At 41.2% G+C, this 56,244-nt stretch carries 66 protein-coding genes and 1 pseudogene (1 of these 67 only partly in view); 57 read left to right on the forward strand and 10 right to left on the reverse strand.

Annotated features, from left to right (window positions below):
• The first annotated feature begins 71 nt into the window (after window positions 1-71).
• From QUF07_RS02190 to QUF07_RS02200, 3 genes are all read left to right on the forward strand, one after another.
• The gene (locus tag QUF07_RS02190) at window positions 72-287 is read left to right on the forward strand and encodes a hypothetical protein (protein WP_289426692.1); all 216 of its coding nucleotides are present in this window, start codon (window positions 72-74) and stop codon (window positions 285-287) included.
• Window positions 284-448 (forward strand): hypothetical protein, encoded by a 165-nt coding sequence (locus tag QUF07_RS02195; protein WP_260151839.1) that lies wholly within the window; start codon window positions 284-286, stop codon window positions 446-448. Before QUF07_RS02190 ends, QUF07_RS02195 begins: the two co-directional genes overlap by 4 nt.
• 97 nt (window positions 449-545) lie before the next feature.
• Window positions 546-713, forward strand: a complete 168-nt coding sequence (locus QUF07_RS02200; RefSeq protein WP_172884984.1) for a hypothetical protein — start codon at window positions 546-548, stop codon at window positions 711-713.
• Here the strand turns inward: QUF07_RS02200 and QUF07_RS02205 are convergent.
• Window positions 687-866, reverse strand: a complete 180-nt coding sequence (locus QUF07_RS02205) for a YegP family protein (RefSeq protein WP_065203722.1) — start codon at window positions 864-866, stop codon at window positions 687-689. The genes QUF07_RS02200 and QUF07_RS02205 overlap by 27 nt on opposite strands.
• Window positions 867-994: 128 nt before the next feature.
• Between QUF07_RS02205 and QUF07_RS02210 the strand changes: the two genes are divergently transcribed.
• The 20 genes from QUF07_RS02210 (at window position 995) to QUF07_RS02305 (ending at window position 14,695) form a co-directional block, all read left to right on the forward strand.
• On the forward strand, window positions 995-1,204 hold the full coding sequence (locus QUF07_RS02210; RefSeq protein WP_065203721.1) for a hypothetical protein: 210 nt from the start codon (window positions 995-997) through the stop codon (window positions 1,202-1,204).
• A gap of 4 nt (window positions 1,205-1,208) precedes the next feature.
• Complete coding sequence (locus QUF07_RS02215) at window positions 1,209-1,715, forward strand: hypothetical protein (RefSeq protein ID WP_265170823.1); 507 nt, start codon at window positions 1,209-1,211, stop codon at window positions 1,713-1,715.
• A 96-nt stretch (window positions 1,716-1,811) separates the two neighbouring features.
• The gene (locus QUF07_RS02220; RefSeq protein ID WP_289426693.1) at window positions 1,812-2,276 is read left to right on the forward strand and encodes a hypothetical protein; all 465 of its coding nucleotides are present in this window, start codon (window positions 1,812-1,814) and stop codon (window positions 2,274-2,276) included.
• 612 nt (window positions 2,277-2,888) lie between these two features.
• Window positions 2,889-3,167 carry a hypothetical protein gene (locus QUF07_RS02225; RefSeq protein WP_289426694.1) on the forward strand — a complete coding sequence of 93 codons (279 nt, stop codon included), beginning with the start codon at window positions 2,889-2,891 and terminating at the stop codon, window positions 3,165-3,167.
• Window positions 3,168-3,275: 108 nt separating this feature from the next.
• Complete coding sequence (locus QUF07_RS02230; protein ID WP_289426695.1) at window positions 3,276-3,824, forward strand: terminase small subunit; 549 nt, start codon at window positions 3,276-3,278, stop codon at window positions 3,822-3,824.
• Window positions 3,814-5,133, forward strand: coding sequence for a PBSX family phage terminase large subunit (locus QUF07_RS02235; protein WP_289426696.1), 1,320 nt, complete (start codon window positions 3,814-3,816; stop codon window positions 5,131-5,133). Before QUF07_RS02230 ends, QUF07_RS02235 begins: the two co-directional genes overlap by 11 nt.
• 11 nt (window positions 5,134-5,144) lie before the next feature.
• On the forward strand, window positions 5,145-5,471 hold the full coding sequence (locus QUF07_RS02240) for a hypothetical protein (RefSeq protein ID WP_289426697.1): 327 nt from the start codon (window positions 5,145-5,147) through the stop codon (window positions 5,469-5,471).
• Window positions 5,449-7,242: a phage portal protein gene (locus QUF07_RS02245; protein WP_289426698.1), complete on the forward strand. Its 1,794-nt coding sequence runs from the start codon at window positions 5,449-5,451 to the stop codon at window positions 7,240-7,242. Before QUF07_RS02240 ends, QUF07_RS02245 begins: the two co-directional genes overlap by 23 nt.
• Entirely contained in the window at window positions 7,166-8,104 is a 939-nt protein-coding gene (locus QUF07_RS02250; protein WP_289426699.1) for a phage minor head protein, read from the forward strand. Before QUF07_RS02245 ends, QUF07_RS02250 begins: the two co-directional genes overlap by 77 nt.
• A 113-nt stretch (window positions 8,105-8,217) precedes the next feature.
• Complete coding sequence (locus QUF07_RS02255; RefSeq protein ID WP_289426700.1) at window positions 8,218-8,877, forward strand: DUF4355 domain-containing protein; 660 nt, start codon at window positions 8,218-8,220, stop codon at window positions 8,875-8,877.
• 12 nt (window positions 8,878-8,889) lie between these two features.
• The gene (locus QUF07_RS02260) at window positions 8,890-9,942 is read left to right on the forward strand and encodes a phage major capsid protein (RefSeq protein ID WP_289426701.1); all 1,053 of its coding nucleotides are present in this window, start codon (window positions 8,890-8,892) and stop codon (window positions 9,940-9,942) included.
• A gap of 13 nt (window positions 9,943-9,955) precedes the next feature.
• Window positions 9,956-10,297 carry a hypothetical protein gene (locus tag QUF07_RS02265; RefSeq protein ID WP_065493117.1) on the forward strand — a complete coding sequence of 114 codons (342 nt, stop codon included), beginning with the start codon at window positions 9,956-9,958 and terminating at the stop codon, window positions 10,295-10,297.
• Window positions 10,294-10,896 (forward strand): hypothetical protein, encoded by a 603-nt coding sequence (locus QUF07_RS02270; RefSeq protein ID WP_289426702.1) that lies wholly within the window; start codon window positions 10,294-10,296, stop codon window positions 10,894-10,896. Before QUF07_RS02265 ends, QUF07_RS02270 begins: the two co-directional genes overlap by 4 nt.
• A gap of 4 nt (window positions 10,897-10,900) precedes the next feature.
• The gene (locus QUF07_RS02275) at window positions 10,901-11,287 is read left to right on the forward strand and encodes a hypothetical protein (RefSeq protein WP_289426703.1); all 387 of its coding nucleotides are present in this window, start codon (window positions 10,901-10,903) and stop codon (window positions 11,285-11,287) included.
• Between the two features lie 2 nt (window positions 11,288-11,289).
• Window positions 11,290-11,661 carry a hypothetical protein gene (locus QUF07_RS02280; protein ID WP_289426704.1) on the forward strand — a complete coding sequence of 124 codons (372 nt, stop codon included), beginning with the start codon at window positions 11,290-11,292 and terminating at the stop codon, window positions 11,659-11,661.
• Complete coding sequence (locus QUF07_RS02285) at window positions 11,654-12,142, forward strand: phage neck terminator protein (RefSeq protein ID WP_289426705.1); 489 nt, start codon at window positions 11,654-11,656, stop codon at window positions 12,140-12,142. The genes QUF07_RS02280 and QUF07_RS02285 overlap by 8 nt, the downstream gene beginning before the upstream one ends.
• The gene (locus tag QUF07_RS02290) at window positions 12,142-13,236 is read left to right on the forward strand and encodes a hypothetical protein (RefSeq protein ID WP_289426706.1); all 1,095 of its coding nucleotides are present in this window, start codon (window positions 12,142-12,144) and stop codon (window positions 13,234-13,236) included. Before QUF07_RS02285 ends, QUF07_RS02290 begins: the two co-directional genes overlap by 1 nt.
• A 16-nt stretch (window positions 13,237-13,252) precedes the next feature.
• Window positions 13,253-13,750, forward strand: coding sequence for a hypothetical protein (locus tag QUF07_RS02295; protein WP_289426707.1), 498 nt, complete (start codon window positions 13,253-13,255; stop codon window positions 13,748-13,750).
• Window positions 13,751-13,809: 59 nt separating this feature from the next.
• On the forward strand, window positions 13,810-14,436 hold the full coding sequence (locus QUF07_RS02300; protein WP_289426708.1) for a hypothetical protein: 627 nt from the start codon (window positions 13,810-13,812) through the stop codon (window positions 14,434-14,436).
• On the forward strand, window positions 14,411-14,695 hold the full coding sequence (locus QUF07_RS02305) for a hypothetical protein (protein ID WP_289426709.1): 285 nt from the start codon (window positions 14,411-14,413) through the stop codon (window positions 14,693-14,695). The genes QUF07_RS02300 and QUF07_RS02305 overlap by 26 nt, the downstream gene beginning before the upstream one ends.
• A 165-nt stretch (window positions 14,696-14,860) precedes the next feature.
• On the opposite strand, the gene QUF07_RS02310 is transcribed toward QUF07_RS02305, so the two are convergent.
• On the reverse strand, window positions 14,861-15,136 hold the full coding sequence (locus tag QUF07_RS02310; protein ID WP_289426710.1) for a hypothetical protein: 276 nt from the start codon (window positions 15,134-15,136) through the stop codon (window positions 14,861-14,863).
• 85 nt (window positions 15,137-15,221) lie between these two features.
• On the opposite strand from QUF07_RS02310, the gene QUF07_RS02315 reads away from it, so the two are divergent.
• The 16 genes and pseudogenes from QUF07_RS02315 (at window position 15,222) to QUF07_RS02390 (ending at window position 31,272) form a co-directional block, all read left to right on the forward strand.
• Window positions 15,222-19,844, forward strand: coding sequence for a tape measure protein (locus QUF07_RS02315; protein ID WP_289426711.1), 4,623 nt, complete (start codon window positions 15,222-15,224; stop codon window positions 19,842-19,844).
• The gene (locus QUF07_RS02320) at window positions 19,841-21,046 is read left to right on the forward strand and encodes a LysM peptidoglycan-binding domain-containing protein (RefSeq protein ID WP_289426712.1); all 1,206 of its coding nucleotides are present in this window, start codon (window positions 19,841-19,843) and stop codon (window positions 21,044-21,046) included. The genes QUF07_RS02315 and QUF07_RS02320 overlap by 4 nt, the downstream gene beginning before the upstream one ends.
• On the forward strand, window positions 21,046-21,381 hold the full coding sequence (locus QUF07_RS02325) for a phage baseplate plug family protein (protein WP_084999140.1): 336 nt from the start codon (window positions 21,046-21,048) through the stop codon (window positions 21,379-21,381). The genes QUF07_RS02320 and QUF07_RS02325 overlap by 1 nt, the downstream gene beginning before the upstream one ends.
• Complete coding sequence (locus tag QUF07_RS02330) at window positions 21,381-22,313, forward strand: hypothetical protein (protein WP_289426713.1); 933 nt, start codon at window positions 21,381-21,383, stop codon at window positions 22,311-22,313. Before QUF07_RS02325 ends, QUF07_RS02330 begins: the two co-directional genes overlap by 1 nt.
• Window positions 22,306-22,740, forward strand: a complete 435-nt coding sequence (locus tag QUF07_RS02335) for a hypothetical protein (protein ID WP_289426714.1) — start codon at window positions 22,306-22,308, stop codon at window positions 22,738-22,740. Before QUF07_RS02330 ends, QUF07_RS02335 begins: the two co-directional genes overlap by 8 nt.
• Entirely contained in the window at window positions 22,737-23,138 is a 402-nt protein-coding gene (locus tag QUF07_RS02340) for a contractile injection system sheath initiator (RefSeq protein WP_289426715.1), read from the forward strand. The genes QUF07_RS02335 and QUF07_RS02340 overlap by 4 nt, the downstream gene beginning before the upstream one ends.
• Entirely contained in the window at window positions 23,119-24,357 is a 1,239-nt protein-coding gene (locus QUF07_RS02345) for a baseplate J/gp47 family protein (RefSeq protein WP_289426716.1), read from the forward strand. Before QUF07_RS02340 ends, QUF07_RS02345 begins: the two co-directional genes overlap by 20 nt.
• Window positions 24,358-24,370: 13 nt before the next feature.
• Window positions 24,371-24,973 (forward strand): hypothetical protein, encoded by a 603-nt coding sequence (locus QUF07_RS02350; RefSeq protein WP_289426717.1) that lies wholly within the window; start codon window positions 24,371-24,373, stop codon window positions 24,971-24,973.
• Complete coding sequence (locus QUF07_RS02355; protein WP_289426718.1) at window positions 24,974-26,890, forward strand: hypothetical protein; 1,917 nt, start codon at window positions 24,974-24,976, stop codon at window positions 26,888-26,890.
• A 333-nt stretch (window positions 26,891-27,223) separates the two neighbouring features.
• The gene (locus QUF07_RS02360; RefSeq protein ID WP_289426719.1) at window positions 27,224-27,550 is read left to right on the forward strand and encodes a hypothetical protein; all 327 of its coding nucleotides are present in this window, start codon (window positions 27,224-27,226) and stop codon (window positions 27,548-27,550) included.
• A 12-nt stretch (window positions 27,551-27,562) separates the two neighbouring features.
• Window positions 27,563-27,811, forward strand: a complete 249-nt coding sequence (locus QUF07_RS02365) for a hypothetical protein (RefSeq protein ID WP_289426720.1) — start codon at window positions 27,563-27,565, stop codon at window positions 27,809-27,811.
• Window positions 27,812-27,835: 24 nt separating this feature from the next.
• Window positions 27,836-28,831: a hypothetical protein gene (locus tag QUF07_RS02370; protein WP_289426721.1), complete on the forward strand. Its 996-nt coding sequence runs from the start codon at window positions 27,836-27,838 to the stop codon at window positions 28,829-28,831.
• A gap of 4 nt (window positions 28,832-28,835) precedes the next feature.
• On the forward strand, window positions 28,836-29,726 hold the full coding sequence (locus tag QUF07_RS02375; protein WP_289426722.1) for a hypothetical protein: 891 nt from the start codon (window positions 28,836-28,838) through the stop codon (window positions 29,724-29,726).
• 44 nt (window positions 29,727-29,770) lie between these two features.
• Window positions 29,771-29,899: pseudogene (locus QUF07_RS14100) on the forward strand (endolysin); the annotation flags it as partial.
• A gap of 127 nt (window positions 29,900-30,026) precedes the next feature.
• Window positions 30,027-30,455: a hypothetical protein gene (locus QUF07_RS02385; RefSeq protein WP_289426724.1), complete on the forward strand. Its 429-nt coding sequence runs from the start codon at window positions 30,027-30,029 to the stop codon at window positions 30,453-30,455.
• The gene (locus QUF07_RS02390) at window positions 30,448-31,272 is read left to right on the forward strand and encodes a GH25 family lysozyme (protein ID WP_289426725.1); all 825 of its coding nucleotides are present in this window, start codon (window positions 30,448-30,450) and stop codon (window positions 31,270-31,272) included. The genes QUF07_RS02385 and QUF07_RS02390 overlap by 8 nt, the downstream gene beginning before the upstream one ends.
• 601 nt (window positions 31,273-31,873) lie before the next feature.
• On the opposite strand, the gene QUF07_RS02395 is transcribed toward QUF07_RS02390, so the two are convergent.
• Window positions 31,874-33,112: an ISL3-like element IS1165 family transposase gene (locus QUF07_RS02395; protein ID WP_289426726.1), complete on the reverse strand. Its 1,239-nt coding sequence runs from the start codon at window positions 33,110-33,112 to the stop codon at window positions 31,874-31,876.
• Window positions 33,113-33,372: 260 nt separating this feature from the next.
• Window positions 33,373-33,549: a hypothetical protein gene (locus QUF07_RS02400; RefSeq protein ID WP_176701787.1), complete on the reverse strand. Its 177-nt coding sequence runs from the start codon at window positions 33,547-33,549 to the stop codon at window positions 33,373-33,375.
• 526 nt (window positions 33,550-34,075) lie between these two features.
• On the opposite strand from QUF07_RS02400, the gene QUF07_RS02405 reads away from it, so the two are divergent.
• Entirely contained in the window at window positions 34,076-34,939 is an 864-nt protein-coding gene (locus QUF07_RS02405; RefSeq protein ID WP_217163218.1) for a YitT family protein, read from the forward strand.
• A gap of 561 nt (window positions 34,940-35,500) precedes the next feature.
• Here the strand turns inward: QUF07_RS02405 and QUF07_RS02410 are convergent.
• Both QUF07_RS02410 and QUF07_RS02415 read right to left on the reverse strand, forming a co-directional pair.
• Window positions 35,501-35,701 (reverse strand): hypothetical protein, encoded by a 201-nt coding sequence (locus tag QUF07_RS02410; protein ID WP_054747765.1) that lies wholly within the window; start codon window positions 35,699-35,701, stop codon window positions 35,501-35,503.
• Window positions 35,702-35,733: 32 nt separating this feature from the next.
• The gene (locus tag QUF07_RS02415; RefSeq protein ID WP_217163216.1) at window positions 35,734-36,210 is read right to left on the reverse strand and encodes a TspO/MBR family protein; all 477 of its coding nucleotides are present in this window, start codon (window positions 36,208-36,210) and stop codon (window positions 35,734-35,736) included.
• 250 nt (window positions 36,211-36,460) lie between these two features.
• Here QUF07_RS02415 and QUF07_RS02420 point away from each other — a divergent pair, with 250 nt between their 5' ends.
• The 12 genes from QUF07_RS02420 to QUF07_RS02475 all read left to right on the forward strand — a co-directional run bounded on the left by QUF07_RS02420 (window position 36,461) and on the right by QUF07_RS02475 (window position 48,143).
• Window positions 36,461-36,985 carry a hypothetical protein gene (locus QUF07_RS02420; RefSeq protein WP_289426727.1) on the forward strand — a complete coding sequence of 175 codons (525 nt, stop codon included), beginning with the start codon at window positions 36,461-36,463 and terminating at the stop codon, window positions 36,983-36,985.
• Window positions 36,986-37,002: 17 nt separating this feature from the next.
• The gene (locus tag QUF07_RS02425; protein WP_217163212.1) at window positions 37,003-37,218 is read left to right on the forward strand and encodes a helix-turn-helix domain-containing protein; all 216 of its coding nucleotides are present in this window, start codon (window positions 37,003-37,005) and stop codon (window positions 37,216-37,218) included.
• 17 nt (window positions 37,219-37,235) lie between these two features.
• The gene (locus QUF07_RS02430; RefSeq protein ID WP_289426728.1) at window positions 37,236-38,489 is read left to right on the forward strand and encodes a CPBP family intramembrane glutamic endopeptidase; all 1,254 of its coding nucleotides are present in this window, start codon (window positions 37,236-37,238) and stop codon (window positions 38,487-38,489) included.
• A gap of 11 nt (window positions 38,490-38,500) precedes the next feature.
• Window positions 38,501-38,911: a hypothetical protein gene (locus QUF07_RS02435; protein WP_289426729.1), complete on the forward strand. Its 411-nt coding sequence runs from the start codon at window positions 38,501-38,503 to the stop codon at window positions 38,909-38,911.
• Window positions 38,912-39,049: 138 nt separating this feature from the next.
• Entirely contained in the window at window positions 39,050-39,469 is a 420-nt protein-coding gene (locus tag QUF07_RS02440; RefSeq protein WP_217342287.1) for a universal stress protein, read from the forward strand.
• An 81-nt stretch (window positions 39,470-39,550) separates the two neighbouring features.
• A complete protein-coding gene (locus QUF07_RS02445) occupies window positions 39,551-39,910 on the forward strand; it encodes a hypothetical protein (protein WP_289426730.1) in 360 nt (119 codons plus the stop codon).
• A 42-nt stretch (window positions 39,911-39,952) separates the two neighbouring features.
• Window positions 39,953-42,487, forward strand: a complete 2,535-nt coding sequence (locus QUF07_RS02450; protein WP_289426731.1) for a M1 family metallopeptidase — start codon at window positions 39,953-39,955, stop codon at window positions 42,485-42,487.
• Window positions 42,488-42,840: 353 nt separating this feature from the next.
• A complete protein-coding gene (locus QUF07_RS02455) occupies window positions 42,841-43,764 on the forward strand; it encodes a GH25 family lysozyme (RefSeq protein WP_217163080.1) in 924 nt (307 codons plus the stop codon).
• A gap of 29 nt (window positions 43,765-43,793) precedes the next feature.
• Window positions 43,794-44,624, forward strand: coding sequence for a hypothetical protein (locus QUF07_RS02460; protein WP_289426732.1), 831 nt, complete (start codon window positions 43,794-43,796; stop codon window positions 44,622-44,624).
• A 151-nt stretch (window positions 44,625-44,775) separates the two neighbouring features.
• Window positions 44,776-45,270 carry a GNAT family N-acetyltransferase gene (locus QUF07_RS02465; protein WP_217163084.1) on the forward strand — a complete coding sequence of 165 codons (495 nt, stop codon included), beginning with the start codon at window positions 44,776-44,778 and terminating at the stop codon, window positions 45,268-45,270.
• Between the two features lie 187 nt (window positions 45,271-45,457).
• On the forward strand, window positions 45,458-45,913 hold the full coding sequence (locus QUF07_RS02470; protein WP_289426733.1) for a CopY/TcrY family copper transport repressor: 456 nt from the start codon (window positions 45,458-45,460) through the stop codon (window positions 45,911-45,913).
• Complete coding sequence (locus QUF07_RS02475; protein WP_289426734.1) at window positions 45,903-48,143, forward strand: heavy metal translocating P-type ATPase; 2,241 nt, start codon at window positions 45,903-45,905, stop codon at window positions 48,141-48,143. The genes QUF07_RS02470 and QUF07_RS02475 overlap by 11 nt, the downstream gene beginning before the upstream one ends.
• Before the next feature lie 284 nt (window positions 48,144-48,427).
• Here QUF07_RS02475 and QUF07_RS02480 read toward each other — a convergent pair whose 3' ends face one another.
• Window positions 48,428-49,678: an MFS transporter gene (locus QUF07_RS02480; RefSeq protein WP_217163090.1), complete on the reverse strand. Its 1,251-nt coding sequence runs from the start codon at window positions 49,676-49,678 to the stop codon at window positions 48,428-48,430.
• Window positions 49,679-49,834: 156 nt separating this feature from the next.
• Here QUF07_RS02480 and QUF07_RS02485 point away from each other — a divergent pair, with 156 nt between their 5' ends.
• Entirely contained in the window at window positions 49,835-50,419 is a 585-nt protein-coding gene (locus QUF07_RS02485) for a peptidylprolyl isomerase (RefSeq protein WP_289426735.1), read from the forward strand.
• A 110-nt stretch (window positions 50,420-50,529) separates the two neighbouring features.
• Here QUF07_RS02485 and QUF07_RS02490 read toward each other — a convergent pair whose 3' ends face one another.
• Window positions 50,530-50,946 (reverse strand): MerR family transcriptional regulator, encoded by a 417-nt coding sequence (locus QUF07_RS02490; RefSeq protein ID WP_217163095.1) that lies wholly within the window; start codon window positions 50,944-50,946, stop codon window positions 50,530-50,532.
• Window positions 50,947-51,058: 112 nt separating this feature from the next.
• Between QUF07_RS02490 and QUF07_RS02495 the strand changes: the two genes are divergently transcribed.
• The gene (locus QUF07_RS02495; protein ID WP_217163097.1) at window positions 51,059-52,027 is read left to right on the forward strand and encodes an aldo/keto reductase family protein; all 969 of its coding nucleotides are present in this window, start codon (window positions 51,059-51,061) and stop codon (window positions 52,025-52,027) included.
• 102 nt (window positions 52,028-52,129) lie between these two features.
• Here the strand turns inward: QUF07_RS02495 and QUF07_RS02500 are convergent, their stop codons facing one another.
• Together QUF07_RS02500 and QUF07_RS02505 are read right to left on the reverse strand one after the other, a co-directional pair.
• Window positions 52,130-52,849: a DUF4811 domain-containing protein gene (locus QUF07_RS02500; RefSeq protein WP_217163099.1), complete on the reverse strand. Its 720-nt coding sequence runs from the start codon at window positions 52,847-52,849 to the stop codon at window positions 52,130-52,132.
• On the reverse strand, window positions 52,849-54,321 hold the full coding sequence (locus QUF07_RS02505; protein ID WP_217163101.1) for an MDR family MFS transporter: 1,473 nt from the start codon (window positions 54,319-54,321) through the stop codon (window positions 52,849-52,851). The genes QUF07_RS02500 and QUF07_RS02505 overlap by 1 nt, the downstream gene beginning before the upstream one ends.
• A 227-nt stretch (window positions 54,322-54,548) precedes the next feature.
• Between QUF07_RS02505 and QUF07_RS02510 the strand changes: the two genes are divergently transcribed.
• From QUF07_RS02510 to QUF07_RS02520, 3 genes are all read left to right on the forward strand, one after another.
• Entirely contained in the window at window positions 54,549-54,998 is a 450-nt protein-coding gene (locus QUF07_RS02510; protein ID WP_289426736.1) for a MerR family transcriptional regulator, read from the forward strand.
• 72 nt (window positions 54,999-55,070) lie between these two features.
• The gene (locus tag QUF07_RS02515) at window positions 55,071-55,307 is read left to right on the forward strand and encodes a cytochrome b5 domain-containing protein (RefSeq protein ID WP_217163105.1); all 237 of its coding nucleotides are present in this window, start codon (window positions 55,071-55,073) and stop codon (window positions 55,305-55,307) included.
• Between the two features lie 221 nt (window positions 55,308-55,528).
• Window positions 55,529-56,244: the 5' portion of an SAM-dependent methyltransferase gene (locus QUF07_RS02520; protein WP_217163107.1), read on the forward strand. The gene runs 469 nt beyond the window's last position; the window shows 716 of its 1,185 coding nt (coding positions 1-716); the start codon lies at window positions 55,529-55,531; its stop codon lies off the right edge, out of view.

Below are 56,244 nucleotides of genomic sequence, written 5' to 3' on the forward strand. Positions count from 1 at the left end.
AAATGGATGCTAAGGGATGCATTGAAGCAACGACAAGCAATATATTTGTGGAAAATTCAGGAGATAGATAAATGAGCCAGTTCGAATATGTAGCGTTAGCAGAAAAAGGAATTATTGAAAGTACTTTCGGAATTCAGCCTAATGCAGATGGGACTTTTACTTTTACCGCAATTCAAAAGTATCCTCACAAGAAAGATAAGGCTATTCAAATGCGGTTTACCAAGAATGGTTTGAGTGCCATTACTGGAATGTTACGCCTTCTTGAATCTCGGGAGGCAGACAAATGAATGATGATATGAAATTACTTAAAAGTCGGCTTGAGAAACGGTTAAAAGAAGCAGCAGCCGAGAATGGCGGTTTCATTGACCATGAAGCCATGAATGGTATTGCTGGCGGGATTATGATCGCACTATACGAAATAGACCATCTGCATGAACCAGAACTGTGATAGGAAAATTGAAAGTTTGAAAAGAAGTTGACGTTTTTAAGAAAAAAAGGCAAACAGTTAACATTGGACGTGCATGTTAACTGATGGAGGAAGACAAATGAGCGATGATATGGAAAATTTTAGTAACGAACTGGATTCAATTATCGATAATCTTTCAAAACTTGAATTTTCAAAAAAAGAGGAAGCCTCGCATCAACTGTTGGAGAGTTCCGCAAGACTTACCTCTTTGAGTAATCAGCTACTTGGTCAGATCAAGAACAATTGAATCCACATTGACTCCTCGTTTGATGGATTCAATTGTGCGCTGCGCAGTTTCCTTATAGTAATAAGTTTCACTTGTTGCCACAACTTCACGATTGTCAGCCTTGATCACAAAATAATACTGGCCATTCGTAGCCTTATAGATAACAAAATACATTGCTTCACCACCTTCATATTGGAATGACTTAATTATCCCACTTTGGCGGCGGTTACAAAAGATTAAAAAAAAGGCAAACAGTTAACATCGAACGCGCATGTTAACAGTTAGATAGTGGAGGCGGAAGAATGAATTTACTAGAGCATTATATTCAACCAGGATGGACAGTAACACCCTTATCAGATAAAGAAAAGCAAGCAATGGGTAAGTATTCTAAATTGGATTGGATCCATGTAAATGGCAAAGTGGATTGCTACGGAAGTATTAATAAATGCCAAGATACTTGGATTAGAAGCGAATGGGAAGATGCCGTTAAGCAAGGCTACTATATGGGGTGATTGAATGGCAACGGTAGACTATCAGGTTTCAAAACACTTCTACGATAGATTGAATCAACGTTTTAATGTGCCGGTAAGTGAGGCTCAAAAGTGGATTAAGCGGTTCTTTGCAAACGCCGTTAAGGACCATTGTGAAGAAAATGGGCGTAAAGCCCTATTTAAAAAAGATAACATTTGGGTAGTGACTGTCCCTCAGCAAAAGATATTAGTAACGGTTTACAGTGAAGATCGAGTAGCTGATAAACTCACTATTCAAAATGTGGAAATTAAGCAGGCGATTAGCCAAGCATTGAAGCAATTGAAATATCAGGTCATTAAACGTCAGTCTCAGCAGAATGAAGTGGCAATTCGTGAAGCTCAACTGTATAACCAAGCGATCGCACATGCTCGAAATAATCGTTTTCTAGATCAAAAATATGCTTCTCTAAAAGCGGAGATGGTTCCCATTATGTATAACCAGGCTAAGTGTGAAGATATCCTAGCTGAAATTGAAAAGATTGAAAATTATTGAATAAAAAAGCTCCCGTTTCCGGAAGCCGAGGTGATGCTAATTAATAGGCAATTTCAGTATAACATCAACTAAGGTGACAATAAAGGAGTTGCGGAGATGGACAGTGTCTTTGGCTTATTGGATAGAAAGCAAACAATTAAAAATGCTAAACAATTTTTGTGTGAGTATCAGGATTGGCAACTTGAAGCGGCGAGATTCAGTTTCTCCTTGCAGTCGCCGATAATGGATGGCATGCCAAAGGCGCAGTCAGACCCAAGACATACCCGACGAGAAGATAAGATGATTAAACAAGCCACCGCTAAGATGGAATGTGAGCTACGTTTGAAGACTATTCAACTCATGAGCTCGATTGATGACCAGAATGCCTTCTTAGCCGACCTATTGGAGTACCGATTCATTAATCACTACACGGTCAAAAAGTGCTGTGAACGCTTAGCAGAGAAGTATGATTTAAACTATCTGCCTGAGCGTACATATAACGATTATCAGAAACAAGCTTTATGGGTGTTTGCGATAGTTTGTCCCCGGGATAAATTGCGAGCAAAAAAAGTTCGCCGATAATCTGCCGACTTTCTGCCGACAATCTGCCGATGTTCTGCCGAAAACACCAGTAAAACGGGGTTATTCTGGTATCGTAGAAAAACTTAAAGATCGCTGTTGGACGTAAGTGGGTTCGATTCCCACTGGCGATCATAGACTAGCTGGGGCACTAATTTTTATCTTCTGAAAATATGATGAAACTTCTGTAATGGAATCACCCCCTCAATTTATTTGTTTGATGATCAAATCGACTTGATAAGTCTTAGCTAGTCAGTTGCCACCAAAGCCAATCGTGAGTGTAACTCCCACGGACAACTTTTGCTCGCATTTTTAACGTTTCGTTTGATTAACACAGCGAGTATCGTCCAGATGTGGAAAATCTGGGCGTTTATTTTGGAAAGAAGGTGCAGCATGAAAAAAGAAGATTTTGTTGTATTCGCAATCATGCTGGCACTCTTAATAATTTTATATTACTTACAGTTGAGGTGGGAACCATGAGAATGATACACACCAAATTTGGCTATGAGTCGCCCACAGAGGCCAAGTGTGATGGTGAGCTGAACAAATACTTTAACCAGCACAACAAACGCGAGAAACAGCGTTATTTAAACGACAAGCGAAGGAGCAAATGCCATGAAGCAAAAAGAATTATTAAAACAGATTAATCCAAAATATCTCAACAAAAAAGGCCGTAAAAAGCAAGCAAAAATTGTGGGGAAGAAGATTGTCAAAAAAATGACCAAATATTTCAATTCGGCCGATTGGGTTTCATCACAGCCAGATGTTCATGTGGGCTGCACTTTTGATGTTGATGATTATGTTAAAGCACTCCAAAGAGATCATGATGATTATTTAGATAAGATGATTAATGATGCTATGTTGCCTTACGAAAGCGGTTGGTTACAATACTAAAAGTCATTTACCCAGAGTTGAATTCATGTAATTTATAATTTTGCGTTGCAGAGATGCAGCGTTTTTTTATACATAAAAATAACTAACACGGAGGTGTGGTGATATGTAATGACACCAAGACAGAAGAAGTTTGCAAGAGAATATATTAAAACTCACAATGCCTATCAAGCGGCGTTAAATGCCGGTTATGCTAAGGCTACTGCGCATAATGCAAAACGTGAATTGCTTGATAATGCAGGAATTCAGAATTATCTCGCAAAAAAGACACAAAAAGCTGAAACAACCGCAGAAGTGACAACGGATCAAGTAATTGTGAATATCTTAAATATTGCCACTGGCAAGCTAATTACTCGGCGAACACAGGAATACGATTATCTGGAACACAAAACGCTTAAAGATAGATCATATACGGGTGCGCCAAGCTATAAAGATCAGGTTGGGGCTGCTCAGCTAGTCTTACAGATGGCCGGCAAGCTCAAAGCAGATGATGGCAACTTGATCGATGCCAAAGTTCGTAAAGCCAAAGCTGAGGCTGAGATTGCTGAAGCCAAGTTGGCAGATCTTGAAGATGATAAAGATGATCAAATGGATGCATTAACTGATATGTTGGGCAAGCTTGCTAAGAACGTTCCGAAGGATGATCAGAATGACGATTGATAATCTATTTACTAAGAAGCAACAGCAGGTTTTAAACCAAGAACTGAATAACCGTCATTGGAAATTGATGATTAATTACGGTGCCGTTCGTGCTGGTAAAACATTTGTTGATAATTTTGTTTTTCTATATGAAGTTAAACATGCTGCCGAAATTGCACGATCTAAGAAAGTTAAATATCCAATGTACATTCTGGCCGGAGTTTCAAGCAAATCAATTGCCAATAACATCTTGAATGAAATTGCTAATACGTTTGGATTGACCTTTAAATTTGACAAACACAATTCGTTCAAGATTAAATTCCCTGGTTTGCCTGCAGTTAAAATAGTTCAGACGTTTACAGGATCTATATCTGGATTGGGCGCTATTCGTGGAATGACTTCGTTTGGAGCCTACATTAATGAAGCCTCACTTGCCAATAAAGAAGTATTCGAAGAGATCCGTTCACGATGCTCTACACCAGGTGCACGAGTTGTTTGTGATACTAACCCTGATGTGCCCACACATTGGCTCAAAACGGATTATATAGATAATCCTAAGCATTCTAGCGAAATCATCAGCAATCACTTTACAATGGACGATAACACCGTATTAGATCCAGAATATGTGGCTGGTCAGAAATCAACAACTCCATCTGGTATGTTCTATGATCGTAAGATACTCGGATTATGGGTTGCTGGTGAAGGACTAGTTTATCAAGACTTTGACAAATCAAAGAATCTAATTACGCGCGCCGAGTTTGACAAACGAACTGCTGATCAACAGTTAACGTACTATTGTGGTGTTGACTGGGGATACGAGCACGATACGTCAATTGTTGTATTGGCTGATGATAATGATGGTAATACTTACTTAGTTGAAGAGCATACTGGGCATTTGGAACAGATTATGTATTGGGTCAAGATTGCCAAACAGGTTCAACAAGATTATGGGTACAATATTCCGTTTTATTGTGACACAGCCCGAGTTGAACATATTGACAAGTTCAAGGAAAATAACATCAACGCTCAGTATGCGTATAAATCCGTTTTAAAGGGCATTGAACAAGTTGCAGGGCTTATTAAGCAGCATAAGTTTATGGCTGTTCAAGAAGGCATACAGCAGTTTTTAGACGAGGTGTATCAGTACGTCTGGAATGACAAAACGGGTGAACCAGTCAAAGAACATGACCACGTGATGGATGCTATTCGCTACGCGATTGCAACACGTCAATGGAATCATGAATATAATCAGCCACACGACAATTATGATCAGCAAGATCAACTGCTCGCTGACAAAGGATTGATCGATTATCCCGATGATTTGTTTTAGGAGTGATGAAAATGTCAAAGCTAATGACAATGGAAGAATGGAAAAAACAAGCAACAACTAAGCAAACGGCATCAATGGATATGAATGTGTTTGAACCGATGCTCAATGGAAAACCGCTTGAATTTAAAGATCGTGGCATAACTTATTCCATTCCAATTGGTTTGGATGTCAAAATGATATTTGAAAGTTTAGCAAAATTAGTGAATGACAACATTAACGAAACAGATAAATCGGTCAATGACTCTAAAAAGTTGTTGGCCGTTAAATTTGCTCATAAATATTGTGAATTACACAAAAACGATGAAAGTAAGGTAAATGACAGTGGCGGAAACAAATGATTTATCAGCACATTATCGTTCAATCAATCCACAGCCAAATTCCATTAACTTATTAAATGGTCAACGTTATGGTAATCGATATGCATTTCAAACTAATCAATCATACAACATTCCAGTATCCTCATGGCAACCAATTAAAGATGATCCAAATAAATTTCAAAAGTTAGTGCAATGGTACGTCAGCGATCATTTTAATAATCAATTACCGCGCATTTTGGAGTTAGAACGTTATTACTTAGCCGATAATAATATTCATTACTGGTTGTCTAATAAGCGTTCTAATCGGGCTGACAATCGGATATCAAGCGCTTTAGCACGATACATTACCAATATCCAAGTTGGTTATGAGTTTGGAACACCGCTGACTTTTGGTTATCAAAATAAAGATGATGAAAACGACACTGGTGAAAATGTTATTCAGGCTGTTGATGATTTTAATCAAACTAATGATGAACCATATCATGAAAAGATTATGGGTAAAAATTTGGCAAATGTTGGGCGGGCATATGAATTACTGTATGTACCTGAAGGAACTAAGCAACCTAAGATTACGGCGATTGACCCCAACAGTGCATTTGTCGTTTGGTCTACCGATGTAGAACCTGTAGAACTATTTGCTGTTCGTTATTATGCCGTGAACGTTGCTGATGAAACGTATTATCAAATTGAGGTATACACCGACAACCACATTTATCACTTTACTGCTGACGCCAATCCTGATTCTGATTGGACATTAACGAGTGACGAGGAACACTATTTTCAACAAGTACCGTTAACTGAATATCGGTTGAATGAGGAACGCGTGGGCGCTTGGGAAACTAAGCTGGATGAAATTGATGCTTATGACCAAGCTATATCTGAAATGGCGAACTCACAAGAAGATCTTAGCAACGCAATGCTGATGGTTAATGGGAAAGTTGCTAATCAATCTGGCAAGACTGAACAAATGTTGGATCCGAAAGGCCAGCCAGTATATCTCGATAATGTGAGTGGCGGCTATACAAACCAGTCAACGACAAAAGGCAAACCTAACTCACCGGTTATGGTTCAGAAAGTTTTAGATACCAAGGCCAACGTGCTTTATCTAAAGCCATACGTGCATGATAATCCTAATGGTTCGCAAACCATCAGTAATACTTCAGCAGCCTATTTAACCAAGTCATTGAATGCTAGTGAGTGGCAGATATACATTCAGCAGTTGCTATCTGATATTCATAAAGACACTAACACACCAGATACAACAGATCAGAACTTTGCAGCCAACGCCTCTGGTGTTGCTATGGCTTATAAACTATGGGGATCCGATCAAGAAATGGCTATGTCAGAAACGCTTTATCAGCGGGGATTGCGAAGACGGCTAAGGCTATTGGCAATTTATTGGAACTATGTTTCAAGCACAGGTATCAAAGTGACGGATGACATTAATCCAGCTGACAATGTAACCATTACGTTTACGCCAAACCTGCCTAAGAACAACCAGGAAACCATGACATTGATCCAAGGCTTGAATCAAACTGGCAAGTTCTCTGCACAAACATTACGTGAATTAGCCGAACCGATTACCGGGATTCCTGCTGATCAGGAACAAGAGCGATCTGCTGATGATGACTCTCAGCAAGATGATCGGACCGCCACACTGATTGCCAATGCACAAGCTAAGGCACAAAAGATGAACAACGGATCGGGTGATGATGATGACAACGATCAAGCAGGAGCGCAAGAAGATCAGCAAGATGATCCAACGGGACAACCGCAACAATCAGACGATTGACGGTTTTTATCAGCAAGCCTTAAGTATCATTGGTAATCATCTCCAAGAGTTTTATAACGAATATGCTGATGATAATGGCTTAACTCTTAATCAAGTGTCTCAACAGGTTAATTCCTGGGATATTCAGAGCTTTTACCAAGCAATTAATGAAATGTTAGCTGATGCTAGTCCTGACGATGAGTTATCTAAACGCTTGCAAGCAATCTTTGCCCAAGCATCTATTTCTCGGCGTGATATGTTGGGTGCAATGATTGGCGCCGGTATGAGCATTGCTACAGCAAAAAGTGAATCATTTGCAGTTAATGAACTCAAACAGCAGTACATCAACGGATATGAGGACTCTAGCCCTAATAAGTTAACAACGGTCCCAGCTAAAGTAGCCAACCAAGCTGAGTATTCTCAACGAATTTGGGTGCATGGCGACGTCATGACGACACGAATGAAAGAAACCCTGAACAAGGGATTGAGTCGCGGCATGCAGAAATCAGACATCAATAAGATGACCCGCAGTATTCCTCAAAGCGGTGATCGAATTGATGACAATTTAGCAACGCCTATGAATCAGATGCTGTCCAGAATTCATACGTTAACAACTAATGAAGCTATACGCAATAGCAACAGTGGTAAGAACAGGGCGTATGATGAACAGAATGTTCAGTATGTGATGTGGCTAACCGAGGAAGATGGCCGTGTTTGTTATATTTGTAAACCACTTGATAGACAAAAATTTGCCTATGGACGAGCACCGATTCCAATCGCGGATACTCACCCAAGGTGTCGTTGCCAGCTGGTAGCCTGTGATGAAGATGGAAATCTGCTGTCTGGTGAACTTGATAGGGTGCTTGATGAACATGAAACTTAAAAACTAGTTCTTTGATTTGCCTTTTTCTCAATTACAGGCGTTAAAGAATAATTGATTTAGTTATTGCACTTACAAACAATTCAGTCTACGGACTTAAAAAAGGAGTTTTGATGATGAAAACAAATTTGCAATTCTTTGCTGATCCAAGTAATGACCCTGAACCAACTGATCCAAAGCCAAAATCTAACGATCCTGCTCAAGATCCTAAAGATTCCAAGCCAGCTGGCAAGACCTACACACAGGATGATATTGGCAAGATGATGGCCTCTAAGGCTAAAGAAGTAGAAAGCAATCTGCGGGATGATTTTGAAAATAAGCTGAAACAAAAGGAACAAGAATGGCTTGAAAAGGGTGAAAAGCGAGCCGGCATGAATGCTAGTGAGAAGGCCCAAGCCGATTTAGAAGAGCAACGACAAGCTCTAAAGGAGCAACAAGATCGCCTTCAAGAGAAGTTAGATGAAGCGAACCGTAAGGATGCTTTAGCTGCAACTAAAACTGTTCTAACTGACAAGCACATTCCAGCTGAATTTGCGGAGTTTATTAGTGATGTTAAAGAAGATGTTCGTAACAATAACTTAGATAAGTTTACAAACTTGTTTAATAAAGCAGTTCAAGAAGCTGTTGAAAAGAAAGTTACGGGTAATCAATCACCACAGAATGGTGGTCAACAATTTAACGCTTCTATGACACGCAAAGATTTTGCGCAGATGAGCCTTGAAGAGCAGACTAACCTTTATCGTCAGAACCCAGATTTGTACAACAAACTTAAATAGGAGGTGTAGGTAATGGCCGTAATTAACGGAAAACCTACCAATTTTAGTAATTTAATTGAACCAAAAGTTTTTTTGGACTGGATCTATCGTCAAAATACTCAAACTAATCGATTTGTTCAATCCGGTGTCTTGAAAAATGACCCAGTATTAGGTGGCCGATTGCTTCAACCAGGACGAACGGTTGAGATTCCTGCAATGAATGATTTAAATGGTGACGCTGATGAATGGAATGACACTAAAGATATTCAAACTAATGGTGTTGATTCTGCTATGGAAAACGGCATTAAGATGTATCAAAACAAGTCATTCGGTAATACTGACTGGGGAGATTTAGTTTCTGGTGCAAGTACCCAACAGCAGATTGCTAATCGTTTTGGCAACTGGTGGACTCGCCAAGATACAAAGCTTTTGCTGGATACTGTTAAAGCCACTTTCAACAACGCAGATATTGCAACTGCCAAGACTTATGGCGTTGGCGCTGAAAAGGAATTATCTGCCGCAGACTTTGTTAAAGCACTTGCCCGCATGGGTGATGTAATGGATAACACGCTGTCAACTTTAGTTGTTAACTCAGCAGCTTATTCAGAAATGCGTGAACAACAATTGATTGAATACCTGCAACCTGCTGGCGCAGCTACTCCAATTGCCACTTATCAAGGTATGAGCATCATTCAAGATGATAGCATTCCGGTTGCTTCTGATGGAACTACTTATGCACTCATCTTCGGCCCTGGAGCCATTGATTATGCAGCGGCTACTCCGGCTAATGGCCTAGTTGTTCAACGTGACGAATTCCAAAAGGGCGGCATGGTAGCCATTATTCAAAAACGGGTAGTTACTTGCCATGTGGCCGGTACTAACGTTGATTTAAAACAGACCAATCCTGATACCTACCAAGCTGATTTGAAGGCCGGCACTAAACCACTGTTTGCTGTTTCTTATGATCCACGTAACATTCAATTGGTTAAATATGGCTTTAAAGTTGGAAAAGATTATGTTGTTCCAACTATTAATTCACCTAAAGCTTCGGGTACGTCAGTTAGGGGATCCGGCCTTGGTAAATAGGAGGTAATCAGCGATGGCTGAAACACCCACAATCGTTGATGTGAAAAGCGATTATAAAATTTTTCAAAGCTTCAGTGATGACCATATTACTGAAAGAATTAATGATGCAATCGCAAAAGCTCAGCATGATCAAATTAGTGATGACGCGTTAGCAAGGGGAATTATCTCTTGGACGCGTCATTTATTATATACAGACTGGTTTATGAACTATGGTGGTGTTCAGTCTGCTGGCACCTTTGGCAATACCCAAACTATGGTTAACTTCAATGGCGTTGATCCCTATTTACAAGAATATAACCAAATAGTTGATGATTATGGTGTTTCAGATGATATGGGAGCCGTGTGGACAGAATGACAGAGGACTTTAATCATTTAACCAGTGGCATTGAGCAGCTGGAAAAGTTGCAGAGCGTCAGATTATCCATTGGGGTGCCCTGGACTAACAGTCGTTTGAATATGATCGCTCTAGTTAATGAATATGGGGCGGATATAAAGCCTAAAAATAAAGCATGTCTAATCATTCCAACTAAAGAAGCCAAAGGGCGTAAGCCCGGACAGATTGCTAATCTTTTTCGGCCCAAGCCACCACATAATCATGTTCTGGCGGTCCCAGATAAATCGCAACCTTATGGAATGCGAGTGATGTTCATATTAAAGGATGAGGTGCATATTCCACCACGTCCTTTTTTGCGCTACACATTTGACCACTATCTTGATAATTGGACTGAACTAGCTGCTGATTTGGCATTTAAAGTATTTGTTGGAGAGATAAATTATAAGGACACTTTTCCTGTTTTAGGCGATGCTATTGTCAAAGATATTAAGCGAACCATAAAAGAATTTAGCAAACCCAAAAATGCACCATTAACAATTGCGAACAAAGGATTTGATGATCCATTGATTGAAAAGGGCGAGTTACGTGACTCCATTCATTGGATTACAGAAAGGATTTGATTTTATGAGTAAAGAATTAGTTGTTGTAGAAGCTGCTAAAGGTACTGACGGAGCTTATGTAAAACCGGACCGTAGCACTGAAAAACCAGACAATATTGCATTTTTGCCTGATGATTCTGCTCCCTATGTAGTTCATATTACTGGCTATGATGCTGGCGATAGTATTCCCGATGGAAAATATTATGTTGCTTTTTATGATCCAGATATTCAGAAATTCTTAGGACAATTTATTGCCGTGCCAGGCTTCACCGTTGCTGGTGAATCAACCCCTGGAAATGTCCAAGTGACACCAACAAAAGTTGGTGGTGACGTAAGCTTGGGTGATCAGAGCACCACACAAGCCTCAGATGCTCCTTCCACTACTAATGGTCAAGCAACTACTGGTAAGTAATCATGGCATTTCAGAACTTTAGCAACTTTGCTTTTATGAACGATCAGTTAGCTGAAGAATTAACTATTACCGTTATTGGGAAAGATACTGGTGAAACAGATGATCTCGGGAAACCGATTTTGGGACCGAATGTGGTCTATCACGTTTCCGAAGTAATAACAAATACAACCAACCCTAACATGACGTACAGCCAGGAAGACGGTGGCCAATTACCGGTTGGCACCTTATATTGGTTATCTCATATGGTAGCTTGTCCTAAAGGAACGATAGTCCAACGATCTAATGGGTCAAAGTATGAAGTAGTCAATCATGCAGATGATTTACACGCTGGAATGACTTACTACCAGATAAAAGAGGTTGGTACTAATGAGTAACGATTTTTATCATGCTTTCTCGGCCGCCTTGGTTGCCGAGATTAAGCAATACTTCCCTGATATCCCAGTACGTCCACAAAGTGTCAATAACGTTCAGCCAGCATATCCCTATATCACTTATAAGATATACGATGACTATGATCGGGTATTGTTTAGCGATGTGGAAAACGAAACGTTTGATTTGCATGTTCAATTTAAAGCTATTTCAAGTGATGAAATGGAAGCTAAATCATTAGGACATCAGTTACGAAAATTGTTTTTTCTACAGCAACCTGAATATGATTTGCTTCAAAAAGGCATTGTGGCTAAAGACTGTGATGCTATTCCACCAGTTGATCAATATTTAGATGTTGACTGGCAATTCACGGCGGGAGCCGATTATACGTTTGAAGTTCAAGACAACTTCACTGATCAGACGCAAACAGGAAACATTGCTAGTGTTAATCCAGAATTTAATATAAAAAAAGGAGCTGAATCATAGTGTCAGATATTGTTAAACAAACCACTGATGTACATTTCATTGTTGCTATTCATGCCTTAACTAATCCGAATAGCGCCCCATCGGTAGCAATTGCTACCAAAAATACCGATGCTACTACTAAGAGTCATATTTATGATGACTTGGAGAGCTTATCAGCAGATTATGCTGAAAGCACAGGTGTCTACGCTCAAGCAGCGGCGATGTTTGAGGTTAATGGCTTTCGCGGGCCTATTGAAGTTATTGCATATCCTAATGTGGATTCCAGTACACCTTCAGGGGTTAAATCTCAAGGAACGGGTCACGGTGGTAAAGTTACGGCTACTCCAACACCTGGAATTGTTGTTGGAATTACCCAGCATTTATTTGATGGTTTCAAATATTTAGTGCTTGATGGAGCATCCGAGACCGAGATCGAAGCGCTTTCTGATTTCCTATATGATAACCAAAGAATTATGTTGGTAACTCAGCCAAACTCGGTTACCACACTGAAAACGTTAGCAACTCATGTTGCTGGCTATCAAAAAGTAAAGGACCGGTTAGGTAACACTGCTGCAATCGTTGAAACGGCTAAGGATCGTTATCCTGCTGCTCAGGCGGTAGCGTACGCTGCTGCTAACCTACCAGTTGATTTTCAGCATATTGGTAATCTTTCACAGTTTGAACCAGATGCTGATTTAACAACCGATGATTATGATACAATTGCCGGTTTAAATGCCACTTTGGTCGTTAATAAGGCTGGCGATTATATGCTGTTAAATGGTAAAGCACTCGCTGGCAATTATATTGATCAATTTGTTCATACTCAATTAGTGATTGATACATTGCAAACTAACTTGCAGAAATATCTTAACCGTAAGAATTTCCCAATTTACAATGATTTAACAATCAAAGAGATGACACAGACTATCAACGCTGTTAGCACAAGCCTATTACAAATGGGTGTGCTGTACACGGCAATTGATGTTAACAGTGTTCCTCGAGCCAAAGTGTTAAACAGTGACGTCATTGCCCGTAAATATAACGGGTTTAGTTTAAGCGCTCAAATTGCTGACGACATTGATACAATTAATGCCAAACTTGATTTGACTTTGTAAAGGGAGGGAAATACTAATGGCAATCACATTAACTAATGGTAAAGAAGTCAATCTTTACTCTGCTCGCTTCCTCCATATTTATTTACTGTGGAAGAACCAATCTAAAGAACTTGGCGGTTTTCAAAATGGTGAAGCATTCAGTTCACAGAGAACGAGTGCTGATACTACTATGCAAGGCGATTTTCATTCGAATGTTATGTTTTTTGATACAGAAGATGAAACTGGGAAAATTACCTTAAACACCTACCCAGGAACATCTACGACAGATATTCTGTTCTATATGTATCATGCTCAGCATGACTTAATGGAAGAAGGTCCATTAACTGCTGATGATTTGTTCGGGTTGAACATTGTTAATTCATCAACTGGTGAAAAAATTACCGCAGAAGGCTGCCGACTCGCCGGCTTGCCAGCTAACCAGGGTAATGAAGCAGCATATTCATTGGCATGGTCAGTTTTGGTTGGTTACTATCAAAATACTGGTAATAATCCAGACGATTCAATGTTTTCTTAAATTAAAATGGAACAGGGGACTACCACAGTGATAGCCCTCTACATAAGGAGTAAATTAAAATGGAAAATAGTGAAAAAAAGCTTGAAGCCGTAATGGGCAATGAGATTCATAAAACAGTTGAATGGAAAGACGACAAGGATAAAAAACACACAACAAAGATCACTTTACAAGATCCAGGTATTGGAGTGGCTACCCAAATCATGGATTTAATGAATGTCGGCGACGATAGTTCTGATTACGGTAAGGCGTTTGAGATGTTGATGCAAAACGTCTTGGTTAGTCCGCATTTGGATTATGGTAGTTTGAATCATGAACTGCCAGAAAAATTAACTAAGAAAACCGTTATTAAGCAAAACAGTGCTGGTGATGAAGTAAAGATTAATATGGTCTTTCCGGATTATCGTACGGCCTTACAAATCTTCATGATGACTAACCGTCCTTCTGGGGCACTTAATATGCACGACACCTTGGTTTCTCTTGATAAGGAAGTTCTGCGTACCGATGAAAAAACACCGCAAATTGTTAAAATGAAGTATTGGAATATTGGTGAACATGGTTCTGGTTTGGGCGCTACGGCTTTGAGTGAGGCTCAATCATATCTTGGGACGTTGTTGGCACGAAACGGCCTGCTAAATATTTTGATGGAATCGTTTCGCTTTCTTGCAACAACGCTACGACCAAAGTAATTCCAAATATGTTAATGAATTTGGCAAAATCGATGATCGGTTGGCAGAAAAAGAAATCAATAAAGATTTTCTGGTTATGTCAGTTGAATTGGGAATCAGTGAAGATCAGATTAATTTGATGAATCAAGATGAATATGTTCTCAATCGAGCCAAAGCTAAATTAGTTCGGCAAGAAAAAGAATCGGTTATCGCTCAAGGTGTGTATTATGGCATGGCTAAAATATTAAATGAAATGTTTGGGAAAAAGAAGGGAAAATAAAAGGAGGCAGAGCATGATGTGCAATAAAAATGTGATTCCAGAAAATAAGAATTTCCAAAATCACAAATATAAATCTATTTTTACTGGGTTAACATTCAAAGGAAGTCCCGTTTCCAAGCAAGAGTATGAACGTCATTACCAAGAATATGTTGCACGATGCTCTGGTTAGAACCCGAAGTCAGTCAATAAGGATTTTGAACGAGCTTCGTTGGAGTATGCATTAGAGAATTCGACGATAGACATTCTAGTTTTATTGATTTCTGGATCTAAAACTTTAACAAGTTGCTTCAGTGATGCGTCGGTTTTAATGGCAATCTGGTTGGGAAATATTTGTAACCAACGTCCGGAATTATCTTCGAGCTTTCCACGAATTGCTACAGACAATTCGTTATTGTCATCATCACTAAGGTTCTCAAATGTAACAAGGTATTTGTGCATCATGTATCACCACCCTTAATGGAATGTTTTCATTATCCCACTAAGGAGTTCAACATAAAAAGATTAATTAGAAAGGAGGTAAATAGTAATGGCTGAAGCAAAAGAAGTTCGTCATGCTGGCATTGGACTTGATCTCAGTATAAATGGACTAGACGATTTCAAACGGGCTAACAGCATGATGGATGACTTCCTGGAGACAATGAAAGAAGCCTCTCGAATTACTGATAAATTCAAAAACAATTTTAGTGGCTTTGGTGGTAAGAGTAGTGACGAAGTCAGAAAGACTCGTGATGCAGTCCAAGACGTTTATCACAGTATGGATTCTGCAAAGAATGAAACAAACCAGGTCACTGAAAATGTTCATAAAATGCAGCAAGAATTTAAGTATACGAGTGATGCCGCCAAAAAAATCAAGCTGAATTCAGGACTGAATAGCGATATTAATAAGAGTACTGAAGAAGTTAAAAAATTGGCAAAATCGGCTGACCAATCAGGCAATAAATTTAACGAAATGTTTCGAAAATTACGCAGTGGATCTTCTGAGTCTAACGGTTCATTTAGTAAGTTGCATGATTCAGCTAAAAAAACATTTGATGAAGTCCATAAGGGGACTCATTTTTTGAGAGATGTTGTGACGGCCAGCTTTATTTCTAATGCGGCAATTAACACTTGGTATTCTTTGAAATCGGGAATAGGGTCTGCACTTAAAGCGGGTGAAGAGTATGACAAAGAACAACAAGTTATGCATGCCACATGGAACACTTTAACTGATTCATCTGTTAAAGGTAATCGCATGGTTAAAGCTATTAATAAGATGTCAGTTTCCTTTGGCCAATCAGCTGGATTGGTGAATGAGTTGAACCAGCAATTCTATCACGTCCTAGACAAACAAGGCCCAACTGATCGTCTGACCAAGTCTATTTTGACAATGGCTGATACTTTAGGCATGGGCGCTGAAAATACAAAGCGCTTAGGGCTCAACTTCACCCACATGATGGCTTCATCTAAAATGCAGTTAGGTGATTTCAACATGATTTCAGATCAGTTGCCAATGTTTGGATCAAAGCTACTAGCCTATGAACGTAAGGCAATGCATAATTCCCATCTTACAATGAGCCAATTGCGAAAGGATATGTCTGCTGGCAAGATCAGTGCCAAAGATGCCGAAAATGTTATGAATTCATTGGGCAAAAAATATGCTAAAGCCTCTGAAAATATGATGAAGACTCTTCCAGGGATGGAGCGAGTTATGTCTGCTCGAGGAGCAGCGTTATTTGGTGCACTTGAAAAGCCTTTTATGAAGGCCAAAAACCCAATCTTTGGTGCAATCTCTAAGTGGGTTTCTGACAAAAAGACTGAAAAGGAATTTACTAAAGTTGGAACCGCTGCTTCTAAGGGATTGAATACCATTACGCAATCTTTTGCTAAAGTATTTAATCCTAAAGAAAGCCCTCATTTGGCTAATAATGTGATGAATAGTATTGCTAAGGGTGTTACTAATGTTTCTGATACAATTGCCCATCATGCTAGATCAATAGTAGAGTTCTTTAAAAGCCTATATTACACTGTCAAAATTCTTAAAGATGTTGGGGTTGGCTTTGCTAAGGGCTTAGTTGCAGGATTAAGTGCCATTATGACTCCGATAGGGAAACTAGCTGGTAACAGCAAAAAGATTCATAGCTTTTCAGATGCACTAAAAAGTATTACTACCCATAAGAAAGGTTTAGAGGATATTGGTAAGTTGTTAGCTGGCATTTGGGCTACATCGAAAGCTATGAAAGGGGTCTCTGCAACAAAAAACTTTTTAGGGTTTGGCGAAAAGAGCGGTTTGATTCTTAAACCTAAAGTTAATGGAAAAAAAGGTGAAAAAGAGTTAACGTTATTTGCAAAATCGATTCGAGGTACTACTAGAGCAATTGGCCGAGGCCTCAAGTGGACAGCTAAGCTTGCTTATAAAGGTGTAGTTAAAGGACTATCATTCATTAAGACTGCTGCCATTGCAACTGGAAAAGGAATCGGTAAGAGCCTCAAGTGGACAGCTAAGCTTGCTTATAAAGGTGTAGTTAAAGGATTATCAGTCCTTAAGAGGGCTGCCATTGCAACTGGAAAAGGAATCGGTAAGAGCCTTAGATGGACAGCTAAGCTTGCTTATAAAGGTGTAGTTAAAGGATTATCAGTCCTTAAGAGGGCTGCCATTGCAACCGGAAAAGGATTCAAGTTGGCGTTTAACTTCTTAAAAGCTAATCCTTTCATCGCAATTATCACAGGTGCTATTGCCGTTGGTACAGCTTTGTATGAATTATATAAGCACAACAAGAAGTTTCGTAAATTCGTCAACGGTTTAATTTCATGGGCTAAGAAAGCTTGGGAAGGCGTAACTAAATGGTTTGGAAAGCTAGCCAATGGCGTTCGTAAATATATTAATTATTTGGTCAAAGATGTCAATAAACGTTGGGGCTGGCTATTCAAGGATATGGCCAAAATAATTAAGGACGCTTGGCGTACTATCAAGCACCTTATTCAAGTAATTGTTGACGTGTTTACTGGTAAATGGGGTCGACTTGGTAAAGATATTGGTAAGCTAACCAAAAGCCTTTGGAATGATGTTAAAGATCTATTTAAGATTGGTTTTGATTGGGTTAATAAACTAACCGGCGGCAGACTAGGAAAAATTATTAAATTCTTTAGCAATGCTTGGAAAGATATCGGCAAGGGATGGAAAGACTTCTGGAATGGGATTGATGATTGGTTTAGTAATCTTTGGAAAGGGATTGTTAAGCACGTTCGGAATGGTATCAACGACATCATAAAAGTTCTAAATGATGGCATTGGTTTAATTGATGGAGTTATCCACATGTTTGGCGGTTCAAGTAAAGCAATCGGTAAGATCGGTTATGTTCACTTTGCTAATGGTACAGGGATGCTTGGCAATCAACGTCATGAGATTACGAAACCAACTTTAGCAATGCTAAACGATGGCCATGACTCACCTGAAACTGGCAATCGTGAAATGCTGATTCATCCTAATGGTATGAGTGAACTGATTAAAGGAACTAATGTTAAGCGGTTGCTTGAACCGGGCGCTGAAATTTTGAACGCTTCTGAAACAAAGTTTGCCTTATCGCTGAATGGGATTCAGCATTTTGCTACTGGTGGACTATGGAATGGCGTCAAGAAAGTTACTGGTAACCTATGGAATGGCGCTAAGAGCATTGGCTCATCGGTTGTTGGCGGTGTTGAAAAAGGATTCGGAGCAATTGGTAACTTCGCTGGTGGCGTTGTTAAGGCCACTAAGAAAGTATTTGATACCGTTAAGTCAATTGTTAAGGATCCAAGTAAATATTTAACCGGACTGCTTAAAAAGCCATCTGGCAAGGGAACTGTTTTATCAGACTTTGCCAATGGCTTTTTTGGTAAGATGAAATCCTCAGCTACTAATTGGTGGAAGTCTCTTTGGGGGATGGTTAATCTGGATGGAGGTTCTGCTGGTGGTAACTGGCGGCATAATCCTGGACTGTCTGAAACCAATGGGTTTGGGGCTTCTCGTTCATTCGGTAGCCATGATGGTGTTGACTTCTCTGGCCCCCTTGGCTCAGCTATTAGCGCGGTACATGGTGGGACGGTTACTCACGTTGGACGCCCATTGCACGGCTGGCCTTACAGCCAATTGGATGATGTTATTACGGTTGCTTCAAATGATGGCTGGCAAGAAATCTATCAAGAATTTGGTGGAATGAACAACGTTAAAGTTGGCGCGGGAGATGCCATTAAGACTGGACAAAGGATTGCTACCCTTGGCCGTTTAAACGGTGCTGGTAGTGGCTCACACGTCCATATTGGGGTATCCCATGGTTCTCTATGGAACCACGGAGGTTCTTCAACCAAAGGCTGGTATGACGTAACTAAGATGCACGGTAAATCTGATGGTTCTCCTAAGTCTAGTAAGAAACCAGCTTCTAGTGGTATTCAATCACTAATTAAGGGACAAGTCGGCAATGGATTCTTTAAATTTATGTCAAAATTGGCTAGTAAATTCGGAGATAATGCTGCTGGCAGCTATGGTAATCCTGCTGGCGACGGGGTTAGTCGCTGGCGCAAATACGTTGTTAAAGCCTTAAAGGCAAATGGTTTTAGCGCTTCACCAACTCAGATATCTGCTTGGATGCGGGTCATTGCTCGTGAATCAAATGGTAATCCCAAGGCGATTAATAAATGGGACTCAAACGCTAAAGCCGGACATCCGTCAAAAGGACTTGTTCAAACTATTGACTCAACTTTTTCCGCTTATAAATTCAAGGGACACGATCAAATATATAACGGCTTTGATGATCTTTTAGCGGGTATTAACTATATGAAACATATTTATGGTAAAGGCCCATCCGCTTTTGCAAGGGTTTCTGGCCCCAAAGGCTACGCTAAAGGCGGCCACATTAACAGAAGTAAATTATCGATTGTTGGCGAGAAAGGCTGGGAGTTATTTAAACCAGATACAGCCGGCACCGTTATTCCACATGAAGCTTCTGAAAAGATCTTTAATGGTCAAAATAAAAAAGTGTCAATTGATGCTCGAACTAATTTGACTATTCAAGGCCATGCTGATAGTTCAACAATCAATAAAATTGATGAACGAATTGAAAAACGTAATAACGATCTCGTTGAGAAAATGCGTCAGTTACTGGGCTCAAATGATGAAGGAGGCCTTACGGTATGACCAAAAAATCAGCAACACATTCTGTTAAAGGCAAGACTTTAACTTATTTGCAGAAGAAATCAACCGAATGGAAATCAACTGTCAGCAAAGATGCTGACCAAATTGATAACGCTAAAAGTATTATTGATAAGGCCAAAGATAAATTAGACACTTACGATGAATATTTGCAAAAGCAAAATGGGTACAACAGTCTTAAAGATGCCTATAATGCCAAACAAGATGAAATTGATAAGCAGAAGAAATTATTGAGCAAAACCAAGAAATCTTCTAAGAAAAAATCGATTGAGTCAACCATTAAAGACCTAACTAAACAGAAAAAAGAAGTCTATCAATCAATTACTAAGCTTACCAATACTGCTGAATATCAAAAACAGTTAAAAGCTCGCACAAAGGCCAATCATTCGATTAATGTTGAAAAGAAAAAGATTAACGACATTAATGCAAAAAAGACAAAGGATAAGAAGGTTTATCAGACTTATCACAATGCTTATGTTGCTAAGAAAAGGTTGGAAACTAATAAGAAACAAACTCAAAATCGGTCTAAAATTAGCGATAAAATTGCAGCTGCCAAGAAAAAATATAAGATACATAAGAATATGTATCTTAATGGGTTAACAACGATTCAGCGGACAGATGCAATGACTAGTCGAGTTTTTATCTTAGGTGAATCAGATCCATCTGAAACTAACGAACAGGATGTTCCAACTAACGAAGTAGATAACTCAGATCCTCGAACTAATTACAGTGTTCGAAGTTCCAAACAGTTATCAGGAACGTACTATTTATTTGGCAAAACGAGTGATTTAGATACACAATTTGGAATCTTACAAGGTTGGGCTAGAAAGGGCGTTGAGGTTACAGTACGTGGCTTTTCTAAGTGGGCACACGCTTACCTGTCTTCTGTTGGTAAAACAGCCAACACAGCAGGAAACAAGAACTCACTGGCACTATCACTAACTTTTACGTATGCTATGAAGTCCAAAATTGATTATGCTAAAAAGAAATCAAAGAAAAAAACTAAGTCAGCAAATACTAAGAAAAGTGGCACCAAGAAAACCACTCATAAAACGACAACCGTTAAAACAGGGATGACCTATTGGTCGATTTCGCAAAAAACGGGAGTAAAAGTTTCTAAGTTGGAAAAGTTAAATAAGTGGCCAGCCACTTCGATCCCAGTTGGGGCGAAAGTGAGGTATGAATAATGCCAGTACATGACTATATTCCAATATCACCTGCTGACATTCCTTATCAGCAAGAGATTGATTTAGACTCAGGAAGCTATTTATTTGGATTCCAGTGGAATGAAATTGATCAGTCACTTACGGTAGATATTTATCAACTCGATGGTACACCAATCTGGCTTGGTGAAGTGGTAACTTTAAATCAACCTTTATGGCGCGGTATAAATGCTCCAGGACTTCCAACTGAAACGATTATTCCAATGGATGAGTCAGGAAATGAAGATGAGATTGATCTTGGAAACTTAGGTGATACCGTGCAGTTATGTATTGATGATATTCCGGATGGTGAGGATTAATGGCAGAAAAAACTACAAACAAGGGTTACTATTGGGGATATTCAACTACTTTAGTTATTAACCATAATGGTAACAAGCTAACACTCTCAGAAAAAAATAATGTACCGATTAATTATGATATTCCTTCTGATGATGGTGGCAGTCCCGCTACCTGTACGGTAACCCTGTTTAATTTATCAAAAACTCATTTGGCTAAGATTAATCAAAATGATCACATTATTGTTTACAGTGGGCCTACTGATCTATACGGTAAATTAACTGAAGGCACGATCACACAAATTTCTCTGGAGACCCCCAGTGGCATGGATAAGGAAACCCAGATAACCTTTGAAGAAGGGCGCGATTATTCAAAGGATAAGCGCCTTTACAGTAATTTTAATGGTTCGAAAATGGTAACTCATACCGTTAAAACCAGTAACGGAAAATCAATTTCATATAAGAAACGAAAGATCAGCAAAGTTAACATTACGTTCAAAAAGGGCATCAAAGCGAGCCAGATTATTGACCGGATTAAACGCGAAGCTAAAATTGAAATTTCAGCAATTAATTTAAAGAAAAATCATGTTTTCAAAAAAGGATATACGCTATCAGCCAAACCCTTGGCAGCTATTCAAGCAATTGTAAAGGATTGCGGGAGCGTGGTCTATTATCGTAAGGGCGCCTTATATATCGATGATGGTGTGAAGCCTAATCCTTACAATGAACATCTTTATCTCACGATGCATCATGGATTGACACAAGAGCCAACCTATAGTAGTGATAATGACGGTAAACCGACATGGACTTTAGAATGCTTTGATGATCCACGTGTTTGCGCAGGGTCAGCAGTTTATGTGAAGTCGACCAATCTTACTGGTCTTCAAAGAGTAAAAAGTGTTGATCATACTCATGACCAGGACTCTTATAAAATGGAGGTGGTAGTTTATGCCTAAGAAAAGAAAAGTTGCAATTGATGCCAAAAATAAGCAATCCAATTTTTTGAAAAATGAATTTTTGGAATTTTTTAAATCAGAAGTTAATTGCCACACAATCGGACGGGTGATTTCATATGATAAGGCTCATCATCTTTGTGATGTTCAACCACTACCACTTCAATCAGATGGTGATAAACGAGCGGCTTTAACTGAAGTTGTTGTTCCTGCATCAGTTTGGCAAATGGACACCTTCTTTAAAAAAATTTGTACCAATAAAAATGTTAATCTCAATGGTTATAAACCAATGGCAATTAGCTCGGTTGTCTGGGTTGGCTTTTGTGATCGTGAGATGGACAATTGGTCTGGCAAAAACAACTATAAAATCGATACCAAAAGAATGCATTCGATACAAGATGCGGTGATTGAGGCGGTGATTGAACCATGATTGCATTTGGATTAGACAGCACCGGTGACTTGGATTTTAATCCAAACACTGGTGCTTTTAATATGGTCGAAGATGATGATGAAATTGCCCAGAAACTAAGCTTGCTATTGAACATTAATATTGCTGAATTGCTTTGGAATGAAGATATTGGTCTTGATCATAACGAATTACTTGCTAATGCAGATGACCAAGGGGTTATTCAGTCAATTCTATCTGACTATCTGCAAGAACAATGGCCCGATACTTTTGATTCAGTTGAAATTACTAATTTCGAAGCTAATCAACAACAGCGAATTACTTCACTAGAAGCAACGGTTACCCTTACAACTGGTGAAACTGTCACGAGCAGTGTTAGCGTCGATGATCAAGGAGATGAAGATGATGCCACTAACAGCTAATGGATATGATCGTCCTGAATTGGATGATTTACGAAACGATATCAATGCTTTGTTTATTAAATATTTTGGCGATGGCATTGATCTAGATGATGAGCAGACTCCGGGAATGATTGCTGGCATTTTGTCAGAAGTTGATGACACGTTGGAAAGTTTGGCCCAGGGGGTTTATAACTCCTTTTTTGTTTTGAAAAGTTCCGGAGCAAATCTGGATGATTTGGCGGCCGAAATTAGTGTTTACCGTAAACCGGCAACTAATGCTTATGTTTATTTGCAAATTGATGGTTATGTAGATCCGGATTCGCCAACTGTTATTCCAGAAGGGACACAGTTTTCTACCCCAGATGGTCAACTATTTTCAACCTTGGCAGATATTATGATTACTAAGCAAGCAACATATGTTGATAGTGGTAGAAACACTCAGCCACTGATTGATGATGATGGCAATCCTTTGGGCCGGAAAACGGTTCAAGCGGTAGCTATAGATACTGGGACAGATTCAAATGTTATGCCGGCCACTATTGTTAATCCAGTTAATTCAATTGACGGTTTTTATGCAGTTACTAACCTGCAAGCAGCCACAGGTGGCACGGATGCAGAAACTCATGATGCATTACGGCAACGAATTTTAGATAACCGTAAAAGTGCTGAGAATAGTACGCCTAATGGTATTCAAACGGCCATTAAAAATCTAACTGGGGTAACTGATGTTCGTTTGGTCAATAACAATACAATGAGTAAAGACAGCTATGGGAATCCTCCCAAATCAGTTCACCTTTACGTAATTGGCGGTAATGATAGTCAAATTTCTCAAAAATTCTTTGATGTTTTACCGCCGCAAACTAAAACTATTGGATCCGTAATCGGTATGGCAACAGACGTAGGTGGTCGTCAATATGCCGTTTCGTTTGATCGGGCTGAGACGGTACCAATTTATGTTGAATTGGATTTGAATGTTAACAGTACGGTTTTTGATACTGATAATGGGCCAAAAATCATTAAGACTAATATCTTAAATTATTTTGATACTCTCAATATGGGTGATAAAGTTCTTTATTCAAAACTATTCGGACCCGGATATTCACCTGCTGGTGTGACTGATGTTGCTGTTAAATTAGGTACAAATCCTAAAGCATTGGCAGAAACGGATATTAGTGTCAGTGATTTTCAACTGGCGGTTATCAGTTCTGGAAACATTACGATTAACGTGACTGAAAAATAAAGAGGGGCGCTAAATGTATCAAACCGAAACGGATTTATCTGATAATACTTTACGAAACTGGTTAGTTTCAATGTTTCCGGCGATTATGAATCAGGAAGATGAATCAAATAATCAAAACTTATTAAATTTGATCGCTGATCTCCTTAATGAACATAAAAATGACTTGCTCAGTATATCAGATCAGGTTTTGTTAAATAATGCCAGTGGGCAAACATTAACAGATATTGCCCTGGACTATGGCATCAATCGGCTAGATGATGACGATGATTTTTTACGATTTCAAGTTCGTTTACAATTATTGAAAAACCATATGGGCATTACAACTAATGATTTAAAAATGTTGATTGCAACGGTTTTAAATATTGGCACAGATGTGTTCGACATTAACGGTACCGATAATCCAGAAGAAGTCGAAGTGACCAATATTCCCTTTGATTTTAATTCAGGTGACAAGGCAGAAGTTAAACGTAAAATTTTAACCAATGCTATTCAGTCGATGCTGCCACCAGAATATTTATTAAAGGATCTGCAGTATGCAACGACAGTTAACAACCAGCTTTATGTAGGAGTTCATGCCCAGTCTTATCCACAAATTACTGTTGAGGAGATGATTTAATTGGCAACGCCAAACGTAGGGATCTTAACGAATGCAGGTAAAAATTTAATTGATCGAGTTAATGCTGGTCAAACTAAAATTAGTTTTAGCAAAATTGTTTTTTCCAGCATGAATAATAATCAACTAACTGATGACCAGATAAAAGCATTAACTACAGTTGCGCCACAAGAAGTTGTAGTTAATAATCCAAAAGTTACTCTAGATAATAACACTGGTGAAACTCGAATTCGAGCAACTGGTAATAATAAAGCATTAAATGATGGCGTTTATGTTAAAACTTATGCTGTTTATGCTAAAGATGATTCAGGCAATGAGATATTATATGGAATTACGGTATCTCCTAATCCTAATTACTTGCCAGAATATGATGGTGTAACCCCGCAAGCGGTTACTTATTCATACAAAGTAAATATTAGCAATACCAGTAAGATCACTTTTACTAATTCAAATGATATTTATGTTTCAGATACTGATTTAGCTGAGGCATTACAGCCTTATGCCAAGACAGTTGACGTTAATCAACAACTAGATAAAAAAGTTAATGTAGCTGATATGCGTAAACCAGCTAGCGATGTAGCGGGAATTGAAGAAGTTAATGTTAAACAAGATAAAATTGGCTACACGCCTGCTGACGATTCCAAAGTTGTTCATACAGCTGATATGCGCAAACCAGCTAGTGATGTAGCGGGAATTGAAGAGGTTAACGCCAAACAAGATAAGATTGGTTACACACCCGCTGACGATAGTAAAGTTGTTCATGACAATCACGATAATACAATCACGGCAAATAATTTGACTTATGACCTTTCCAAATCTGGTCTTACATCAATTAGTTTTTATAATTCTGGTTCATTTAATGATTTACCTTTAGGGACTGTTTTTGCAGGTTCTGCAATGGCGGATGGTCCTGATAAAACTCATACTTTTATCACCACTACATTTTACTTTAGTGGTTGGAGTGGTAGAAAAGCACAAATAGCAATTGCTGATAGTGGAAATCTCATGTACTTTAGAGTTTATATGGGTATAAAATGGGAGAGTTGGACGTTATTATCTGACGACAGTAAAGTTGTTCACAGCACAGATATGCGTAAACCAGCCAGCGATGTAGCGGGAATTGAAGAGGTTAACGCCAAACAAGATAAAATTGGTTACACACCTGCTGATGACAGTAAAGTTGTGCATAAAAGCGGTGCTAACAACTTTAATACCGTTCCAACAGTCAACAATAATCCGTTATTACTAGCAAGTAGCTTACCATCTGACCTAGCACGAACAGGTTCAAATCAAGAGTTTACGGGTAAAAATACTTTTGATACTGCGCCAATTGATAAGACAACTGGTCATCCATACATCACTAAAGACGGTGTCCCAAGTGACGTTGCCCGAACGGGACAGGCTCAAACATTTACAGCTGCACAGACATTCAGTATTGCGCCAACTATTAAAGACGCCTCGCAAGATAAGGGGGATACTCAGGCCGCTACTATGGCCGATTTGAAAAGCGTTGAAAACTCGGCTTGGCGCCCGGTAAAGCTATCGAGTGATGCTCAGAATATGAAATTCTCAACAGCTTTTTATCAAAAAAATGATAATACAAAAAAATTTACTTTGATTGTTATGGGTGATCCGGAGGGAACTAAATCTGTATTTTCTACACCGAAATTATTTTTTACTGATCCTGATATTAAAGCGTTTATTGGTTCTGTGTCAGTTGCTGCAGGGGAATTTAACAATGGTCATGGCCTAGCTAACTCATTATCAATCGACCTGACAATTAAGGGCAATTCACTAATGTTCACAACGGAGTTTTGGGTTGACAGAGTTACGGATGATACAACAAGTTTTTTGAGTAATCATCCGTATGCGATTCTTGCTTGGAGTGGGTATCAGATAATTACTGGAAAATATAAATAGAAACAAGGAAATTAATTATTTTTCAAAGACAAAATAAAGGAGGAAAATTTTTATGACATATTGTGTAAAACTTGACGCCGATGGCTGGGTATTCAATTTTGGCAAAATATGATATAATTTTTCCGTGAATAGCAATGCCTCCAATGTTGCTATTCACACCCAAAGAATACATTCCCCCAGAATATATACCTCTAGATATATTCATACTTTTTCATACATCACCTAAAAGTATATGAAAATGCATCTATCTACGGATAGGTGCTTTTGTTTTGCCCGAAAATTAGCCGTCTATGAAAATAGATGGCTTTTCTTTTACCCAAAAATAGAAGGGAAGTGAGGCCGTTGCCATTAAGCGATCAGGATCATCAAATGTTATTGAAACATGGCAAAGAACTATCGGATCACGAACGTCGGATTACTGATCTTAACAATAAAATGACCGACACGCTAAAAAGTGTCGATGAAAGCAACAAATATTTGCGGGAACAAAATAACCGTATCTTGGAAGCGGTCATCCGTGGAGACGAGAAAAGTGAAAATCATAAAAATGAGATGGAAGTTATCAATCGTCAGAACTTGTGGAAGGCGGTTACCATTGCGATCGGGTCCAGTTCCGTGATTTATTTGATTCTACAACAACTCATTCATTTCTTACATTAGGAGGAGAATATTATGCAAATTTTTAAACAGATTAGTGATATTTTTAGCTGGCTGTTCAAAAAGATTTCCTTAGATCCATTGCGTTCTGATATTCAAGTGCTTTCAGAAACAATTAATCGTCAGCTAAAGCTTCACGAACAGTCGCTGGCAGACTTGAATACTCATCTGAAAACACATGATGAAGAGCTTGGCAGTCACTCGGTCAGGATTACTCGATTGGAAGACCATGTAGGCATTAAAGGAGATAATGATCATGAATAATTGGTGCGAGGAGATGAGCCTTTAATGAGAAAACTATATCTTGGCAACGGTGATAAGCAGTTCAAATTTGCAGATACCACAACTGAAATACATTTGAATGCGTTCGATGATGGCAGCGCGGCTACTTTAACAGCAGATGCAAAGGTAAGAATCAAAAACGAATCCGGATATTTGCTGGGGATAAGTGCCGGTATCACGGACAACCATGCTGTCATCACTAGTGGCCAATTGAATAAGTTGCCAGTAGGCAGCTATCTAATTGAATTGTGGGACACCGTAGACGGTGGCACTGCCATCTATCCTAGTAATGGATTTTTGGTACTTCAAATCAACGAGAACGTCACTGGTCTTTCTGGGGGACTCGTCAGCAGCATCACGGTTGATGACTTCATTCAGCAATTCAGCGACCTAAGCCAGCGACTAAAACAAGAAGTTGCAGATGCTGTTGCCAATGGCCTGAAAGGCGATACAGGTGACGATGGCCTATCGGCTTACCAGATCGCTGTCATCAATGGCTATAAAGGATCGCAAACGGAATGGCTTGCATCTCTCGTTGGTGCAACCGGCCTAAAGGGTGATAAAGGCGATGCGGGGAAAGACTTCCGAATCGTTAAGACATTTCCGTCTATTTCAGCAATGAATGGTGCTGGATTCTCTGATGGTGATTTCACCATGATTGCAAGTGATGTCACTGATCCAGATGATGGCAAGCTTTACGTTTGGAACGGCACCGGATTCACATATATCGCCGACCTAAGCGGTTTCCAAGGGATTAAAGGCGACACTGGTAAGACCGGTGACAAAGGCGAAAAAGGAGACACCGGAGACCAAGGGATTTCTGCTTATCAGGTTGCCGTTAATGCTGGTTTTCATGGCAACGTCAATCAATGGCTGGCCTCTCTCGTTGGTGCTAAAGGTGCCAAGGGTGAAAAAGGTAATGATGCCGTCATCAATATCATCTCGCAAGCGCAGTATGATTCATTGGCTGACAAGTCCGGCGTCTACTTTATTGAGGGGTGATTAAATGTCAACGATTAATGGTAAAGCATGCGTTGCTAATGGCAGAAATCTTATTGCTGGGATTGAGGGGATTAATAAGACTATTCACCAAGCACCCGGCAGTTTTCAATGGATAGGGAATGTTCCAACAAAATTTATCAAAGCAGGAGAACCTTTGTGTTTTTCAATATTTATCAACAATGCCCCTCACACAGAAAGCTTGGCTCAAGGCAGTGCTTGGTGCGTTATGCAAGCGGCAGATGTATCTGGCAACAAACTTCTTGGAAAAGGCGGAAATTCTGTCAGCTTTGATGCTGATGGCATTAGCCAAGCGAGCTTGGCTGTCCCGACTGCAACAGACAGCATTGGTCTATTCATTGAAACTGATAAGATGTCACAAAACGCATATTATGGGAATCCCAAGGTTGAGTTTGGTACTATAGCAACACCTTTGACGCCGGCACCAGTAGACAAGGTGTTCAGCGATGGCAAGCAAGTTTACGGCAGAAATATTCTTGCGGGGATTGACAGGACCATTCGCCAAGCACCCGGTAGTTTTCAATGGGTAACAAACGTTTCAACAAAATTTATTAAAGTGGGAGAACCTTTGTGCTTTTCGGCATTTATCAACAATGCCCCTCACGCAGGAGCCTTGGTTCAAGGCACTGCTCACTGCATTATTCAAGCAAAAGATGTATCTGGAAAAATACTTTTGCAGAACAACGGAAATGCCATCAGCTTTGATGCTGATGGCATTAGTCAAGCGAACTTGGTTGTCCCGACTGCAACAGACAGCATTCTGCTATTCGTTGAAACTGATGGTATGTCGCAAAACACGTATTATGGATATCCCAAGGTTGAGTTTGGTAATACAGCAACACCTTGGACGCCTGCACCAGAAGACGTATTAAAATAGGAGGTAGACAATTAAACAAGCACAAATTAAAGGAACTCATCTTAATGGTGGTCGCCATTTTTATGGCCTTTTTGATGGTCAATGTTACCAGTCAGGCTTCAACTAGCCGGGAACAAGGGGTCAACTGGTCTAAGTATAACGGTAATAGTGGAACATTCGGCTATAGTACCGATTACAAGGCTATCACCGGTGAAGCATATGTAGCACCAACAACGCAAGCAACAACCACAAGCACCACTAACTAGCAATTAATAGCCAGTTAGTCAGTGCTTTTAATTTACCAAAAATTGGAGGAATATTATGTTCAAAGAAATTACGGATGTGTTCAATTGGCTTAATAATGCGGGGGTACTCGCCTTCCTAATGGTGTTAATTCCCGCCGTGTACAATTTGGTAAAGCCAATTCTGACTCATAAGGTACAGACGGAGAAGAACGTTCATGTTAAGCAAGGATTAGAAGTGGGATTAAACTTGGCGAATACCATTGTTCCAGAAATGGCAGTCATGGCTGGTTTATCCCTATCTGATCGTAAGAAGGAAGCAATCCGCTTTGTTAACTCCCAGTTGACAGCCAATGGTTTCGACTTAGATATTCAAACTATCTCAGGATTGGTTGAAAAGGCCTACCAAGCTTACAAGGTATCCGGTGGGGATAATCATGCCCCAGTAGTTACCCCGGCACCAACGGAGGTCATGACCCCATCAGAAGGGACTGACAGCAATGACTAAGAAAATTGTTGACCTATCCTCGTACCAATCCGATTCCTTATCCTACATGAAGCAACTCAAGAAGTGGGGTGCTGATGGGACTATGGTCAAGTTAACCGAAGGTACGGGTTATCTCAGTCCCAAAGCTGGTAACCAGATTGCCAATGGCTTCAAAGTATTCAATACCGTTGGGGTTTACCACTTCTTTCATGGAAATGGGACAGCAGAAGCGCGGTACTTTTTGGCTTGGGTAAGGAAGTTTGGGCTGGATAAGTCAACAGTTCTAGCAATTGATGTTGAAGCATCCGGATTGCCCTACAATACAACTCCCCAAGTGAACGTCTTTTTGCGCTATCTTATCAATGCCGGTTATAAAAATGTCATCACCTACGGCAGCGGTTCCTGGTTCAATTCTGGACGAATTAAGCGATCGGAACTTATTGACAAGCATATCTGGGTAGCTGCCTATGGCGTTTCGCAGCCTGGGGTAGCCAACGCAAATAGTTGGCAGTTTACCGATGATTTTAAAGGACTAAAGGTTGATGCAAGTTACGACTTTGATGGTTCACTGTCTGGGAGCAAGACCAGTGAAAAGCCATCTTACTATGTAACTCCTGGGCTTTACCAAGTTCGATTAAAATGGTTGCCGGTATATAATGGCTTGGATTTTAAAAAGTCAGGCAAGCGATATACGCGCTACGGTACTGGTTCTCGTTTCTGGGCCACACCAGTTAAGTATGGCAAGATAACTAGGCTGCATATCAATGGTCAAGGATACGTATCAAGCAATAAATGGTATGTTAAATTTCTCAAGAAGGCCAAGCCTAAAATTAAATAAAGTATGCAAAGGGGTCCACTCAGATTAAGTTCTGGGTGGGCCTTTTTTGCTTGCACGCAATATATTGATTTAATGGTATTTATACGTTGAAAGAATCTACATATGAAGAATTGGCGCAGAGAATTTTAATTTTGATTATGGGACGTTTCGACAGTCCAAAACTAAGACAAATTCCTAACCACCTATACTTGAATTTACCTTAGCCTTCCTTTATACTAAAAGTGCAGGCAGGGTCGTCCTGTACTGGCCACAGCATGGTTGCGATAGAAATATTAAGCGTAATTTAAGTACGCCGTCCTTGCTGGATTCCCTGGCAAAGGGAATTTACAATGGGTAAGTAAGACGCTTTCTGGTGTGTTATTTCATCGACGACATAAACTGTATGTGCTACAGTCACCCTTTGCGCATTACCCGTACATAGTTTTGGAAGTTTGTCAAATGGTGTTGAAGGATAGTTTCTATCCTTTGGAGATCTCCTCGTGTGGGAGATCTTTTTTGTTGTTTTATTAGTTGCGGCGTTTAATCTGGTGTGTTGTCTGAATATCGTACTTGAAGGCATAACAAATAAGCCTACCATCGTGACGTTATTGTGGTAGATAATCTAGGCAATCAGCTGGTAGACGCGTGTGAACATATTGGCCTGATTGGAGAAGCCATAACAAGCACGTTTGAGCTCCTTGATCTTACGGTTGATGCCCTCTATCGGTCCGTTAGAGTAGGACGATTTGGCGGCGTTAATTACTCCATTAAGATTCTTTCGTAGGGTATGCATGGCCGTATCTAGGGGCGTGCCGTTAGGCTGATAGTTAGTGATGATATTCTTGAGTTCATCAGCGTGACGCCCCATCAAAGCATCGTGGAGATCGATGTAGGTTTCATAAGCTGTTTTGAAGGCCGGAAACGTATCGGTTCCAATATCAATAGCGTTCTGTTCGGTCGAGTACTCATCCAGGCCGAAGAGGTAGCGGCTCTTTTGTGCGTCAGGGTTGGCCTTGTGGAATAGGCGCCATAGTGATTTCAGTACTTTATATTCCCGCGAATGCTTGTCGAGTTGCTTTAAACACTGAGTGCGAATGGTATCCATCGTCCGGCCCATTAATTGAATAATGTGGAACCGATCAATAATGAGTTCGGCGTTAGGGAATAGTTCGTGCACGAATGACTGATAGGAGGCGTTCATGTCCATGATGACGCGTTGAACCGCGGCCCGTTCTGCGGTGCTGTACTGACTAAGAAAGAACTGTTTGATGGTTCTATTAAGGCGGTCGCTAAGTACTTTAACTGATTTGTGAGTGTCGGCGTCAATGCAAATAAACGACATGGAGCCGTGCGTGGAACGGAATTCATCAAAGCATAGATTAATCGGTAACCGGCGGCTCGCGTGTGGATGAATATTAGCCGTCAAAATACGCTGAACTGAGTTTGTCGAAATACCGGTGAGACTGGCGATAGTCTTAGCCGGGAGTGATTTACTGGCTAGCTTCAGCACATGAGTCGCTAGTCCGTGACCGATGGCGTGGTTGGTTGATACCACTGGAGTGGTGGCCGTACAAGTGCTATGGCAGTTACTACAACGCCAGCGTTGCTTGTTTAGCTCTAGAATTACGGGCCGGTCCATGGGTCCTGCAATGTGGACATGAGTGAGCTTGTGTCCGTTAGGGTGCAACGTATTGTATCCACAGCTGGGACAGCGCCTGAGTGTGTAGGTAAGCTCTGCCTGGATGACCAAATACTTTTTGCGACCCGAGCCCCGACCATGAAATTCCTCACGAGTACCGAACAGCTGAATGTTTGTGTCTGTAATTCCCAGTAATTTAAGTGTATTATCTAGTTGAGACATCTATTCCTACCCCGCTTATCTTGAGTTTCGTCGCTTAAAGCATAGCACTAGGGAGGCTTAGATGCCTTTTTTTGTTATCAAAAAGGGCCTAGTACTTTTGGAATGGAAATACTTTCCAACACCAAAAATTCTAGACCCATAGTTTTTTGTGCTCACTCCTTCGGGGGTGGGCGATTTTTGTATTTAAAGAGATAAACATTGACACTCTGCTTTTAGAAGAGTATAAATAAGTCATAGATATCAATCCCCTCGCTCCACATTTAATGTGGCTGGTACGCCAGTATGCGAGGCTTTTTTTGTGAGGTGAAATTTAGTGAGAGCCAGCCGGGCAGGTCTGTTAACATTTCAATTTCGAATGGTTCTTCGACAATCACAATTGAATCATCTTCAGCACGCAAATACAATTTACCTTCAATTACTTCCATTTGATCCATCATTATCACCTCAATTATTAAATACGCAAAAACGACTAAAAAGCCGTAAAAAATGAAAAATTAAGTGTAAATCGGGTACAAAAGGGGTACGTGTTATTTTAAATGGCTTTGTGTCAGCGTTAATTCGTTAAAGCAACGATTGAGTGGGAGTAATGACTGGACAATGTGTCGATTCTAAAATAATTGAATAATCATGTTCCCACTAAAACCCTACCAAAGAGATTAGCTCTGGTAGGGCTTTTTACGTATCAAATAGGCATTTCTATTTTTTGGAAAGGATAATAAAAGATATCCAGATTGGAAGCCGCAAAAGTTTTCCAGTCTGGATATTTTTTTGTCACATATATTTTGGATGTTTTCTGAAATCCCATTGAAACTGTTTTGATTACATCATTCATTTGCCACAGTGACAAGCAGGTTAAAAGGCTGATTCCTTTTCCGTTCAGGAGTCCCATAGGCAACATTTCACTGCAAGTACCCAGCATTGATGGTAAAATGAAATTCATACATAAATTGCTGAGGTATAAAAATGAAGTCAATTAAGCGGTACTGGAATCAACTTAATATCAAAACGACCGAACTCATCGGGGTTGCTATCGGAGCGTTTATTTATTCGATGACCTACAATTATTTATTATTACCCTCTCATCTTGGTGAAGGTGGGGCAATGGGCGTTACCGCGCTCCTGTATTATGCCTTTCAGATTCCGTCATATCTGTCTAACCTACTGATCAATACCGTGCTGATTGCGCTAGGATATCGATTATTCGAAAAGAAGACCACTTACCTAACCATTTGGGCGATCGCCTGGATGACCGTCTTTCTAAAACTGCCGGTTCTTTATTCCTATCACACCCATGAATTGATTGTGCCGACGCTTCTCGCAGGGGCATTGACTGGAATCTCAATCGGGTTAATTTTCCGGTATAACGGGACGATTGCAGGGGATACAATCATTGGCAAGCTATTGAATTATTTCTTTGGCATGTCGGTGGGCACTGGCAGCTTACTGTTTGACCTTGTAATCGTGATCCCATTCATTATGATCATTGGGTTTACCAACACGATTCTGACAGTCATTTATCTGTACGTTTATTCCGTGTTTACCAACCAATTCATGGCGAACGTCGGGGCTAGGAAAGCCGTCCTGATTGTTTCACCAAGGTACCAGGAGATCGCAACCACCATTTCCAAACAATTGGGCCAAGAGATTACCATCTTCAATGGCACCGGCTTTTACAGCAGTGCTGACCAGCACATGCTCTACATGATTGCCAGCCCAAGGCGCGTAACCAAGATTGTGCCGATTATTGAGCAGGAAGACAAGAATGCACTGATTGTGGTTGAAAATATTAGGAGTACGCGAGGATTGAATATGCGCCGGATTCTTTAGGCAATAAAGAGTTAGACGAAATCACAATAAAAAACATCGTTAACGTTAAGCGGGGCTTGAACCGTTTGGCGTTGACGATGTTTTTTAAGCTGAGCGCACTGCAGCATTGTTGATTTGTTACGATTGGTGATGTTTTCCCAATGATTGATCCTCAAAACGCCTCATCATTCAGAAAAATTCCGTTGCATCATACACGCCTCAATAGATTTAGAAAGAGTTTCGAAAGAGTTTGGAAAGGATAAAACGGGAATAGAACAAGGTTAAGGGCAGCTTCGAAATGATGCATTTTCTGTTGTCGAACGAGTTTCGAAAGAGTTGACAATTGATGATGTGACTTCTATAAGTATGGAAGCTGATGCGAATACAGAACTTGTTTCTTTAAAAATTAATTTGGACATTCTTATATTGATAAAACTTGCGACAAACGATTGATCCTGGTCATTTAACAAAGAGGACCAACTATTCCAAAAATCAGGAATAATTGGTCCTCTTCGGTGAATTCTGGGATCAAAACGTCGATTGTCTTAGTCTATGGATATGACGATCATTTATTGGAACGACTTACGCTTGTGAATGCTGAAAAATCGAATAAACGATGTAGCCGATAGTTAAGATCACCAGCGGCAAAAAGAAAATGGCTGAAAATGACAGCACAACCAATAGAATGGTCGCGATGATGCCAACAACCAACTTGAGTAAGAACCAACTTGTTTTAAAGATGAGCGTGCCAAATAAAATGAGCAGTAGTAATAATAGAATCATTTGTGATGTCCCTTCGAATGGTTATTGTTGGTCTAATGATTCAACAGCGCCACTCCACCAGCAAGGTAGGTTGCAAACAGTAGCCAGGCTAGATAAGGGCCAAGTAGCCAAGTCGCAATCTTCTCGGTTGGCAGTAAGCGATACATTAAACTGGCAACCATGATGTCCATGGCGACAATGATGATCAGACCAATTACAAACAGACTACCGTTAAAGAAAACGATTGTCCAGACAAAGTTTAACAATAATTGACCTAAAAAGAAACTCAGGTTAACTAAATTGTTTCGGCGATCAGACCACAGCAGATACCCCACAATGCCAATGAACAAATAGAGAACTGGCCAAACAATGCCAAAGACAACCCCTGAAGGTGATAACGGTGGCAGGGACAACGCATTGTATAGCCCTTTAATATCACCGGAGAGTTGGGCTGATAACAAGCCCATTGCTTCAACCAAGATAATCCACGTTGTGAGTGACAGCCAATTAATTTTAGCGTTATTTGTCATGCAGTGACCTCCTCGAATGGCTTCAATATAATTAAATATCCAACTTAAGAACGTTATTCATTACAATATTGATATCCTTTATCCTATCGTGAAAGGAACGGCATGGCTAATTTGAAGTTTGGCGGAAATGTTCAGTTATTAAGTTGGAGCTCAAGATTAACCCTCTGTAAAATTAATGTAAAAGGTAAATTAATTAAACTATTTAATTATAAAATTAATGTGTTACGATAATTTTATGAGGAGATGAAAGATGATGAACCAAAAATATGAAAGCTGGTTTATTCAGCTGCTGTCAATTGGAAGCCTACCAGCTTTCATTGTCCAAGCTTTACTGACAGCGATTGTGGCTTTCGGAACACTGGCCACATTGATTATCGGCAATAACCCCAATTTTCCGCTCATTGCCAAGCTAGCGGTGCGCGCTCATTCAGCATTTACTGAATCCCTGGTGACAATCTTGATTGTGATTGGGGTGTTAATTTTCCGAACGATTATCATTTTTGCGCTTTATAAGCTGCTGCGTCAATTTCACACCAACGATATCTTCAATGACCGGAACCTGAGTTATATTCGTTGGTGCTCATATTCCTTTGGCGGCTTGGTGATCTTTGATGGGATGTTGGCGTTAATTTGGAAATTTTTGCACTTTGAGGCTGCCGTTTCCTATGGCCAGTCATTGTTTGCGGAAATTCTAGCATGGTTCACAATCTACGTGATTTACATCATCTTCAAACGGGGCTTGGCACTTAAAAAAGAAAATGAAGACTTTGTCTGAGAGGGGCTGGTGGAAATATGATACAAGTCAATCTGGACCGGGTCCTGGTGGAACGAAAAATGACGTCAAAAGAATTGGCTGCCAAGATTGGAATTACGACGGTGAATTTATCCAAACTAAAAACTGGCAAAGCTAAGGGGGTTCGCTTTGAGACCCTTGGAAAATTGTGTGCAGTGTTGGATTGTCAGCCGGGCGATTTGTTGGAATATGTTCCTGATGAGCCGACTGAATGAGAGAAGGAGAATTAATCATGGCAACGGCATCAAATAAGCGAGTGGATCTGCAGTTTGGGCTTGAATGTTTGGGATGCGTTGGGTTAACAATTTTATTTCATCTTTTGCAAGTATCGTATCTAAGCAGTTCAGGGCTCTTTATCTGGACTTTGATTGGTGGGATTGCCAGTGGGCTGATCTGGCTAACAGATTTTTGGCGGGCTCGCAATGCTTTCCGGTCAGTTGTTACGGTCAGTCTAAAATTAGCCAGCTATACCTTATATTCGTTGGTATTAATTATGGTCGTTAATGCTTTGTTGGCGATCGTTTGGCAGGGAACCCACTTCTGGGCTCAAGGATTGCTATCTTTAGGGACTATCCTCATTATCGGTCTGTCGTTGCCTGGTTTCTTCAAGTTGGTCGTAAATGAAACTAATCCTGTTTTGAGAATGGTTTCAATCTTCTTTTATTATCTTGGCTTCGGGCTTTTCCCCCAAAGTTTGGGCTTTGGTAACCACTATGTTAACGATTATGGTGCCCCGTATTGGGTTGCATTTATCTCAGCGACGCTTCTGGTGATCTACGCCATGGTCCATTGGGAGTACCAATTACCCAAATTGAAATTCAATCATCATTTAAACTATTGGTGGTTGGCGTTACTGATTGTGCCCAGGTTTTTGGTGATGGGAATGTCTGCGGGTAGTTGGTCGCGGTTATTTTCCCTACCGCTTCAAATTAGGTGGGTCATTCCAAACGACTCCTTAACGACTGCAACTATCTATGTGATCTTCACAATTGTCACCGTTTGTTTCAAGGAAGAATTGATCTTCAGATACCTATTTCTTGCCCAAATTCTAAACGCGGTGAAGGGATCTGTGAGGACCAGGATATTAAAGACCACATTGATTACTGCGACGCTGTTTGCTGCCTGGCATTTGCATCACATTTTCTATCAACCACTTGCAACAACTAGTCTACAGATATTAGCGGCCTTTGGGATGGGGGTGGTATTCGCAATCATCTATTTATATACCGGAACAATTTGGGTAACGGTTATCATGCATAGCATTTTTGATTTATTTTCGGTGGATATGGCTGGGAGTGTCACCCCATTTGTGAGCCAGCCGACATCGTTTTTGGTTGAGTTTATAGTAATCACAACGGCTATTCAGGTTGTCCTTGGATTGATTGCGATCTACACCATGAAGACTGGGCCGTTTGAGCAAACAATTCGTGCCAATCAGCGTAAGCAAGCATTGCGGCGACCAGTTGCTAATCTGTCAGAAAGTTAAAGGAGAAATTGATGATTAAATTAAAACTAATTGGCCTCACAGTGCTACTGTTCACTCTAACTAGCTGTGCATCGCAGCAAGCGTCAACTACTAAATCTGCACGACATTCTCACGACTGGATTGATGTTTACAGTCCATCGGGTAAAAAAGTCAAGACGCTGACCAGTAAAAAAGCGATTGCCTATTTCGCTGATCGAATTGGTGACGATGCCGGGAACGCAACTAAGCACCATGTTTTCCGAAATTCTAACTTGAAATTCAAGTACGTGATTCACCAGAAACGTGGGAATCACAAATTTTCCTGTTATGTCTATACTAATCGTCAGGCAAAAGCGATTATGTGGACGACCTTTCCCGCTCAAGCCTGGAAACTGACAAACCGGGAATTCGCAATCTTTGGCCAACCTCAGAAATTACAATAAAGAAATCAATCGTTTATTAAATGCCCCGATTTCCGACCATTTTTGGCATATTATTTAAACTTCCGACCCGCAGATTGTATAATGAAGACAGAATAGTTTGGATACGAAAGATTGCCTTTTTTGGAAGGGGAGTTCTTTATGTACAAAAATATTTTGGTGCCACTGGATGGTAGTGTGAACTCACAAAAAGCGCTGGATGTTGCCCTTGAATACTCCAAGGTGTTTCACGCGGAGATCATCGCTTTATCAGTTGTTCATCATATTAAATACGATTCGGATGCACTTTCGTCTGATATTTATAAAGGGTTATCAACCAATGCCCATAAAATTGTCGAAAGCTGCCGGGATCAAGCATGGAACCAAGGCGTGACGATCAAAGGGGTCGTTGAGGATGGCAACCCCAAACAAAGAATTGTTGAATTTGCCAAAGAAAATGATGTTGACTTGATCATCATGGGTAAGACCGGAATGAATGCGTTTGACCGAGTGATTTTGGGGTCAACCACTAATCATGTGGTAAGAGAATCCGGTACCCAAGTGTTGGTCGTTAATGCATAGTTAAATAAGGTAAAGCCATTAACGTTCACTTTCTAGTGGGCGTTTTTACGTGTGATGATGAGTCGTTTTGGAGGTGGAATCATGAAACGAATTGATTTAGGAATTTTAATTGTTGTGAGTTTTGCAGCCGCACTGGTGGGGACTTACATATTATTTGGCTATTTTGTCAAACAAGAAACGGTTGCAGCCGGGGTTATGCTTGCCTATCAAAATGTTTTATGGCTGGTAGCGGGGTTGAGCATGGTTGCTTTTGCGGCGTCACTGTTAACTGCTAAGTTCCCAACCTTGACAGTAGCCGCTGGTTTAATGGGGCTGATCACTTTAGTTGGCTATTTTGCCAGCTTAAGCAACGGTAATTGGATCAATCATTTTCTGTTTCTGTGTACCGGTATTTTATTTACCGGAATAATTTTTAAATGGCTCTTCCGACGGTTAAGTTAAGAGTCGTATAATATAGTTAATTAAATTTTTAGGAGGCAACTCATGGCAGAACTTACTCACTTCTACGAAAAGTTTCAACCGGATCATTACGATATCTACTTGGATATCAACCGGGAAAAGAAGCAATTTTCAGGTCGATCAACCATTAATGGTCATGCAAAACAACAGTCAATTTCGATTCACCAGAAATTCTTAAAGATCCAAGCTGTCCAGGCAGATGGCAAAGCTGTGCCGTTTAAGATTGATGATCAGAATGAAGCCATTCAAATCGAGCTTCCAAAAATCGGCGATACGACGATCACCATCGACTTTAGCGCTAAATTAACCGACACTATGATGGGCATTTACCCATCTTATTACGAAGTCGATGGCGTTAAGAAGCAGATTATCGGCACCCAGTTTGAAACGACGGCTGCCCGCCAAGCCTTTCCATGTGTTGATGAGCCGGAAGCCAAAGCAACCTTTAACTTGGCGGTCAAGTACGATGAACACGATGGCGAGACCATTATCAGCAACATGCCCGAAGTTAAGACTGAAAATGGTGTTCACTATTTTGATACAACTATGCGGATGTCCACTTACCTCATTGCCTTTGGTTTTGGTGAACTGCAGAGTAAGCAAACTACGACTAAGAGTGGGGTTAGGGTTGGCGTTTTCGCAACTAAGGCGCACAAGACCGATGAACTGGACTTTGCTTTGGACATTGCCAAACGCTCAATTGAATTCTATGAAGATTTCTATCAGACCCCGTATCCATTACCACATTCATGGCAGCTGGCCCTGCCTGATTTCTCTGCCGGCGCCATGGAAAACTGGGGCTTAGTCACTTACCGGGAAGCCTATTTACTGCTTGATCCGAAGAATACCTCGTTTGAAATGAAGCAACTGGTTGCCACAGTCATCGCCCACGAATTGGCCCATCAATGGTTCGGTGATTTGGTAACCATGAAGTGGTGGGATGACCTCTGGTTGAACGAAAGTTTTGCCAATATGATGGAATACGTTGCCATTGATGCCATCGAGCCTGACTGGCACATTTGGGAAGTCTTCCAGACATCAGATGTTCCGGCCGCATTGCAGCGGGATGCGACTGACGGCGTTCAGCCAGTTCATGTTCAGGTGGAGAATCCGGCTGAAATTGATTCGATCTTTGACGCCGCTATTGTTTACGCTAAAGGGGCGCGGATGTTAGTGATGGCCCGCGCTTTAGTTGGCGACGCCGCGTTACGTAAGGGCTTGAAGAATTATTTTGCCGCTCATAAATTCCATAACGCCACTGGTGCTGATTTGTGGTCAGCATTAGGGGATGCTTCTGGGATGGATGTTGGCGCCATTATGAATTCTTGGTTGGAGCAACCTGGTTATCCAGTTGTGACTGCCAAAGTCGTTGACGGCAAGCTGACGTTAACCCAACAACAGTTCTTTATTGGGGAAAGCAAAGACGCAGACCGCAAGTGGCAGATTCCGTTGAACAGCAATTACGATCAAGTTCCTGACATTATGGCCGACAAAGCCGTGACTGTCGGTGATTATGACCAGTTAAGAGAACAAAACGGCAAGCCATTCTTCTTGAATGCGGGAAATAACTCACACTTCATTATCCAATACGATGAAACCCTCATGAAGGACATTTTGGGCCATGTTGATCAGTTGGATGCCATTTCTCAATTGCAAATATTGCAAGATTTGCGGTTGCTGGCTGACGGTCGTCAAAATTCTTACGCTAATATCGTGCCGTTATTGCCACGGTTTGCAGGAAGTCATTCAAATATTGTGAATGCCGCTTTATACCGAGTTGCAGGCAATTTAAAGAAATTTGTTGCCCCCAAGTCGACTGAAAAGCACCAACTACAGGCATTCTTCAATCAGCTGAGTGCAGCGCAACTTGAGCGCTTGGGTTGGGAGCCTAAATCAGGAGAATCAAACAATGATCAATTAACCCGGCCATATATTTTGAATGCTGCTCTTTACGCTGAAAATGCTGCCGCAATTGCTTCAGCCCACAGCCTGTTTGAGGCTAACCAAAGCAAATTGGCCGCCTTACCAGCTGGAATTCGGGTATTTGTTTTGATCAATGAAGTTAAGAACTTTGGGAACAAAGCGGTATTTAATCAGCTTCTGGATGATTATCGCAAAACCGCGGATGCAAGTTACAAGCAAGACATTTGCGCAGCATTAACCAGCACAACTGATTCTGGATTGATTGCTGAATTAATCACGAAATTCAAAGATGCTGACACCATCAAGCCTCAGGACTTACGAGCTTGGTTCCGTGGCGTCCTTGCTAATGAAGATGGTGAGCAGGCCGCTTGGGACTGGATTCGTGCCGATTGGCAATGGTTGGAAGACACAGTTGGTGGTGACATGGAATTTGGAACTTACATTACGGTCATTTCAAGCGTCTTCCATACCTCACAACGCTTGGCTGAGTTTAAAGCTTTCTTCGAGCCCAAGATTCCAACTCCAGGGTTAACTCGGGAGATTAAAATGGATATTAGCGTCATTGAGAGTCGGGTTGCGCTTGTGAATGATGAAAAAGATGCTGTTAATCAAGCTGTGAACCAGGTTGTAAAATGATTCATTAATTTTTAATCGAAAAGGGATGAAGATCTTCGTTGAACTGAGATTTTCAGCCTTTTTTAACTAAATAATCAATTTTAGTGATCAAAGTGATGCCTTAAAAGTTAAATGAATTGTTGTTACAAAAACATAATATTTTTGCAAAGAAAGTGCCCTTAGACTGTTCTCGTAGTCCTGACAAATGTAATATTTTTTTGTAAGTAAGCATCTCATATTGTATCTGGCAATGTTTTATCGTATGTTGGTTGAGTGTTCAATCGACTACCTATTGGATATGCGCTCGGAAATGATCGTCAAGTCGAATCGTTTTTTGCATATCGAAAATAACTTTTACGTATGAGGTGCTTTATATGATTACTGGAAAATCAAAGATACAACTATTTTTATTGCCAATTTTAACGATTTTGCTTTCATTTTCGTTATTTGGAGCTCTGAAAGCTTCCGCAAGTACGACAATTATTCCTGATATCTCTGAATGGCAGGGAAAATTGACGAACTCGCAAGTGGCTAAACTGAAAGACCAAGTTTCGTTCATCATTAACCGGCGCCAGTATGGGGCAAACTACCAGGACAAATATGCAACCAGCAACACCAATTTATATGTGAAAAACGGGATTCCATTTGGTGAGTATGATTACGCAACGTTCACCAGTGCGGCCAGTGCTAAAAATGAAGCCAAAGTTTTCTATCAAAATTCTAACAAGAACGCAAAATTCTATGTCTTGGATTACGAAGAAAATGATGTTACTTCAGGTTCGACAAATTCTGCGGTCACAGCCTGGTATAATGAAATGCGTTCCCTGACCAGCAAGAAGTTGGTTTTCTATTCCTATCAATCATTTGCCACAGCCCATGCTAATACTGCCCGGAAAAATTTTGATGCTCAGTGGATTGCGAACTATTCCTCTAAGCCGACCATTCAGACTGATCTTTGGCAATATACGAATAAAAAATATGTGCCAGCCCTTAAGGAGTCGGTTGATGCCAGCACGATTCTTAATTCCAGCAAGCCAATCACCTGGTGGATCGGCGGCCAGCAATCTGAATCAGCCGCACAACCAACGTACTTTACGGATGTCGTTCCAAGTGTCACAACCACTCAGAAGATTTATCTTTATGACTCAACTAGCTTTAAGAAAGCCAACCGGGTTGTGACGGTTAATGCTGGTACCAAGGTATCTGTAAGTGCGATCCATCAACGATCCACCGGCTCATACTATTTTGAAACTGCAGATGGTCGTTACTTTACTGCTAACAAAAACTACGTTCAATAATTCAAAATTCCATTTAGTGGAGGTCAACAATGAAAGTTTATAAAATAGGTGGCGTGCTTTTACTCAGTTTACTGTTGGTAGGCTGCAGTAACAGTAACTCAAGCAAACAATCATCGAATAATGAATCAAAAACGGATATGCAAAATTCGAGTGCTAAATCTAGCAGCAGTTCCGTTTCTCAATCCAGTAGTTCCAGTCAAACCTCAAATGCTGCATCTGCTTCCGGTCAATCAGGGACGAGTCAGCAAGCATATGATTTTTCTTCATTAACCCAAGACCTCTCAGAAAAATTATCGAATACGTTGTTGCCGCAGAATTCCGGCGTTGGCACCGGTTCCAAGAATGTGCATATTAAATACTCTGGCGATTCAGCTAATAATACGGTTTATTACAGTTTGGGAGACGATGCCCTGGCCGTAAATGATGCCAGCATCAAAGGTGAGACCCCATACGCTGTTTTAAGCAAGCGAACCTATGCTTCTAACAGCGAAGCTCAAAGCCACATCGATTATACGAGTGCATCAGAAATTAAGGGCTTGCCAAAGGTCGACTTGGGCCATTCAATTGTTGGTCATACCCAAGGTGGAGCCGGCCAACAATATATTTCCTGGAATGAAGGGAATTGGTCGATCAGCGTGCACGGAAGTCCAGTGAACAACACCACTCCTAAGAAGTTAGCGGTTAACAGTGTTTCAATGTTTGAAAATTATGCCTTACCGGCCCCAAAGAGTCAGGGAGTTGTCAAATTCAATGTTGGGGATTCTTCTCAATTAATTAATTGGCAGTCGGGTAATGTGGTTTATCGTTTAAAAACAACTGATCCAACCACGGCAATTAAGATGGCCGCTAGCATGAAATAACCATAAAAGTTAACCATAATCTGTTATATCTGGGCTGTTGCTTAAATCCTCAATAGGGGGTTGAACGGCAGCCTTTTTTATACTGAAACGCTTGTGTAACTAGACCGGCTGACTTAGACTATTGAGGTAGCTAAAAACATGAGGTGGTTTAATGACAATCAAATTTGAGAACGCGCGACCAACGGACTTACCCACGATCGTTGCAATTTATAACGAAACGATTCCCAGCCGGCTGGCAACTGCTGACTTGGAGCCGGTATCGGTTGCTTCAAAACAGGCTTGGTTTGATGATTTTAACCTCGATAATCGCCCAATCTGGGTCATCAAAGAGAATAATCAAATTGCGGGCTGGGTTGGGCTGGAATCCTTTTACGGCAGGCCGGCATACCACCGAACGGCGGAGATCAGTATCTATATTGATGAAAGGTACCGGCACCATGGGATTGGCCAACAAGCAATTGATTATGTTACTGGTCAACTGGCCCGTTTAGGCTTGGATGCGTTGGTCGCCTTTATCTTCACCCACAACGCACCGAGCCAGAAGTTGTTTAAGAAAAATGGCTTTGAAACTTGGGGACACCTGCCAGATGTTGCGATCATGGACGGTCAACGCCGAAGTTTGGATATTCTAGGGAAGCATTTTTAAATCATTAAATCGGTTATCGGTTAAAAGTTGAAAGAGCGTTCATGACAATCAATGAGCGCTTTTTTTATTGCCCAGAATAACCATTGATCGGTAGAAAAATTTGCATTAAATAAGTGACAGATGTAAACTTGAATTGTTGAAAGGTGACAGATGTAAATTTAAAGGATAACGCAGAGGAGACCCCAAAATGAAAGACGCAAAGAACGAAACTATCACAGACTCAGAATGGGAAGTTATGAGAGCAATTTGGACAATGGGGAAAACCACAAGCCGGGAGCTGATTGACGCGATGAATCAACTACAAGGCTGGTCAGATTCGACGACAAAGACCTTATTGCATCGGCTGATTAATAAAGGGGCCGTTGCCCAGAGCGGAACGAGTCGACCGTTCGTTTTTAAACCAATTGTGGGCGAGAAAGGGTCCATGGCCGCAGCAGCGACAGATCTGTTTGATCATATGTGTGCAATGCGGGCTGGGTCCACAATTGCCGGCGTTATCAAAACCAGGGAGCTTTCCCAGGCAGATATCGCTGAACTGCAAGCTATTTTAACGGAAAAAGCAAAAACAGCCCCTGAACAGGTGCAGTGCAACTGTTTGCCGGGCCATCATATGTGTGAGGAGGTTGAGGAACATGGCCAATAAGGAAAATAATATGGACCAGATGAAGATGGATGATATAAAAAATGATCACCAAAAGATGAACGGTATGCAATCGATGAACCATGACGGTATGAAGATGGATCACGGGATAAGTTCAACGGACCATCAGATGAAAATGGATCATGGGAGCATGAACATGAGCGGGATGGATCATGGCCATATGGATATGTCGGATAATATGGATATGGCCGGTGGTGACGTGATGATGCACGGTGGCTCCATGATGCACGGTGGCTCCATGATGCACATGGGGAACTTGAAGGTTAAGTTCTGGATTTCGGTTGTTTTGGCAATTCCAGTCTTATTGTTGGCACCCATCATGGGCTTAAATATTTCAATTATTAATTTGAATGCCCCGCTGGCTGTTGGTATTGTGATTGTGTTGTTTGATTCAGCACTCTATTTCTATGGTGGGATGCCGTTCTTGAAGGGCGCAGTTGCCGAGATCAAGGATAAGTCACCTGAAATGATGACGCTGGTTACCCTTGGAATCTCGGTTTCGTACTTTTATAGTTTGTACGCATTTGTGGCTAACAATTTCTTGAATCCAGCGAACCACGTGATGGATTTTTCATTTGAATTGGCGACGCTAATCTTAATCATGTTGTTAGGGCACTGGATTGAAATGAATGCTTTGATGGGTGCCGGTGACGCCTTACAAAAGATGGCGGCCTTGCTACCTAAGACAGCTCATCTGGTCACTGAAACCGGTGAGACTAAAGACGTTGCCGTGGCCGATTTACAAGTTGGCCAGTCATTTCAAGTTCGCTCTGGAGAAAGTATCCCTGCTGACGGAGTTATCACTGATGGTCAATCCACAGTGAACGAAGCCTTGGTGACTGGTGAATCAGCTGCCGTTACCAAGAATGTTGGCGACAAGGTCATTGGCGGAGCGACTAATAATAACGGTACGCTGACGGTTAAAATCAGTGGTACCGGGGATTCCGGGTATCTCTCTCAAGTCATGAAGATGGTTCAAAATGCCCAACATTCCAAATCAAAAGGTGAAGATAAGGCTGATCTAGTGGCCAAATACCTGTTCTACGCTGCTTTTGGCGTTGGAATCATTGCTTTCTTTGCTTGGTTACCACAAAGTTTGGCAACTGCAATGACGATTATGGTGACGGTTTTCGTGATTGCCTGCCCCCACGCTTTAGGGTTGGCAATTCCGCTGGTCGTTTCGCGTTCGACTTCAATTGGTGCTCAAAACGGTCTGCTGGTTCGCAATCGGCAAGCCATTGAAGCCAGCCAACATGTCAGCCACGTTCTTCTGGATAAGACGGGAACTTTGACTGAAGGTCAATTTACCGTGAATGCTTTGGTCCCGAGTAAAGATGTTGACGAACAGACGTTGCTGACGCGGTTGGCAGCTCTTGAAAGCAATTCAACTCATCCGCTTGCCCAGGCAATTATCGCCGCAGCTCAGGCAAAAGGGATTAAAGTTGAAGCAGCTCAAGCGTCTCAAAATATTCCCGGCGTGGGTATTGCTGGTGAAATCAACGGTCACCAATATATGATTGTTAACGGCAACTATCTGACGAAACAGGGCATTCAATTTGATCAAGGAGTTGCTGATGAGTGGGCCGCAAAAGGTAACTCAGTCAGTTTCCTTCTTCAAGATAAACAAGTCCAGGGAATGGTTGCTGAGGGCGATACCATTAAGGCTGGGGCTAAAGAGTTAATCAGTGGTTTGCAAAAGCGGGGAATTACTCCGGTGATGTTAACCGGTGATAATCAAAAAGCCGCTGAACACGTGGCTGGTTTACTTGGATTAAAAGAATTTCACGCAGGTCTGTTACCCAATGATAAGCAAAAGATTGTGGCTGAGTATCAAGCAAAGGGCAATCATGTCATCATGGTTGGTGATGGGGTGAACGATGCCCCTAGTTTAGCAGCGGCAAACATTGGTGTCGCAATTGGTGCCGGAACGGATGTCGCAATTGATTCAGCAGACGTGATCTTGGTTAAATCAGAACCAAGTGACATTCTACATTTCTTGGATTTGGCCAAAATTACCAATCGCAAGATGGTCCAAAACTTGTGGTGGGGAGCTGGCTATAACCTTATTGCAATTCCGCTGGCTGCCGGTGTCTTATCATTTATCGGCATTATCCTCGATCCAGCAGTTGGAGCAGCGGTGATGGCGATGTCAACGGTCATTGTGGCGATTAATGCAATGGGCTTGACGGGTGAGAAGATAAAAAATGAGTAAGCGGATCAAAGCGGTTAGTAACCGGAGCGTAAGTCTCCTCTAAGAGAAATCCCGGGTTTGGGGATTTTTCTTAGAGGTGCTTACGTGCAGGTTACTGCTTTGAGGAGCTGTCCTAGTAAAGTGATCCAAACGATTAAAAACAGAGGCAATAACCAACGCCATTTCTCCCTCTAACCTCACATTAGGAATAACTTAATCACCAAACAATATCAGAGAAAAAAGTGGTAGCCCACCTCCCAACTCAACAACTGAAGTCGGGAGGAGAGCCACCACTTTTTTACAGCCTATTCTTTTTCGGCTAACTTTTCATGCAACCGAATATCGTATTGCCGCGTTAATGGCATCAGCAGTGCCACTAAGCCGCAGATCGCCGAACCGATACCGGCGATAATAAACAGCCGTTCAATTCCAATGACGTCGGCAAGTGGGCCGGCAAAGATGAGCCCAATCGGCCCAGCCAAGTTGAGTAACGAGTTGAGAACCCCCAAGACCCGACCAAGTTCCTTAGGCGGATAGCTTTGTTGAATCATTGCCATGAGGAGTGTCGTGAAGAATGGTGTGGCAATGCCTTCGACGATGTTTAAGACCGCAAACCAAACAAAGCCGGTTTGGTTGCCTGGCAGGATGCCACTAATTCCGGTGGGGATACCAACCAAAAAGAAAGCAATAATCACGGGCTTCATCCGGTTTTTCCATTTACCAAAAATCCCGATGATGGCCCCACCGATAAACATTCCGCTTGAATAAATGGCTTCAATCAAGCCGGCTTGGCTGACCGTTCCCTGAAAGTATTTCATTGTCATGAGTGGGTACATGCTGGCAGCCGGCATATAGGTCAAGGTGAAGACAGCCCCAATTAGGGTAATAGACCAAAGCCCCTTATTGCTGGTCAACTGCTTGATGCCAAGTTTGGTATTGTGCAGGACGTGCATCGGCTGATCGATTTTTTCGTTATTTGGAATCTGAACAAAGGTTAAAATGCAAATCCCGATGATGGCACCTAAGACATCCAATAAGATGAGGTACTCGATTGGAATCAGGGCGAATAGGAAGGCCCCCAAAGCCGGTGCAATAATCATGTTGGCGGACTGAACCATTCCGAGCTGGCCGTTCATTCTGGTCAATTCCTTGTCTGGCACCATTGTCGGCATTACGGATTGAATCGTTGGCATCTGGAAGGTTTGGGCGCATGACCGCATGAGTAGCGAAATAAAAATCAGCCACAGTGGGAAAACGTGAAAGACCGTTCCAGATACTGAAAGAATAATAGCAAAACAGGCTGCAAATACATCCGGAAAGATCAATAACCCCTTCTTATTCCAGCGATCGACCATTGGGCCTACAAAAGGGCTGAGAATGACCATCGGCAGCATCCCTAAAATGGTAGCAATACTCAGTACCGTAGCCGACCCGGTTTTTTTGGTTAAATACCAAATGATTGCGTATTGGACGATCATACTGGTAATTCCGGTTAGAAATTGACTGATCAGAAATAGATAAATATTTCGACGCCAATGTTCTTGAGAGACTTTCATGTCTGTTACCCCGTCTTCGTGAAAATTTGTACAAGTCAATTCTAACGTATTCAAAGCAAAAAGTGTTAATAATTAGCTGTATTTACCTGACTTTCCTCTCGGGATATGATACGCTTTTGCAGTAGTGATGATGCATAATAAAGGAGAAAATAAATAATGACCTTACCTCAACTAGATTTGGCACACGCAAATGGCCCCAAAGCAACCATTAAAACCAACCATGGCGATATTGTGATTCAGTTATTCCCTGAGCAAGCTCCCAAAACGGTGGAGAACTTTGTTGCCTTAGCTGAAAAGGGTTACTACGATGGGGTTACTTTCCATCGCGTAATTCCAGACTTTATGATCCAAGGCGGCGATCCAACTGGAACTGGTGCCGGTGGTGAAAGCAGTTTTGGCGGCGACTTCGCTGATGAATTTTCACCAGAACTGTTTAATATCAACGGTGCTTTGTCGATGGCCAATGCCGGTCCGGATACTAATGGCAGCCAATTTTTTATTGTGACCAACGAGCATGTTGACGATGGCATGGTTCAGCAAATGAAGACGGCTGGTTACCCAGAAGAAATTATTGAAGCTTATCAAAATGGTGGCACCCCTTGGCTTGATTTCAGGCATACGGTGTTTGGCCAAGTGATTGACGGCATGGATGTCGTCAAGGAAATTAGTCAGGTTGACCGAAACGGCTCCGATAAGCCTAAAGAAGCGGTTACGATGGAAACAGTGACGATTGAAAAATAATTAAAAAGGCTGATTAATCATGGTCAGCTTAAAAAGCAGTAGCCCCGACGATTGACAAACAATTCGTCATTGGGGCCACTGCTTTTTGATACGCTTTAGTTATCGCAGATTCACTCAAACCGACTTAATGGATAATCATCCCAATCTGGATGCGGTTGATGGTTCACCTGGGCACTCCGGATATCGGTGTAGTATTGAAGCTTTCGCCGAATATGGCGTTGATTTTCTTTAAGGAGGACGAGCTGATCTGCCACCCGGTTGCAATGGGTTTGGAGCAGATCAATCACTTCATCTAAATCATGGTCTTGGTCCTCATATTTAAAGAGTGTCTGGAGTTCTTTGAGTGGCATTCCGGTATCCTTGAAGCAGCAAATTGCCGCCAACCGATCCAAATTCGCTTGGTTGTACAGGCGGTTTTTGCCATTTCTGGCAACGTGGGGAAGCAGCCCGATTTCTTCGTAGTAACGCAGTGTTGAGATGGGCAAATCGTATTTCTTTGAAACTTCCGCGATGGTGTAAGTGGTCATTAAATGCCTCCGAAATATTTAACTTTACCTCAAGTATACTTGAGGTGCTAGAGTAAAGTAAATAAGGAATTTAAACGATGCCTTATTTCAACTATTAGGAGGAACCAATCATATGAAATACCGACATTTAAGTAAGCAAGGCTTGCGGGTAAGTGAATTGGCATTGGGGAGCTGGATGACTGATGTCAGCGAACCAGATAAGCAGGAGTTAGCTGCTCAAAGTATCAACTTGGCATATGAACATGGGATTAATTTCTTTGACTGTGCCGATGCATACAGTGGCGGGGCTGCCGAACGATTTCTCGGCAAAACGCTTCAACAATTCCCTCGCAAAGAGCTTGTCTTATCCAGTAAAGTCTTTTTCCCAACCGGTGAGGGAATCAACGATCGCGGGTTATCCAGAAAGCACATTATGGAATCAATTGACACATCGCTGAAAAATATGCAGACAGATTATTTAGATCTCTACTTCTGTCACCGATTTGATCCTGAAACACCATTGGCAGAAACATTACAGGCATTAAGCGACCTGGTGGATCAAGGTAAAATTCTGTATTATGGCGTCAGCGAATGGCGGCCAGTCCAAATCTTGGAAGCCCAATTGATCATTCAAGAGCGGGGACTCCACCCAATGTCCGTGGTTCAGCCGCAATATAATATGTTTGATCGATATATTGAACATGAATTGTTGGATGTTTGTGGCAAATTAGGCCTTGGTGTTGTGCCATTCTCACCATTGTCTCAAGGATTGTTGACCGGCAAATATCGTAAGGGCCACCAAATTCCTGCTGGTTCGCGGGCAACTTACCAGGATCAGATCAAAGCACTCTTGACTGAAGATAATTTAGATAAGGTTGAAGTCTTAGTCCAGATGGCCGGCGAGCTCAATACAGATTTGGCAACATTTGCATTAGCCTGGACGTTGAGAGATCCAAGAATTTCCAGCTTAATCACGGGTGCCAGCAAGCCAAGTCAGCTTGAGAACAACTTGAAGGCGATTGATTTAGATATTCCGGCTGAATATTATCCAAGAATTGATCGATTATTTGGATTCAAAAAGTTTTCCCGAAAAATTGGTTAAGCAGCTTAGTAAACATTAACTTTTAGTGGCTGGACAATAACAAGCGTTCCATAAATCCAATCTGGATTTTATGGAACGCTTTTTTGAGGCTAGTAAACTGAATTACTTCAAGGACGCAATTAACTTCTTAACTGCTTGGGCTTGGAACTCAGCAGTCGCTTGCTTAACCAGCTTTGCGCGGTCGGCAGCAGACATCCTTGGGTTCTTTTGCATGGCCGCCATCACTTGTTTGGTGACGAAGGCTTTTCCAGCAGTTTTCAATTGGGCTTGATAAGACTTATCAGCCATCTTCTTCTGCAGGGCTTTAGCTTGGGTAGTCGAAAGTACGAGCCAGTCCTTGTTGATATACAAGGTATTGTGTTGCTTGACTAGTTTATTGCCTTCATCGGCAATTCCAAACCATAACTTGGCAGCTTTATTTTTGTATTTCCAATGAGTGGTTTGAGTCACCATCTTGGATTCGCCGTTAATGCGAACCACTTTGTTGGTGGTGTCATCTTTTGCTCGGGTGTGGGATTTTTTCTTAGCATCCGCCGATTTTTGGTAGATATAAACCTTTTTCTTATCGGCAGTGCCAATTGGTTGATATAAGACCATTTGCATTTGCTTTGACTTGCCAACGGAATAAATTGGCTGAGCCGTTTGTTCGGTGGCTTGTTTCATTCCGTAATGATCATGGTCGTTTTTGATAATGTAAAAGGTTGACAGAACCGCCCCGATAATTGCGATGGCGGTCAAGATATTGCTCCAAGTCTTGTTTTCAATGTAAATGAAGAAGACAAAGCCCAAAACAACACTAATTACTAAAGTTGCTAATATCATTAATCTTCGCCTCCTGCTTTAGTATAGTCAGATGAGTGACCACGGTTTTTCAAGAAGAACGCGGTGATAAATGCAAGCAGACAGAAGATCAATGAGATCAGGAATGCTGCATGGTAACCACTTAATGTCGCGTTAATGGCATGGGTCTGGTAATTCAATGGGTTAGTGGTCAGCATGTGCTTTGAAGGCATATTGTTCTTCGTTACGTTGGTCAAGATACTGATCAACACGGCGGTTCCAACTGAACTAGCGACTTGGCGTTGCGTGTTGTTAACAGCAGTTCCGTGACTCAGTAGATTAAGTGGTAAGGAGTTCATTCCAACTGTGGTAGCCGGCATCATTGACATTGAAATACCGAACATCCGAACGGCGTAGAAGAACACGATGTAGATAGTTGGCGTACTCTTTGTAATGTAGATAAATGGAATTGAGCCAAGGGTTAGAAAGAACATTCCGATGATCGAAAGCCGTCTGGCACCAAACCGGTCCACAGCCCGGCCAGTAATTGGGCTCATGATTCCCATCATAATGGCTCCAGCAAGGAGGGTTAGTCCGGATTCAAACGCAGACATGCCTTTAACAATTTGCAGGTACAATGGGATGACCATTTCAACTCCAACCATTGCCATCATTGTAACAGAACTTAAGATGGCAGAAATGGTGAATGGAAATGACCGATAAACTCGGAATTCCAAGAAGGGTTTCTTCATGGTTAATTGACGCCAAATGAAACCAATGATGAAGATAACCCCGATCACGAGGGTACTGATAACTGTTGCGCTGCCCCAGCCGTCCTCACCAACTGATGAGAACCCGTAAAGTAAGCTACCAAAGCCAACGGTTGACATGATGATTGAGAGTATGTCTGTTCCAACTTTCTTCGTTGGCAGTACACTCTTAACAAAGAAAAAACTGGCCAAAATAACGATTACTAGTAATGGCAGAATCATGCCGAAAAGATCTCGCCAAGTCCAGTTGTCAATGACCCATCCAGAAAGAGTTGGGCCAATGGCTGGGGCTAAGCCGATGACGATTCCGGCAAGGCCCATGGCAGTTCCTCGTTTGTCAGGCGGAAAGATTGACAGCATAATGGTCTGGAGTAATGGCATGGTAACCCCCACACCCAATGCTTGAATCAAACGGCCAGTCAGGAGCATTCCAAAGTTTGGTGCGGTGTAACAGACGATAGTTCCAATGAAGAACGTTGTCATCGCACTTATATAGAGTATTTTAGAATTGAATCTTGTGCTTAACCAAGCACTAATTGGGATCATAATCCCGTTAACCATCATGAAGCCAGTGGTCAACCACTGAACGGTTGATGTCGACACATCAAAGGCCTTCATAATAGTAGGAAATGCCGTCGAAAGAATGGTCTGGTTCAAAATAGTACAAAACGTACCAATTAAAATGACCACAATCATTATTCCACGATTATATGGCTTGCCATTTTCGTCTACTGAATTTGCCACGATTGATTACCTTCTTCACTTCAAATTAGATTTCTTCAAAAAACGATTCCTGACTAATATAAGATTATTCACAACAATTGTCAACTATCTTGACAACGATATTCAAGAATATATACTTAATGTTAATGAATAGACGGTGGGTTATAGAGAATCTAATAATAAGAATGCCCATCTAGAGCCAATGAAACCAATTACACAGTCTCGATGATTAGAAACGAGGAATTTAAGTGGATAAAGAATTCAAACAAAAATTAGCCGAAATTGTCAAAGATAATGCCTGGTACATGGGCTTAGGGGATGTTTCCCGGGCAACCGGGATTTCTCAAACCAAGCTACGTTACTGGGAGCGCAAGGGCTACATTGAAAGTAAACAGGGTAAAAATCAGAATCGTAAATTTAGTTATAGCATGTTAATCAAGGCCTATCAGATCAAGTTGTTCTTGGACCAAGGCTACACATTAGCAGTGGCTGCAGAAAAAGCTGAGGCAAAAAACAACGTCTTGAAGTTAGTCCGCAAGATTATTTTTGACCGGTTTGAAGATGTTGCGACCTATGACGGCCATCAGGCAATCAATCTCGGCCCCTTTGATGAGGATAAGGATAAATTGCTATACGCGGTTATTTATGATGGCGGCACTCAATTTAAGCTGGTCGATTTGCCAGATAAAGAAGCATAAACTGCTTGAAATATTTAAGGATTAGGTTGTATAGTTAAAGGAAATATTTGAACGTGATAAGGAGGCTACGATATGGCTGAAACAACCTTTACAAAGGCTCAACTAGCGCAATTTGACGGCAAAGATGGTAACAAGGCTTATGTTGCAATTGACGGGATTGTGTATGATCTGACCAATGTCGATCAGTGGGCGAACGGCCGGCACCACGGCAAGCTGGCCGGTCAAGATTTGAGTGTTGTGATTGATCACACGCCCCATAAACGGACTGTTCTCGATAAGTTAACTGCTGTCGGCAAATACATCGGTTAACCCAGTTCTAATGACTGCTTGAAAAGTCTGCTATGATCGGCAGGCTTTTATTGTGGCAGGATCAGTACGCTGCTGAGTGTCTGGTTGCCTGTTGGAAATTGACCGCGACATGGACGACTCAGAACAAAAAAATTGAAATTAATTTTCAATTTGGGGTTGCTTTTATAACCCCTATAAGCGTTACACTGGACTTATTATCATAATTCGTGGAGGTTTATTTGATGTTAGAGAAAACGGTTTACAGGGAATTATTGAGTCATGCGTTCGACATTCCGGTTTCAGTTACTTATTGGAATGGTAAGACTGAAACATATGGTGACGGCGATCCCAAAGCAAAAATTGAAATTAAAAAAGAAATTCCAATTAAAGAAATGACGTCAAAGCCAACTTTAGTCCTCGCTGAAGCATACATGAACGGCGACATTGAAATCGATGGCAGCATTCAGGAACTGGTTGCCTCAGCTTTCCGTCAGTCGGGTAGTTTTTTGACCAACAACCCATTTTTAAAACATTTACCAAAGATTTCCCATTCTGAAAAGGAAAGTGAAAAAGATATTCAAAGCCACTATGATATTGGCAATGATTTTTATCAGATGTGGTTGGATAAATCAATGACTTATTCATGTGCTTACTTTGAGCATGATGACGATACGTTGGAACAGGCTCAGATCAATAAGGACCGTCATATTTTGCATAAGCTCAATCCGGTTGCCGGCAAGCGTTTATTAGACATCGGTAGTGGTTGGGGAACCTTATTGTTCATGGCTGCTGAAGAATTTGATCTTCACGCAACTGGGATTACCCTTAGTCAAGAGCAATATGATTTCACTAAGGAACAAATTGCCAAGCGCCATTTGGAAGGTAAAGTTGACGTCTTGTTGGAAGACTACCGTGAAGTCAACGAAAAGTTTGATTATGTGACCTCGGTTGGCATGTT

The organism is Lentilactobacillus sp. TOM.63 (genome assembly GCF_030361045.1).
GTDB classification, from domain to species: domain Bacteria; phylum Bacillota; class Bacilli; order Lactobacillales; family Lactobacillaceae; genus Lentilactobacillus; species Lentilactobacillus dabitei.

What these genes read in the sequence shown, in the direction of transcription:
- QUF07_RS02190 (WP_289426692.1), top strand. Translation starts at nt 72, where the DNA reads ATGAGCCAGTTCGAATATGTAGCGTTAGCAGAAAAAGGAATTATTGAA.
- QUF07_RS02195 (WP_260151839.1), top strand. Translation starts at nt 284, where the DNA reads ATGAATGATGATATGAAATTACTTAAAAGTCGGCTTGAGAAACGGTTA.
- QUF07_RS02200 (WP_172884984.1), top strand. Translation starts at nt 546, where the DNA reads ATGAGCGATGATATGGAAAATTTTAGTAACGAACTGGATTCAATTATC.
- QUF07_RS02205 (WP_065203722.1), bottom strand. Translation starts at nt 866, where the DNA reads ATGTATTTTGTTATCTATAAGGCTACGAATGGCCAGTATTATTTTGTG.
- QUF07_RS02210 (WP_065203721.1), top strand. Translation starts at nt 995, where the DNA reads ATGAATTTACTAGAGCATTATATTCAACCAGGATGGACAGTAACACCC.
- QUF07_RS02215 (WP_265170823.1), top strand. Translation starts at nt 1,209, where the DNA reads ATGGCAACGGTAGACTATCAGGTTTCAAAACACTTCTACGATAGATTG.
- QUF07_RS02220 (WP_289426693.1), top strand. Translation starts at nt 1,812, where the DNA reads ATGGACAGTGTCTTTGGCTTATTGGATAGAAAGCAAACAATTAAAAAT.
- QUF07_RS02225 (WP_289426694.1), top strand. Translation starts at nt 2,889, where the DNA reads ATGAAGCAAAAAGAATTATTAAAACAGATTAATCCAAAATATCTCAAC.
- QUF07_RS02230 (WP_289426695.1), top strand. Translation starts at nt 3,276, where the DNA reads ATGACACCAAGACAGAAGAAGTTTGCAAGAGAATATATTAAAACTCAC.
- QUF07_RS02235 (WP_289426696.1), top strand. Translation starts at nt 3,814, where the DNA reads ATGACGATTGATAATCTATTTACTAAGAAGCAACAGCAGGTTTTAAAC.
- QUF07_RS02240 (WP_289426697.1), top strand. Translation starts at nt 5,145, where the DNA reads ATGTCAAAGCTAATGACAATGGAAGAATGGAAAAAACAAGCAACAACT.
- QUF07_RS02245 (WP_289426698.1), top strand. Translation starts at nt 5,449, where the DNA reads ATGACAGTGGCGGAAACAAATGATTTATCAGCACATTATCGTTCAATC.
- QUF07_RS02250 (WP_289426699.1), top strand. Translation starts at nt 7,166, where the DNA reads ATGACAACGATCAAGCAGGAGCGCAAGAAGATCAGCAAGATGATCCAA.
- QUF07_RS02255 (WP_289426700.1), top strand. Translation starts at nt 8,218, where the DNA reads ATGAAAACAAATTTGCAATTCTTTGCTGATCCAAGTAATGACCCTGAA.
- QUF07_RS02260 (WP_289426701.1), top strand. Translation starts at nt 8,890, where the DNA reads ATGGCCGTAATTAACGGAAAACCTACCAATTTTAGTAATTTAATTGAA.
- QUF07_RS02265 (WP_065493117.1), top strand. Translation starts at nt 9,956, where the DNA reads ATGGCTGAAACACCCACAATCGTTGATGTGAAAAGCGATTATAAAATT.
- QUF07_RS02270 (WP_289426702.1), top strand. Translation starts at nt 10,294, where the DNA reads ATGACAGAGGACTTTAATCATTTAACCAGTGGCATTGAGCAGCTGGAA.
- QUF07_RS02275 (WP_289426703.1), top strand. Translation starts at nt 10,901, where the DNA reads ATGAGTAAAGAATTAGTTGTTGTAGAAGCTGCTAAAGGTACTGACGGA.
- QUF07_RS02280 (WP_289426704.1), top strand. Translation starts at nt 11,290, where the DNA reads ATGGCATTTCAGAACTTTAGCAACTTTGCTTTTATGAACGATCAGTTA.
- QUF07_RS02285 (WP_289426705.1), top strand. Translation starts at nt 11,654, where the DNA reads ATGAGTAACGATTTTTATCATGCTTTCTCGGCCGCCTTGGTTGCCGAG.
- QUF07_RS02295 (WP_289426707.1), top strand. Translation starts at nt 13,253, where the DNA reads ATGGCAATCACATTAACTAATGGTAAAGAAGTCAATCTTTACTCTGCT.
- QUF07_RS02300 (WP_289426708.1), top strand. Translation starts at nt 13,810, where the DNA reads ATGGAAAATAGTGAAAAAAAGCTTGAAGCCGTAATGGGCAATGAGATT.
- QUF07_RS02310 (WP_289426710.1), bottom strand. Translation starts at nt 15,136, where the DNA reads ATGATGCACAAATACCTTGTTACATTTGAGAACCTTAGTGATGATGAC.
- QUF07_RS02315 (WP_289426711.1), top strand. Translation starts at nt 15,222, where the DNA reads ATGGCTGAAGCAAAAGAAGTTCGTCATGCTGGCATTGGACTTGATCTC.
- QUF07_RS02320 (WP_289426712.1), top strand. Translation starts at nt 19,841, where the DNA reads ATGACCAAAAAATCAGCAACACATTCTGTTAAAGGCAAGACTTTAACT.
- QUF07_RS02325 (WP_084999140.1), top strand. Translation starts at nt 21,046, where the DNA reads ATGCCAGTACATGACTATATTCCAATATCACCTGCTGACATTCCTTAT.
- QUF07_RS02330 (WP_289426713.1), top strand. Translation starts at nt 21,381, where the DNA reads ATGGCAGAAAAAACTACAAACAAGGGTTACTATTGGGGATATTCAACT.
- QUF07_RS02335 (WP_289426714.1), top strand. Translation starts at nt 22,306, where the DNA reads ATGCCTAAGAAAAGAAAAGTTGCAATTGATGCCAAAAATAAGCAATCC.
- QUF07_RS02340 (WP_289426715.1), top strand. Translation starts at nt 22,737, where the DNA reads ATGATTGCATTTGGATTAGACAGCACCGGTGACTTGGATTTTAATCCA.
- QUF07_RS02345 (WP_289426716.1), top strand. Translation starts at nt 23,119, where the DNA reads ATGATGCCACTAACAGCTAATGGATATGATCGTCCTGAATTGGATGAT.
- QUF07_RS02350 (WP_289426717.1), top strand. Translation starts at nt 24,371, where the DNA reads ATGTATCAAACCGAAACGGATTTATCTGATAATACTTTACGAAACTGG.
- QUF07_RS02365 (WP_289426720.1), top strand. Translation starts at nt 27,563, where the DNA reads ATGCAAATTTTTAAACAGATTAGTGATATTTTTAGCTGGCTGTTCAAA.
- QUF07_RS02370 (WP_289426721.1), top strand. Translation starts at nt 27,836, where the DNA reads ATGAGAAAACTATATCTTGGCAACGGTGATAAGCAGTTCAAATTTGCA.
- QUF07_RS02375 (WP_289426722.1), top strand. Translation starts at nt 28,836, where the DNA reads ATGTCAACGATTAATGGTAAAGCATGCGTTGCTAATGGCAGAAATCTT.
- QUF07_RS02385 (WP_289426724.1), top strand. Translation starts at nt 30,027, where the DNA reads ATGTTCAAAGAAATTACGGATGTGTTCAATTGGCTTAATAATGCGGGG.
- QUF07_RS02390 (WP_289426725.1), top strand. Translation starts at nt 30,448, where the DNA reads ATGACTAAGAAAATTGTTGACCTATCCTCGTACCAATCCGATTCCTTA.
- QUF07_RS02395 (WP_289426726.1), bottom strand. Translation starts at nt 33,112, where the DNA reads ATGTCTCAACTAGATAATACACTTAAATTACTGGGAATTACAGACACA.
- QUF07_RS02400 (WP_176701787.1), bottom strand. Translation starts at nt 33,549, where the DNA reads ATGATGGATCAAATGGAAGTAATTGAAGGTAAATTGTATTTGCGTGCT.
- QUF07_RS02405 (WP_217163218.1), top strand. Translation starts at nt 34,076, where the DNA reads ATGAAGTCAATTAAGCGGTACTGGAATCAACTTAATATCAAAACGACC.
- QUF07_RS02410 (WP_054747765.1), bottom strand. Translation starts at nt 35,701, where the DNA reads ATGATTCTATTATTACTACTGCTCATTTTATTTGGCACGCTCATCTTT.
- QUF07_RS02415 (WP_217163216.1), bottom strand. Translation starts at nt 36,210, where the DNA reads ATGACAAATAACGCTAAAATTAATTGGCTGTCACTCACAACGTGGATT.
- QUF07_RS02420 (WP_289426727.1), top strand. Translation starts at nt 36,461, where the DNA reads ATGATGAACCAAAAATATGAAAGCTGGTTTATTCAGCTGCTGTCAATT.
- QUF07_RS02425 (WP_217163212.1), top strand. Translation starts at nt 37,003, where the DNA reads ATGATACAAGTCAATCTGGACCGGGTCCTGGTGGAACGAAAAATGACG.
- QUF07_RS02430 (WP_289426728.1), top strand. Translation starts at nt 37,236, where the DNA reads ATGGCAACGGCATCAAATAAGCGAGTGGATCTGCAGTTTGGGCTTGAA.
- QUF07_RS02435 (WP_289426729.1), top strand. Translation starts at nt 38,501, where the DNA reads ATGATTAAATTAAAACTAATTGGCCTCACAGTGCTACTGTTCACTCTA.
- QUF07_RS02440 (WP_217342287.1), top strand. Translation starts at nt 39,050, where the DNA reads ATGTACAAAAATATTTTGGTGCCACTGGATGGTAGTGTGAACTCACAA.
- QUF07_RS02445 (WP_289426730.1), top strand. Translation starts at nt 39,551, where the DNA reads ATGAAACGAATTGATTTAGGAATTTTAATTGTTGTGAGTTTTGCAGCC.
- QUF07_RS02450 (WP_289426731.1), top strand. Translation starts at nt 39,953, where the DNA reads ATGGCAGAACTTACTCACTTCTACGAAAAGTTTCAACCGGATCATTAC.
- QUF07_RS02455 (WP_217163080.1), top strand. Translation starts at nt 42,841, where the DNA reads ATGATTACTGGAAAATCAAAGATACAACTATTTTTATTGCCAATTTTA.
- QUF07_RS02460 (WP_289426732.1), top strand. Translation starts at nt 43,794, where the DNA reads ATGAAAGTTTATAAAATAGGTGGCGTGCTTTTACTCAGTTTACTGTTG.
- QUF07_RS02465 (WP_217163084.1), top strand. Translation starts at nt 44,776, where the DNA reads ATGACAATCAAATTTGAGAACGCGCGACCAACGGACTTACCCACGATC.
- QUF07_RS02470 (WP_289426733.1), top strand. Translation starts at nt 45,458, where the DNA reads ATGAAAGACGCAAAGAACGAAACTATCACAGACTCAGAATGGGAAGTT.
- QUF07_RS02475 (WP_289426734.1), top strand. Translation starts at nt 45,903, where the DNA reads ATGGCCAATAAGGAAAATAATATGGACCAGATGAAGATGGATGATATA.
- QUF07_RS02480 (WP_217163090.1), bottom strand. Translation starts at nt 49,678, where the DNA reads ATGAAAGTCTCTCAAGAACATTGGCGTCGAAATATTTATCTATTTCTG.
- QUF07_RS02485 (WP_289426735.1), top strand. Translation starts at nt 49,835, where the DNA reads ATGACCTTACCTCAACTAGATTTGGCACACGCAAATGGCCCCAAAGCA.
- QUF07_RS02490 (WP_217163095.1), bottom strand. Translation starts at nt 50,946, where the DNA reads ATGACCACTTACACCATCGCGGAAGTTTCAAAGAAATACGATTTGCCC.
- QUF07_RS02495 (WP_217163097.1), top strand. Translation starts at nt 51,059, where the DNA reads ATGAAATACCGACATTTAAGTAAGCAAGGCTTGCGGGTAAGTGAATTG.
- QUF07_RS02500 (WP_217163099.1), bottom strand. Translation starts at nt 52,849, where the DNA reads ATGATATTAGCAACTTTAGTAATTAGTGTTGTTTTGGGCTTTGTCTTC.
- QUF07_RS02515 (WP_217163105.1), top strand. Translation starts at nt 55,071, where the DNA reads ATGGCTGAAACAACCTTTACAAAGGCTCAACTAGCGCAATTTGACGGC.